Origin of the sequence: Haloferax mucosum ATCC BAA-1512, from assembly GCF_000337815.1 — an archaeon.
Classification (GTDB): domain Archaea; phylum Halobacteriota; class Halobacteria; order Halobacteriales; family Haloferacaceae; genus Haloferax; species Haloferax mucosum.
Genome location: NZ_AOLN01000001.1, coordinates 1 through 57,671, shown reverse-complemented (window position 1 = coordinate 57,671; position 57,671 = coordinate 1). Strand labels below are relative to the sequence as shown.

Genomic DNA, 57,671 nt, shown 5'->3' with positions numbered 1-57,671 from the left:
TCTGGCCGACGCGCGAGGCCGCGGCGGTGCTCGCCCGCGGCGACCCGGAGCACGTCCGCGACGTGACAGAGAAGTACTACCGCGACGTGTACGACCACCTCGTGGAGTTGGTTGACCTCACCGAGACCTACCGGGAACTCGCCCGCGGCGCACGAGACATCTACCTGAACACGCTGTCGCAATCGACGAACGAGGTCATGAAGACGCTCACCGTCGTCGCAACTATCATTCTCCCGCTCACACTCGTCGTCGGTATCTACGGGATGAACTTCGACCCCGCCGCCTCGGCGGTCAACATGCCCGAACTCGGCTGGGAGTACGGCTACGCGGCGACGATGCTCGGGATGGCGCTCGTCTCCACCATCCTACTGGTTTATTTTCGTCGGGAAAACTGGCTCTAACTGGACGTAAGAAATTTATCACCGGGACAGTCCGGACGGACTGTCACGATTTGTCCCTGAAAGGCCGAGAGCGTTGCCATACCGTGGTATTTGCCCACATCCCGTTGGCGAAACACTTATATCTACTTCGAACTTACTCTTGGTAAGGCCCGTCCAAGCCGGATTATTCTTTCGTCTTCTTATGGCCTTCCGGCCGAGACGTATCAGCGCCTTCCACCCCACCATGAGCGATACAACAACCCGAACCTACAGTACCGACGCAAAGGCCCGGGACGTAACTCCCCGCGAGTCGGAGCGAGACGAGCGACAGGCAGACGAAGAACAGGTCTGTCCCGAATGTAGTGGCAACCTCATCCACGACGACGACCACGGCGAAACCGTCTGTCAAGAGTGCGGCCTCGTCGTCGAAGACACTATCGTTGACCGCGGTCCCGAGTGGCGCGCATTCGACGCCTCCGAGCGAGACAGCAAGTCGCGCGTCGGTGCGCCGACCACGAAGATGATGCACGACAAGGGGCTTTCGACCAACATCGGCTGGCAGAACAAAGACGCCTACGGCAAGTCCCTCTCGCCGCGCCAGCGCGAGCAGATGCAACGGCTCCGCACGTGGAACGAGCGGTTCCGCACCCGTGACTCCAAGGAACGGAACCTGAAGCAGGCGCTCGGCGAAATCGACCGCATGGCGTCCGCGCTCGGTCTCCCCGAGAACGTCCGCGAGACGGCTTCGGTCATCTACCGGCGTGCACTCAACGACGACCTGCTTCCCGGTCGTTCCATCGAGGGCGTCGCTACCGCGGCGCTGTACGGGGCCGCCCGCATGGCCGACACGCCTCGGTCGCTCGACGAACTGGAGAAAGTCTCCCGCGTCGATAAGATGGAACTGACCCGGACGTACCGCTACATCGTCCGCGAACTCAAGCTCGAAATCAAGCCCGCAGACCCCGAACAGTACGTGCCGCGGTTCGCCAGCGAACTCGACCTCTCCGACGAGGCGGAACGACAGGCGCGGACACTCCTCCGCGACGCGAAGGAGACGGGCATCCACTCGGGCAAGTCACCGGTCGGTCTCGCGGCCGCCGCGGTCTACGCGGCCGCCCTTCTCACCAACGAGAAGGTGACCCAAAGCCAAGTCTCGGAGGTTGCCGACATCTCCGAAGTGACCATCCGCAACCGCTACAAAGAACTGCTCGAAGTGCAGGACGGAAGCCTGGCTGCGTAAGTGGTTCGGGGCGGCCCGGTGGGACGTACTTTTTATAGATGTGTGAGTTCGTGGCAAGATTTATCCGCGCTCACGGAGCATATTCGGTCATGGTTGAAGCGTTCGTCCGACTCTTGTGCCCCGAATGTGGAAAGGACTGGGAGACGAATCCGACCGAACTCCCCGCTCACCGTGACAATTTCTCGTGTCAAGGATGCGGCGTAACCCGTCGCACCGCCGAGTTCATGCGAACGGAGCGCGACCTCCAGACGCTCAAACAGTTCGAATAGAAACGGACTCGTCAGCGAGTCAGTCAGTAAAAAGCCGACTTTTCAGAGGTCAGGAATCGAAGAGAGCGCCCCGCACGCGTCGCACTTCAACACGTCAGCGCCTTGTTCGGTGACGAGTCGCGTGTCGGGTGACCCGCACTCGCCGCACAGTACGAACGACTCGACGTACTCGTCGAGCGCCTCAGCGATGCGCCGCGGTTTGAACTCGCCGGTAAAGCGCGCTCGTCCTTTGTCGTCGATCTGTGCGCTCGTCCCGAGTTCGGACTGGAAAAACTTCAGGACGTGTTCGACGTCGCGCGCGAGTCGGTCGTGCGTCGCCGCGAAGTTCTCGTAGACCGTGACGTTCCCCTCCTGTCGAACCGTCGGGTCAGGGACTTCGAATCGGTCGCCGCCTTCTGCGACGTCCGGTGCCTCCGAGAGCGCCCGGTCCAATTGGTCGTCGTAGTCCATACGCGACAGTACGCGAAGGGTCGCCTAAAATATTCACGACCGCCTGACGGAGCGCGCGCTACATAGCTATATAAAGGACTCGTGATATTCCCCCATGATTCTCCACCGATGACCGAAAACACAAAACGAATTGAAAGAGTCCAAACACTAAATTTCCCGTGAGACACCCATAATCGGCGGTTTAAGCAGGGTGAATGCTAACGCGACTCAAGATAATACTATATCCCTCCGGTCTCAAGCCGTGTTTGCTCATGAAGAAGCAGGAACTCATCCACCTGCACGGCCTGCTCGCGGAAGTGCACACACAAATCGAGGCGTGGGAAGACGAACAAATCGGTCTTGCTGAGTACAACGAACTCGGCGTACGACCGACATCTATCCACAAATCGAAGACGGACCACAAAGCAGCCGTGTTTAAACTGGCGAAAGGAATTACTGGAGCGATGCGCGAGGCGGAACCGGAACCGATTGCTCCACAAGCAGACTGAATCGAGAAACGAAACGCGTTCTCCTCCACGAAGTCACAGACCGAAAGCGACTGCGCCGTCGTCGGTGACGAACTGGCACTTGCGAGCGATGGCTACGTCGTGAACGTTAGCCGTCGGTCGATGTCGGCCGCGTAAACGGACGACAAGCGGATGAGTTCCTGCGAAACGGTTTACCCGGCGAAAAACGAGACTCGTCAGCGGTCGCCAACGAGGTCGTCGAAGTCGGGGACGGTATCGTCACCGGTACCGTCGCCGTCAGTCTCTTTTCGTTCGTCGTCGAGTGGCTCAACAGAAAGTACCTTCAACGGGATGTTTTCGAGGCGCTGGCCGATTTCCTTGCGGGCGATTCGAGACGCGTGTTCTTCCTGTTCGACGTTGAACACGGTCATCTCGAGTTCGAGTGCCACCAATGCCTCGTCCGCGACGATAAACGCCGGAAGCGAGTCGCTATCGGGGGCGGTCCGAGAGCCCATGTTAATTTCGACGTATTTCAGGTCCGGGTTGAGCATCTCGCCCGTCTTGGAGATTGCGATGCGAATCGCCTCGTCTTTGGTTTCGACGTCGTACACCGGGACCGCGGCCTCGACGACGACTCTGCAGTCCATGGTCGGTGTGAGATTGTACCGCGAACGCTATCAACCTTCTTGCCAACCCGGTTTAACAGAGCCTTACTCGCCGCCGGAGCGGAGATAGTGGAAGACGTAGGTCTGCGTGTAGCCGGCGTACTCGCCGCCGAGTCGCTCGCGGATGGCCCGTGACGTGGCCGCGTAGTTGCCGCGAGCGCAGTCCGGATAGTGGTCTTCGATTGCCGAGCGAATCCACGTGTCGAGCGGGACGGCTTCGAGGTATCCGAGCGAAAACAGCAGGATACAGTCGGCGACCTTGTCGCCGACGCCGACGAAGTTCGTCAGGTAGTCGCGGGCGCCCTCGTAGTCGCGGCCGCGCGCCTCGGCCGGCGTCGCCTCGCCGGTCGCAACCATCTCCGCGGTTCGCTGAACGTAGGGAGCGCGGTACCCGAGGCTGAGGTCTCTGAGTTCGTCTTCGGTCGCCGCGGCGAGTCGGTCGGCCGTCGGGTAGGCGTACTGCGTTTCCCCGTCAAATTCGACGACCTCGCCGTAGGTTTCGCGGAGACGGGACTGCATCCCGAAGATTCGTGAGACGCGCATCTGCGCCGAACAGATAAACGAGATGAGACAGCCAAACGGCGGGTCGCGGACGAGACGCATCCCGGGATAGGCGTCGTACGCTCGGTGGACCAGCGGGTCGTTCGGCATCCGGTCGTAGATGGCGTCGAGGTCGTCGTCGAGTCGAAGGAGGTGTCGGAGTAGCGGGACGGCGTCGAGATTCGACTGCCACTCCAGCGCGCCGTCGGTCTGACGGACGCGGACGACCGCCGACTCGTCTGAGACGCCGTCGAGTGGCGGGACGACGGTTTGGTACCACGCGTCGCCGCCGTGGGCCGCGTCGCGTTCGTACATCTGTCCGTCGGGACGGTCCCAGAGGTACGTCTGACCGCTCTCCAGGGTCGATTGGAGGTCGAACGCGCCGTCGAGGTTTGCGAGGTCGATAACACCCGTTTCCATCGCTTCCACGTTAGGCGCGAGGGATTTGCGGGTTTCGATGCGAAGGCGACGGACGGCCTGTGTCCGTGACGGTTCTCAGCGGTTTCGACCCACGGGGAACTGGACGCGCTCTGGATGGTCGGTGAGTTTCGTGAGAATACGCTCGTACAGGCGGTTGCGGACGCGTTGGCCTCGGGTCGGTGGCACGAGGACGCGCAGCCGGAGGACGACCCACGACTCCTCCTGTGCGATGTTGACCGTCGGGCCGTCTGCGACGTCCAATTCGAGGGGCGAGTTGTCGAGACGTCGTCTGTACCGGCGCAAGGCGGTGCGCATGTCGTCGCCGAGCTCCGCTTCGGCCACGTCTCTCATCACCTCACGTGCGAACCCGAGGTCGGTCTCGTAGGCGACCTGTATGGGAACTTCGGCCCAGACGCGGTCGAACAGGTCGTTGTGGTTGACAACCTCCGACGAGAGGACGAGCGAGTTCGGCACCGTAACTGTCCGGCCGGTCGGTTGGGTCGACGCGAGCGGTCCACCTGCCTCCCAGAGCGTCGTCACTAAAAAATCGACTTCGGCAACGTCACCGGAGACGCCCGCGACCGTGACTCTGTCGCCAACTGCGTAGGGTCGCTTGATGACGATGTACACCCAACCGATGAGCGAGAGAATCGGCTGCTGAAGCGCGAACGTGACCGCGAAGCCGATGACGCCGAACGAGACGAGGACGCCAAGCCACTGTTCTGTGAACGCGCCGAGGACACCGACGAGTGCGACGAGCCCCAGAACCAATCTGAGAACGTTTCGAGCGTCGTGAGCGCGGCGTTTGTCTGCGAGTCGGTCGACGAACACGGCCATCGAGAACCGATAGATTCCGTAGGTGACGAGCGCGACTGCGAGCGCCGAGAGACCCTTCGAGAGGAGAACGTCCGCATTCGGAACCGCGAAGTCCGACAGCGGCGTCGTCGCCCGGATAACTCCGGCGAGGACGGCAGCGAGGAGACCAGTGACGAACGCACCGAGACCCAGACGACGAGACATACCGTCGCCGTCGGATGGATACGTGAAAAAGGTGGGGACGAGCCGTAGCCGCGGACGTCGCGGTTCCCGCTATCTCCTGAGCAGTCGGCCGAGAAGCAGGCCAAAGACGACGCCGACGGCGAGAATCCTGGCAAGTCGGCCCCGGTCGGCGAATCTGATAAAATTCGTCTCGTCTGGGGACACTTCGACGACACCGAGTGGGATGGCCTGTGCGCCGCCACCGCCACCGAATCCTTCGCCACCACCGCCAGATGCTTCGCCGCTATCCTCTTCCGCATCGTCGGTTGCAGACCCACCACCCATTCCGACACCGAACGCGACGCGCGCGCGACGGGAATCACCGGTGGCAGTGCTCGCAAGTCGAGAAAATCAGTGATTGTGGTGGGTCTTCGTCGGCGTCAGTTGCGGATGTGGAGGTCCGTCAACTCGGCGAGGCGGGCCGAAACGTCGTCGGCGAGTCCCTCGCGGGTGACGCGCCACTCCCAGTTGCCGTTCTGCGTGCCGGGGGTGTTGAACCGGGCGTGAGAGTCGAGACCGAGGAGGTCCTGCATCGTCGTGAACGCGAGGACAGACGCCGAGTTCCAGACGGCGTCGATAATCGACCATTCGATTTCCGAGCCGTCGGCACCGATGTTGTAGTGCAGGCAGTCGCGTGTGTGGTCATCGAGCGACCGGTAGTAGCCGACGAAGGTGTCGGTGTCGTGCGTCGAGGTGTAGGCCACGGAGTTCTCCGGGTAGTGCATCGGTTGGTACATGTCGCCTTCGCGGCACCAGTCGGCGTACTGCGGAACGCGCATCCCGGGGACGGCAAAGCGGTCTCTGAGGTCCACGAGCGAGGCGTCGAGGAACCCGAGGTCTTCGACGATAAACGGAAGTTCGCCCAGTTCGCGCTCGACCGTCTCGAAGAAGTCGTGACCCGGCGCGTCGCGCCACTCCCCGTCGGCGGGGTCGTGAGAGTCGGCGTCGATGGCCCAGTACTCGTCGAAGCCTTTGAAGTGGTCGATTCGGGTCACGTCAACGAGGTCGAACAGGCGGCTGAGGCGGTCGAGCCACCAGTTGTAGCCATTCTCGCGGAGGGTGTCCCAGTCGTAGAGGGGGTTGCCCCAGCGCTGGCCTGAATCGTTCGGGTTCGGCGGGACGCCCGCGACGACCGCCGGTTCGTGGTCGTCGTTCAGGTCGAACGCCTCGGGTGCGGCCCACACGTCGGCGCTGTCGAGCGCGACGTAGATGGGGAGGTCGCCGACGAGGGTGACGCCGTTCTCGTCGGCGTAGTCGGCGAGGTCGTGCCACTGCTCGTCGAAACAGAACTGGACGAACTCGCGGTATCGAATCTCCTCGGCGTGTTCGTCGCGGGCGCGAGCGAGGGCGTCCGGGTCCCGCGTCTTCAACTCGGTCGGCCAGTCCGTCCACGCGCCGTCGAACTCGTCTTTGAGAGCGGCGAACAGCGCGTACGCTTCGAGCCAGTGGGCTTCCCGCTCGCGGAAGGCGTCGAACGCGTCGCGGTCGGCTTCCGAAGCGGTCTCTTCGAATCGGTCGAACGCCATCCGAAGCCGCGAGCGCTTGTAGTTGCCGACGCGCTCGTATTCGACGGCGTGGTCGTCGAAGTCGGGGACTGGTTCGAGGTCGTCGCCGGTTAGCCACCCGCGGGATTCGAGGTCCGCGAGAGCAATGAGAAGCGGGTTGCCAGCGAACGAAGACGACGACTGGTAGGGCGAATTTGCGTGAATCGGCGCGGTCGGGCCGAGTGGGCAGAACTGCCACATCGACTGCTCCGCGTCGGCGAGAAAGTCGATAAACGCGCGGGCACCGTCGCCGAGGTCTCCGATGCCGTGCGGACCGGGGACCGACGTGACGTGCATGAAAACGCCGCTCTGTCGGGAAAATCGCATACCGGTTGCATCGGTGTGCAAACAAGTTGGTCCTTTGGGTGCGGACGGGGGTCCTGCGCGCCCGTCTCAACAACACTTATTCCCCCCCGTCGGTTTCGTGCGCGTATGAGTGATATCGCTGTCATCCTCCCCGACGGAACGGAACTTGCCGTCGAGGAGGGTGCGACGGTGCGAGACGCCGCGTTCGAAATCGGCCCCGGCCTCGGGAAGGACACCGTTGCTGGCGTCGTCGATGGCGAACTCGTAGACAAAGAGACCGCCCTCCACGACGGCGCGAACCTCGTCATCGTCACCGACCAGTCCGACGAGTATCTCGACGTGCTTCGCCACTCGGCGGCCCACGTCTTCGCACAGGCCCTCCAGCGTCTCCACTCCGAGGCGAAACTGACCATCGGCCCGTGGACGGACGACGGCTTCTACTACGATGTGACGAACGTGGACCTCGAAAAGGAGGACCTCGAAGCCATCGAAGACGAGATGCGGAACATCATCGAGGAAGACCTCGACATCGAGCGCACGCTCATCGACCGCGAGGAAGCCCTCGAAAAGTACGCCGACAACCCCTACAAGCGCGATATCCTCGAAACCGAAGCCGCTGGCGACGACGAACTGTCGTTCTACGAGCAAGGCGAGTTCGAAGACCTCTGTAAGGGCCCGCACGTCGAATCGACGGGCGATATCGGCGCGGTCAAACTCCTGAACATCTCCGCGGCGTACTGGCGCGGCGACGAAGAAAACGACACCCTGACCCGCGTCTATGGGACGGCCTTCGAGTCCGAATCCGATCTCGAAGACTTCCTCGAAATGCGCGCCGAAGCCGAAGAGCGCGACCACCGCAAACTCGGACAGGAACTCGACCTGTTTTCGATTCCGAGCGTCACGGGTCCCGGTCTTCCGCTGTACCACCCCAACGGGAAGAAGGTTCTCGACGCGCTGGAGAACTACGGGCGCGACCTCAACGAGTCTTACGAGTACGACTACGTCGAGACGCCGCACTTGTTCCGGACGGAACTGTGGAAGCAGTCGGGACACTACGACAACTACCAAGACGACATGTTCCTCCTCGACGTCAACGACGAGGAGTACGGCCTGAAGCCGATGAACTGCCCCGGTCACGCGACCATCTTCAAGCAGGGCAGTTGGAGCTACCGCGACCTGCCGGTTCGCTACGCCGAAAACGGGAAGGTCTACCGCAAAGAACAGCGCGGCGAACTCTCGGGTCTCTCCCGCGTCTGGGCCTTTACCATCGACGACGGCCACCTGTTCGTCCGCCCCGACCAGATAGAACAGGAAGTCGAGGACATCATGAACATCATCCTCGAAGTCCTCGGGACGTTCGACCTCGACTACGAAGTCGCACTCGCTACGCGCCCCGAGAAGTCCGTCGGCTCCGACGAGATTTGGGAGCAGGCCGAATCACAACTCGAAGCCGTCCTCGAAGACAGCGAGATGGACTACCTCGTCGAAGAGGGCGATGGTGCCTTCTACGGCCCGAAAATCGACTTCTCGTTCGAGGACGCTCTCGGCCGCAAGTGGGACGGTCCGACGGTCCAACTCGACTTCAACATGCCCGAGCGCTTCGAACTGTCGTACACGGGCGAGGACAACGAAGAACACCGCCCGGTCATGATTCACCGCGCGCTCTACGGCTCCTTCGAGCGCTTCTTCATGGTCCTCATCGAGCACTACAACGGCAAATTCCCGACGTGGCTCGCACCCGAGCAGGTCCGCATCCTCCCCATCTCGGACGACCAAATCGACTACGCCGAATCCATCAAGGAAGAACTCGGCGACTTCCGGGTCACCATCGAGGACCGCTCGTGGACGCTCGGACGGAAAATCCGCGAAGCGCAGACCGACCGCGTTCCGTACATGATCGTCGTCGGCGGCAACGAGGAAGAAGCAGGCACCATCTCCGTCCGCGACCGCAAAGAGCGTGAGACTCAAGACGTGACGGTCGAGACCTTCCGTGACCACCTCGAACGCGAAGTGGGCGACCAGCGCGTCGAACCCGACTTCCTCGGCGACCAGTAAGGCGACTGCCCGCGTTGCCGACCGTCAGGCCGAGACCGTTTTTCGCTCGGTCCGCACCGCCGCATCTAGTTCCTGTCGAACCGTCGCCGGGAACTCGGTCCCGCGAACCAGATTCGCCATGACGCCGAAGTGGCCGCAGTCCCACTCGCGGCGGTTAGCGGCGGGAACCCCCCACGCGTCGAGAAGCGTCTGCGCCGTCTGCGTCGGGGCAATCTCGTCTCGCGTGCCGACGAACGAAAAGACGCGTTCGGGGTCGATGGACGGGTCTTTCGGCGGGTTCAACAGCGGTGCGAACTCGTGGAGCGCGTCGCCGGTCCAGCCGGCGGCGTCGAGCGCGCTGTCGAGAGCGAGGAGTTCGGTGAGTTCGCCAGCGACGAGCGTCTGGTCGATTCCGCCCGGCATGCCGACGGGAAACAGCAGGTCAGGTTGCATCGACTCGGGCCAGTCGCTACAGCGTCCGCCGACGTGGAGCGCGATGCTCCCACCGAGACTGACGCCACCGACACCGACGACCGGTGCGCCTTCTGTCCGCGCCCAGTCTACGAGGACAGCAGTCTCCAGCGCGGCGGCCGAGTAGAGGGTAAACAGGCCGACCGGGGCGCGAGCGATATAGGGTTCGCCGCTGTATCGACCGAGCAATTCGCGGCGGCCGTGCCACGGTGCGTCGGGAAGGATGACGCGGTAGCCTTCGGGCGCGAGCGCCCGTGCGAGGTACTCCTCTTCGGGCCAGTAGACGAGTTGGTCGTCGAACATTCCCCATCCGGAGTGGAAGATGACCGTCGGGAGGTCGCCGTCGGCATCGTCGGGTTCGTAGACGCGAGCAGTCGCGTTCTCGCCGACGTGTGGTGACGGCGACGTGAATCGAAGCAGGAATTCGACCGTTCCCGGCCCGCGGACGGTTGCCGAGCGTTCGACGCGGGGGAACTCTTCTGTCGCCCGCGATTCGGCAAACCCGTAGAGTCGCTCCGGTTCGGCGAGTTCGTGGTGCCAGCGACTCCGAGCGGCGTCAGCGTTCGGCGTCTCGAACTTCACCGACGGGACGAGGTGTTCGGTTGCGAGGAACCCGAAGATGTCCGTCGGTTTGGCTCGCTTCTGCGAGACGGTTCGGCGCTCGCGTTCGATAGCGACCCGCTCGTCCGGGCGCGATTCGTACCCTCCCCAGAAGACGCTCTCCCACCGGGTCATCGTCTCGTCGTACGCCTCGCGGAGTCGAGCATACTTCGCTAACGCGCGTTCGATGCGGTCGTGAAGGTGCGGCGCAGGCGGTGCACCGACTTCGCGGAGGAACGCTTCCGGCCCGTCACCGAGTGCTACGTCGGCGGCGGCGCGTGCCCTGACGACGGCGAATTCCCGCGGGAGTAACTGGGTCTTGAACGCCTCGAACGGCCGAGAGGTGAGCAATCTCCCGGCAGGAGAGGTCATGAGTCGGTGCACTGCCGGTGTTTCGAGGTGGTCCATGCCGTGTAGTACGTGCGATTCGATATTGACCCTAGGCCCGCAGTGTCACGGTATGAGAACTGAAATTGGATTGAATAAATCACATTCTGCGATATGAATTTAGGGCACACCCGAACAGCCGACAGTTTTGGAGGATGGGCAATTTTAGCGTGTTCTGAGCTAATTGTGACTACACGATGAATCTGATTTGGTGGATTTTCGTGCCACGACGAACTCTTACAGACATACTCGACAGCGAGGACAAGCACTCATCTCCGTCAAGCCACCCGTTGACGTACTCGAATAGCTCACGGGGCTTACCAAACAACAAATGAAAAACATTATTAGTTGATGCTTGTTGTGTTCGATTGTATAATATCAAGAAGAAAATTCTTGAAACAGATCGGTAGCACGGCGGTAGGACTGTCACTTGTCACTAATGTTGTGGCAGCTGAACAATCAAAGTCTCAAGAGAGTAGCCGTGGAAGCAGTCAACTCTCGAAAAATCAAATTGCCTATGCAAAAGGAGAGTTGCCAAATTATCTTAATAATACAATTGTCGATGGGTCTCAGAAAGTAACTGTAACCGAGTCCGCTGAGGTTCCTGAGTACCTTTCTGAGGAGGACTATGATGCGATCATCTCATTCAAAGAGTTCGACACAATTGAATCAAGAGCAAGGGACAAATTCATTGAATTTGGCGTTGACCCAAAGAACCCGAAGGCAACGCTAGTAGATGGGAAGCCCATGCATGTTGATGTAGCTCGGAAGCATGTAAAGGCTGGAAAGGTGGACCTCTCTGCTGGACACCCAGTAGCCGTGGGTGGCGAGTCATTCTCAACCCAGTCGAGTGGGCCAAAGGCGATTAATGGAGAGATTCACTTACATGTCGTCCCTGCGTCCGATTCTGAACACGAACCTTCTGCATCGTACAAGGATGCCACATTCGATGCATGGGCAATCTTTGGTTCTGAGTTCGGAATCGAAGCAAAGAGATCAATCCACTTTGGACACTGGGATGCAAGCGGTGTCGGTACAAATACAGATGATATGTTAGATGACATAGCAGGTGATACTGATAAGTTCCGAGATGGGGATAACCATATTGTGACTGGTTGGGTTGACAAGATGGATAATAATGGGATCGCTGGCAGATATCATTCTGTAAACGCGATTGATCCAGTTTATGGAGTGCCCTGGCCCCATGAGCAACTCGTCCAACATGAGTTGTCGCATAATTTTGAGGCACCCGATAGAGGCACGGCAGGGTATGAACATAAAAAGTGTGTCATGAATTATGAATATGCCGCCCGCGGTATCGGTTACTGGTGTGATGTGGATCATGATATTATCGAGAATAATATAAAGTAGAGTAACTCCCAACCTAGTTTCGAATTCATCACCAATTGCTATAAATAATATAACTAATAAGTTTTAGATAATTGAATTTTAACGAGATCGTTGATAATCTAGTTCAATACATGAAAGCAGGAACCTACTCAGACTCAAGAAAGGACATTTTTTGTATTATTATTAGATGCTAAATAACCGAATGCCAGAGGAGTTGTTAGCGAGACAGTGACAGCAAGAGGACACCTGTATTCACACCATGACAAAGTATTTACCATATTGGGTTGCCACATCTTTGTATGGGATTGACCATTAAGCGACGGTCCACCGCTGGCCTCCTCGCTATCTGTTGTGGAGTCCTTTCTACAATGATAGCTGTGGAGGTTGTTGGTGGCTATCTCTCCTTAGAAGGAATGCCAATCCTGTATAGCCTTCTGGGACTGTCAGCAGTCGGAACCCTAGTGTCGAATTGGTTCAGCCGAGCCTCCTCGTGGAAGTATATGCTTCTGTACGGAGCATTGACGTTTGGAAGTTCCGTTATACTGTTAATCTATCTGTTCTCCCTAACAAATGCCTGATGTTCCTTGGCCCGGCGCTGGTGCATCACTAGACGCCGTCGGTTTCGACTGGGTGAACTTGGAAGATGAAGCGGGAAATCGGCAGGCGCTACTGAGAAGCTGATTCTTCCTTACCGATGCTACAAATAAGTCGCGAATCAGAATCATCCTCCGAAACTGTGGAACAGTCACCGTGTCGCGTCACTCAAAAACAGAGTCACCACGTCGTCAGTGCACCACTACCATGACCACGTGAGGGCACCGAGGAACGCGAGCACACCGGTAATGGCCGATATGCCACCGCGTAGAACACCCACTTCACCTCCGGAGTGGCTCCGCGGTGGGAAATTAATACCCACCTAATAGAGGCGACGTGATTTATTTATCTCGCGTATAGATATGTTACCATGGAACATCTTGGTGGGTGTGTCACAGCGACGGGTGTCGAAACGCGTCTCGTTCGGGTCGAACGACCTATGAACGACCACGACGCGATGACCGTTCGCGTGGTTCAGACGGGGGAGTTACGAACGCTGGTCGGCTACGAAACGCCCGAGTTACGGGACCGTCTCGAAGTTCTGTCCGAAGGCTCGGAGTTTCCGATTCGACTCTCGCCGTCTCGGGGACGCGGCAACTCGTGGGTCGCGCTCAAGCGGTAGCCGACCGACCGGACGGGTTACGGTTCGAGCAGAATCTTCGCACCAAACGCGAGCAGACCGAACAGACCAAGGATCACCGCGCCAGCGACGACGTCAGCACCGAACAGAACACCGAAATCGGGTGTGAGCGTGCCGACGAACCGTCCGAAGTCGAAGCGATCCTCGACGCCGAGCGCCAGTCCGAAGACGCCCGCGACGAGGAGCGTGATGAAAACGAGAATCGTGCCGGTCCGGTCGCTCTGATTCATACCAAGAGACACTGACAGCTCCGCGTATAAGTTGCTCGGGGGTGTCAACGGGCGACCGAGGTACGGCGGTGAAGCCTACTCAAAACGGGAAGATACTTTACCAACTGTTCGTTTCGACTACCATCCCTAGCGATGACTACCGTAGACGATTTTCGGTATCGGAAGCGACGGGCCGTGCTGTGTCTCGTTACTGCACTCTTTTCGGCAACGGTATTCGTCTTCTACTCGAATCCGCTTGATGTTCGTGGGGTCGTGGTGAGTCTCGTCCTCGGGGTGTGGAGCGTCGCGGATGTAGCTTGGCCTCGGGTGTCTGCGTGGTTGGATACTGCTACTGCACGAGTGACTGGTCTCTTTTGGGTCGCCGTCGGGGCTGGAATCGGGATCAGTAGCGTTCTCGCTTCCGGGGTCATCAATAAACTCGGCTGGGGACTGTTCGTTGGAGTCGCTATCGCCGTCTACGGACTCTTCGTCGCAGTGACTCAGTGACCGCTGTCTCGGACGAGCACGGCCGACCGGTAGCTGTCATTGCGGGCTGTTCTGCGGCTGTTATTGTGTACATTCGGACGTAGCCGCCACGCTCCGGGTGGGGACTGTGAACGACGTCTCCACAGACGCCGTGAGTAAGCGGGTGGACGTGAGTCCGGACATACTGAACGAGCACTACGACCAGCGAACCAAGGAAGGGGAAGTGGGGGCGTGACAGGAAGATTTCGACGGTCTATAGAGGTGTCAGGCTACTGCGTTACCTCCTCAAGGTTCAGTACCTCGCTGGTGCCTTCCCATTCGTCAGCTAGTAGGCCATAGCGTTCGACATCGACGTATTCCCCGTTGACGAATTGTGCTTGACGAGCAGTTCCTTCGTGGACGAACCCGAGGCGTTCACAAAGCGACGTAGAATCCTCGTTTGGGGCCATCACGGTAGCAGAGATACGGTGCAATCTGAGGTCTTGGAATCCGTATTCGAACAGGTGTGCGCTAGCTTCGAGGGCGTATCCTTCTCCCCACGCCTTCGGATGGAACCAGACGCCAAAGTTCGCGTATCCATCCGTGTGGATAACGGGGGCGAGTTGTACTGACCCAATTGGCTCCCCCGAGAAATCGCCGTCGTTCGGAATGACGAGTAGAGAAACGCTATCTCCGCCGTGTTCTCTTGGCCACAGCTCGTCTCGGTAGCGTTCTTCGGTGTACGGGGTACTGAACAGACTGATGTATTGGCGGACTTTCGGATGGTTCACTCCCTCTCTGAGGAACTCGATGTCGTCGTCTTCAGGAGGTTTGAGTTCGAGACGGTCACACTGGATAAATGTTGGTCTTGACATGATGTATCTATGACTGCAGGGTAACTAACGGCTATTCGGAAGAACTCGAAGCTGACGGCCCTCGGCGGATTAAGAGGCGACAGTCAACTCAGAAGCAGGAAGAAACGGTCATCGTTCAGCTCTACTATCCACTATTTGAACGAGTTGATAAAAGCGTGATGGTCAGTCGCACCTAAAGTGACCCATCTGCAAGAGACACCCTCTATATTCGGCACGCGATTTCTATCATATTTCGAGAATTTCGTACCACAGAGAGCGGGGGAGCGTATCTCCAACCGATGAAAACCGCACAACTGCGTCACTGTCCGCTATCCAAGTGACGAATCGCCTCTGAACAACGCCTCAGAGTCGGCACTATTTGGTGAAAGACGGAATTGCCACACAATTCGCGCCCGAGTTGATTGGGCGGAAATCGTGCGGTTAGAAAGTGGGCCGGACGCGATTTGAACACGCGACCGTCTGATTAAGAGTCAGACGCTCTGCCTAACTGAGCTACCGGCCCTTGCAACCTCTCGTAACTCCCGGTGGGTAAAATGACTTTCCTTTTTGTACGACGACGGCAGGGACGCACACGGTCGGAGAGCAGACAAACGGTGGGTGTTAAGTGTCGGCCGACCGGAGTAGCGGGCAACGATGAGCACAGGCGTCAGTGTGTCCTCGATGTCCACGTACGCGATACTTGGATGCGGCAGTGTCGGGCACGCAGTGGCCGAGGAACTGACGGACGAGGGAAAGGATGTCCTCATTCTCGACAAGGACGAGAGTCGCGTCGAAGCCCTGCGCGACCAAGATTTGAATGCGCAGACGACGGACATCGCCGACTCGGAACTCGCCGGTGCCGTCTCGGGACGCGACGTGATTCTCATTCTCTCGTCGGACGTGGAGGCGAACAAGGCCGCCGTGTCCACCATCCGCGACCAAGGTGACGACCAGTTTATCGTCGTTCGGGCGTCAGACCCCGTTTCTGAGGACGAACTGACGGAACTCGGTGCGGACGTGGTTATCAACCCGTCCGAGGTTATCGCCGATTCCGCGCTTCGAAGCGTCGAATCCGGCGAACTGGAGTACAAGGCGCGGCAACTCGCCGACCTTCTCCGAGAGACCGACCGCGGTCTCGCAATCCTCACACACGACAATCCCGACCCGGACTCGCTCGCCTCGGCGGTCGCGTTGCAGGCTATCGCCCGCGAGTACGACGTTGACGCCGATATTCTCTACTCCGGCGACATGGGTCACCAAGAGAACCGAGCGTTCGTAAACATTCTCGGCATCGAACTCACGCCGCGAGCCGACGCAAAGCCGCTCGAAGAGTACAGCGCCGTCGCGCTCGTAGACCACATGAAATCCGGGATGCCGGATATCGGTGACGCCGACATCACGGTGTTCATCGACCACTTCGAACCGGACGAAGGAATCGACGCCCGCTTTACCGACGTTCGTCCGAACGTCTCGTCTACGTCCACGATTCTCACGAAGTACATCCAAGAGTTCGACCTCAGCCCCTCGAAGGCTGTGGCGACCGCGCTCTTGTACGGCATCCGCGCCGAGACGCTCGACTTCAAGCGAGACACGACGCCGGCGGACCTGACCGCCGCGGCGTATCTCCACCCCTTCGCCGACCACGACACGCTGGAGAAAGTCGAGTCGCCGTCGATGTCCCCCGAGACGCTGGACGTCCTCGCCGAGGCCATCCAGAACCGGGACGTACAGGGGTCGCACCTCGTCTCGAACGCCGGATTCATCCGCGACCGAGATGCCCTCACGCAGGCCGCACAGCATCTCCTGAATCTAGAGGGCATCACCACGACGGCCGTCTTTGGCATCGCTGACGACACCATCTATCTCGCCGCGCGGTCGAAAGACATCCGGATGAACATCGGGAAGATTCTGAGCGACGCCTTCACCGGTATCGGCGAGGCCGGCGGCCACTCCACACAGGGGTCGGTCGAGATTCCGCTCGGCATCTTCACGGGCATCGAATCGAGCGACGACAACCGCGATACGCTCCTGCAACTCACCGAGGAAGCGGTAAAGCGAAAGCTCTTTCGTGCGATGGGTGTGGAAGGCGGCGAGAGCGGAAACGGGAGTTAGAACCTCAGACGACGATCGATTCTTCGTCTTCTTCGGGATTCTTCAGACGCTCGATGACGTCGTTGATGAGGATGACGTCACCGACAGCACGGACCCACCGATACGGAATGAGCACGCCCTTTCCGGGTTCGATTTGATTGCGGAACAGTTCGTCGTTCAGCGCCGTCAGTGCAAGTCCGGTGACCGTCTCGTGGTCTAAGTCGAGGCGAACGTCTTCGACCTCGCCGACGAACACACCGTTGTTCGAGTAGACCTCTCGGCCTACGAGCGTCGTAATCTCTTCGGGCGTCCCGTCCATACCCGCCAACATGGGATGCCGGGTCTTAATTGTTCGTAGCCCGCGGCACGCACGCAGACACGTGGCTGACGAGCGTCCGACATCGGGGCGAAAAACCGGGGAGTAGCGGGGTCAAGTACGCACTAACCTGCCAGAAATTTCTCACTTCGGCCAGTAGATATTTGTGGAGTGACTGATGGAAAAATGTCACTGAGAACGACCCGTGCCGCGGCCGCGACGCGCGGCCGAATCGTAGGTGTGCGAGTCGGTGAAGAGATTGATTGTGTCGGTCGTCAAGGGATGAGGGGGCGAGAGATGAGGGGAAGAGGAGTGAGAGACGAGGGACGAAGGACGAAGGACGGACGAAGGATGAGAGGTGAGAGATGAGGAACGGAAGAGAGGCGAGAAACGAGAAACGAGAACAAGAAACGAAAAACGAGAGACTACGAGACTGGAAGCGGAACTATACCCCTTCCCGGGTGCCTTTTACCTTTCGCGCGAACCGACCTACAAGAGAGCTAATCAATGGCATCTAACACGCACGAACCGGCCGCCGACCCCTCGTTGGAGGGCGACTACGATTACGTCAACGACGACGTAGAGCGGCCGGGGCTGGTCGAAGACCTCGAATCTCTCGTCGAGGGCGATGTGCGATTCGACACCTACACGAGAACGCTGTACTCGACCGACGCCTCCGCGTACGAGAAGACGCCTATCGGCGTCGTCATGCCGACATCGACCGCCGACGTGGTTGCGGTGATGGAGTACTGCGCCGAACGAGAGATTCCCGTTTTACCTCGCGGTGGCGGCACGAGTCTGGCCGGGCAGACGGTCAACGAAGCGGTCGTACTCGACCTCATGCGACACATGAGGTCGGTCGAAGCAATCGACCCCGACACCGAGACAGTGACCGCTCAAGCCGGCGTCCGACTCGGCGAACTCAACGAGGAATTAGCCCCACATGGCCTGAAGTTCGCTCCCGACCCGGCGTGGGGCGACCGCTCCGCGCTCGGGGGCGCTATCGGCAACAACTCCACCGGCGCACACTCGCTGAAATACGGGAAAACGGACTACTACATCGAAGAGGTCGAGGCTGTGCTCGCCGACGGCACGGTGACGACGTTCGGTGAGGTGCGCGTCGATGCTCTCCGCGAGCGCGGCGACCTCGACGGAACCCTCGAAGAGCGAATCTACGCGAAGGTCGCACAGATACTCGACGAAGAAGCCGACGAGATACGAGAGCGCTTTCCCGACCTGAAGCGCAACGTGTCGGGGTACAATCTCGATATGCTCGTTGACGAGATGCGTGGCGAGCGCCGCACTCCGGACGACAGCGGTTTCGACGAGGACTGGGAGGCGGGAACCGTCAACCTCGGTCGCCTCATCGCCGGGAGCGAGGGCACCCTCGCAATCATCACGAAAGCGACCGTCTCGCTCGAACCCATCCCGGAGACGGCCGCCGTCGCACTCCTCACCTACGACGACGTGCTGGACGCGATGCACGATGTTGCACCCATCCTCGAACACGAACCTGCCGCCGTCGAGGTCATGGACGACGTACTTCTCGACCTCGCACGCGACACCGCCGAGTTCGCGGACGTAGTCGGGATGCTCCCCGAGGGAACTGACTCGACGCTCTTAGTCGAGTTCTACGCCGACAGCGACGCGGCGGGCAAACAGAAGGTCGCAGACCTCGTCGCGGACCGTGTCATCGACCCCGACGGCACCGAATTCGACTCCGAGTCCGGCGCGACCTCGGTGACCGATACGGACCGCTATGCGACCGATTTCATGGAAGCCCACGACGCCGACACGCGCGCAAAATTCTGGAAGATGCGCAAGTCCGGGCTTCCGATTCTCCTCTCGCGGACGACCGACGAAAAACACATCGCGTACATCGAAGACACCGCCATCCCGGCGGCGAATCTCCCAGCGTTCGTTTCCGAGTTTCAAGACATCCTCGACGACCACGACACGTTCGCATCCTACTACGCGCACGCGGGACCGGGCGTGCTCCACATCCGCCCGCTCGTCAACACGAAGACGGTCGAAGGCGTCGAGACGTTCGAGACCATCGCCGACGAGGTGACCGATTTGGTCGTCAAGTACGGCGGCTCTGTCTCCGGCGAACACGGCGACGGTCGCGCGCGGACGCAGTGGAATCGAAAACTGTACGGCGACCACCTCTGGAACGTCTTCCGGGACCTCAAAGCCGCGTTCGACCCCGACTGGCTCCTCAATCCGGGGAACATCTGCGGCGACTACGACATGACCGAGAACCTTCGGTTCTCGCCGGACTACGACTTCGACGCTGGTTTCGACTCCGCGCTCAACTGGGACAACGAAAACGGCTTTCAGGGGATGGCAGAACTCTGCCACGGATGCGCCGGCTGTCGCGGCCAGCAGTCCACAGTCGGCGGGGTCATGTGTCCGACCTTCCGCGCGTCCGAAGAGGAGATTCTCTCGACTCGCGGGCGGGCCAACATGCTCCGACAGGCCATGAGCGGCGGCCTTCCGGAAGACGAGCTATTCGAAGACGAATTCGTAGACGAGGTACTCGACCTCTGTATCGGCTGTAAGGGCTGTTCGAAAGACTGCCCGAGCGAGGTCGATATGGCGAAGATGAAAGCTGAGGTGATGCACGAGTACCACCAGCGAAATGGGTCGAGCCTCCGCGACAAACTCTTCGCCAATATCGATTCGCTTTCGAAACTCGGTTCGACGTTCGCGGGACTCGCCAACGGTGCGACGAAACTCCCGGGCGCGCGAACGGTGCTGGAGCGAACCATGGGCATCGCCAAAGAGCGAACGCTACCGACGTTCCACGGGACGAGTTTCGTCGAGTGGTTCGAATCCCGTGGTGCGGCGACCATCGCAGAACAACAGGCAGACCGCAAGGTGTTGTTGTTCCCCGACACGTACACGAACTACAACCACCCAGCTGTCGGCAAAGCCGCGGTGCGGGCGCTCGAAGCCGCGAACGTCCACGTCCGCATCCCCGACGGTGTCACCGGGTCCGGACGGCCACCGCACTCGAAGGGCTTTCTCGACAAGGCCCGCGCCGACGCGGAGCAGAACGTCAAAGCACTCGCACCGTATCTCGATTCGGGCTGGGACATCGTCTGTTGTGAACCCTCTGACGCCGTGATGTTCCAGTCGGACTATCTGGATTTACTCTCCGGCGACGACGTCGCGGCCGTCGCGGCCAACACATACGGTATCATGGAATACTTCGACACGTTCAGGTTGGACGAGACGCTGTCGTTCATTCCGCAGGACGACACGCTGACGTACCACGGCCACTGCCACCAGAAGTCCACGAAGAAAGACCACCACGCGGTGGGTGTCCTCTCGCGGGCGGGCTACGACGTTGACCCGCTGGACTCGACGTGCTGTGGGATGTCAGGTTCGTTCGGCTACGAGGCCGAGCACTACTCGATGTCGAAAGCTATCGGGAGCATCCTCTACGACCAAGTGGCCGAGAGTCCGGGCGACATCGTCGTCGCACCCGGCGCGTCCTGCCGGACGCAACTCGAAGAGATGCCCGGTGCCGACGAGGAGCCACCGCACCCAATCGAGATGCTAACGCAAGCTATCGAAACGTAACTCGTAGGCGGGGTTGGAAGGTCCCGTGCGGCGGAGTCGGAGGGCTTCGTATGGCGGAGTCGGAGGGCTTCGTATGGCGGGGTCGGAGAGCTTCGTACGGCGGGGACCAAGCTCTCGGACGGTAGTTCGGAATGTCCCGTACGACAATCCCGACTCACTCAGCGAGTTCGTCGAGCACGGTGCCGAACGCGTTGAGGGCGGCGGCCATGTCGTCGGGGTTGCCGCCGAGCGAGAGGCGGAACGCGTCGGGCGAGTCGAAAAAGCGGCCCGGAACGACGAGAACGCCGTTTTCCCACGCGGCGTCGGAAACCTCGTCGCCGTCGTAGTCGTCGTGTTCGAGGAACGCGAACGACGCGCCGGGGTGCACCCGTCCCGACAGGGAAGGTTGGTCGGCGACGAACGACGCGAGGAGGTCGTGGTTGGTCGAGAGGTAGTCGCGGGCGGTGGTTTCGATGTCGTCGCTGTGGTGGAGCGCGCGCCGGGCGAGTTTGGCACTCGGGTCCGCGACGGACGGGAAATACATCGAGGTTTCGCGCGCCCGTTCGACAACCGCCTCCGGCCCGATTATCCACCCGATTCGGAGTCCGCTGAGACCGTAGAATTTGGTCAACGAGCCGGTGACGACGGTGTTCGGCAAGCCGGCCGCGGTGATGCCGCCGAACGGCCCGTCGGCCGCGGGGTCAACGTACGGGGCGTACACTTCATCGACGAGGAGCGACCCGCCCGCGTCGTCAGCGGCCACAGCCATCTCGGCGAGTTCGGGTCGCGTTGCAAGTTTCCCAGAGGGGTTGTGCCGGTTGGTGACGATGGCGTACGCGAACGCCTCGGTCGCGGCCCCGCTGATTCGGTTGGATTCGAGTTCGAAATCGAACTCCGGCGGGCGGACGAACCGATCGACGCGAGCACCCAGCGCGTCGGGCGTCGCAAGCAACGGTTGGTATCCCGGTTTCTCGACGAGTACTTGGTCACGAGACGACGACTCGGCCACGTCGGTGTCGACGTCGCCGTCCTCCGGAAGTTCGTCGGCGAGGTCGAGAAGCGCGCTGGTAGCGAGGAAGTTCGCGTTCGACGCGCCGGCAGTGACGAGCACGGACGACTCCGGAACGTCGTATCGACGTGCGAGTTGGGCGACCAGCGTCTCGTCGTCGGGGTCGTCGAGACCGGATAAAAGCGGAGGGACGAGAGCGTCGTCGTGGTCCGACGCGTTGAGGTCGCTGGTCGCAAGGTCGTGAGTCGCCGCATCGACTCGCCCGACGATCCATTCGAGATAGGGAATCGCGGGAAACGTCGTCGTCATTGACATGGCTTCGCGTGCAATCCGGTAAGTCGTTGGGGTAGCGGGCCACTGATTCGGGGCACGTCGAGAGTCGAAAATCGAGTTACGTATCGTCGAACGAGGGGAGCGGAAGCGGGCTTGAAGACGCTCGCCAGTCGGCAATCTGCTGTCGCGCCCACGAGACGCCTTCGGGCCGCTCGGTGTAGATAAGACCAAAGGGAGTTCCCGAATCGTGGGTCACGAGCAACGCAACGGACCGACCCGGGCGTTCGGCGACGATGAGGTCGTACGGGAGCGACTCGACTGAGTGCAGTGAGAACGATTCGGCGGCGCAGGCGTCGGCGAGTTCCGCTCGATACGACGTGATGAGCCGTTGGACGACCTCGTCGGTCACGACGAGTTCGACCGGAATTTGGTCTTCGACGATTCGCCGATGATAGGTGTCGAGACGCTTTTCGGACGCGTCTCGGGAACAGCCCCGTACCGCCTCCGCCTCGTCGATAACCGACGTGAGGTGGGAGATGACGGCGTTTTCGTCGCCGCCGTTCGCAACGACCACATCGCTTCCGTGGAGAAACACAGGGTCGATAGAAACGTCCGATTCGAGCGGTTCGAGCGCCGTCGCGGCCGCGTCGATATCGTCTAACTGGTCGTCGAACTGGTCGTACGCATCGAGCGCCAACCATCCGGCGAGGGTGAGGTGGTGAGCGCCGTCAACCGTCTCGACGAACCCGACGCGTTCTAGCTTGCGTAGCCCTCGGTCGATAGTAGAACGGGAAACGGGAAGGTCGGCGGTCAACTCGGACGTCTTCCGTGGCTGACGGGCGAGCGCCGCGAGTACGTCAACCCGCGCCGCGAGTACTTCGAGCACCTCGTCCGCGTCAGGACGGGTCATAGTAGAGTATTCGGGGACCATTGTACATAAATGGACGGAGTATTCCGGGTTTAGAATAAAAACAAACCATATATTTATATATCAAATGTCACCCCCTGACAGAGTTGGGCGATAGATGAAGTAAAGCGGGTGGCAGTGGTACTGTTTGACGCCGGGGTGCCTCTGACAACCGGCTTTACCGTCCGACCCGGGGTGCCCGGTCCGGTTCGGACGGGCGAGGGGAACGCCTTCCCCTCAACTTTTGTCTCGAAACGCTGTCTCCGCGAGCGAGACTGCCGTCTCAGCGTCTCGATGCCGCGTGAGGTGTGCCTCGCACGAACAGTCGGACGAGCCGAATCCATCGACGGTGGGAGCGCCGAGTGCCGACGCGACGGCGCACTCGACATCGCGGTCGGTGACGCAGACGACCCGTTCGAGTGCGACGTCTGAGTGGCCGCCGAGATAGTCCACGTGCCAGTGGCGAGCGTCGTGTGCGCCCGACGCGACTCGTCGGTGCCTGCGGACGCGTCGAAGCCCGCCAGTGCCGAACGCGCTCCCGACGTAGACGTACCCGCCGGCAGGGAATCGACACGCACCGAGCGCGCCGACCTCGATAGTCGTCTCGGGAACGTCGAAGACGAGCGCGTAGGTCCCCGACGGCGACGCCGTGTCGAGGGCGAGCGGGTCGTCGTCGGTGCCGAGGAGATCGGGTGCGAGCGAGTAGACCGGTCGCTCGCGGTTGTCGTCGGTCATCGTGCGGACGATGCGAGCGGAACTACGAAAGTTCCGCGGGCCGCGGCTCGGCGTGTTCGACGAGTCGGTCGAACAGGTCGGCGGCCGCGGGTGCCATCGGATAGGTGCTGTGGACGTCGTCGGGGTCGCGGCCGCGCCCGCTGGCCACGCCGACGACCTTCGCAATCGTCGTGTAATTGTCGCGGACGAGACTGCCGAGCAGTCCGGGCATCCCGGCTCTGTCTGTGAGTTCTTTGGCGGCCGCGCGGCCCGCGTAGACGCGGCCCTCGGCATCGTCTGCGAGAACCATCGCAAACGGAATCTCCTCGAACTGGACTGCCAAGAACGCCTGCGCGGCGTCGTCGTACCACGAAATCGCTTCCACGTCGTCGAGACGCTTCAGCGCCGTCGCGGCGACAGAGCAGTAGGGACACTCGCCGTCGTAGATGAGCACCGCGTCCGTGTTCATACCCTTCCGTCGGGATTGAGGAAACAAAAACAGCTCGGCAGACATAGACATACGGTAGCATGGAACATTTATTCGACAGCGTTAGGACGGGGACGTTCGCAGTGGACGTGTGGACGACCTCATCGAGTGGCTCCGGGCCAGACCGTACTACGAGGGGCAGATAGCGGCTCACCGCCGATTCGACGCGCGCGACCCGGCGTTCGCCGACATCGCCCTCGAGCCGCGGTTGTCGTCGGCTCTCGAAACTCGCGGTATCGACCGTCTCTACCGGCACCAAGCCAAGGCGGTCGAAGCCGTCCGCGACGGCGACAACGTCGTTCTCGCAACCCGAACTGCGAGCGGTAAGAGCCTCGCGTACACGATTCCCGCATTCGAGCGAGCGATGGACCACGGCGGCCGAACGCTGTATCTCGGCCCGCAAAACGCGCTCGTCGCCGACCAACTCGAAACACTGTCGGACCTCGCTCACGGTCTCGGGTTCGGGAGTCGCGTCTCGGTTGACCAGTACACCGGCCGCCTGTCGAACTCCGAAAAACGCGAGGTTCGAAAGCGGATGCCGACGGTACTGCTTTCGAACCCCGACATGGTTCACTACGCGCTTCTCCCGCACGCACACCGCCTGTGGGAGTGGTTTTTCTCGTCGCTCGAAACGGTCGTCATCGACGAGGTACACGGCTACCGCGGTGTCTTCGGCAGTCACGTCGCGCTTTTACTCCGCCGACTCAAGCGCGTCTGCGAACGGTTCGGGTCGGACCCGCAGTTCGTCTGCTGTTCTGCGACCATCGGCAACCCCGTCGAACACGCCGCGCGAATCACGGGCGAGGCGGAGTCGTCTTTCGCGCTCGTTGACGAAGACGCGAGCGGAACCGGCGAGACGCACTGGGTGCTGTGGAATCCACCGGAGTACGAAACCCCGGATGCTGGCGGGTCGGGACGGAGACGCTCGGGACACGTCGAAACCAAGAACCTCTTCGTCGACCTCGTAGCCCGCGGGCACCAGACACTCACGTTTACCCGAGCGAGGCAGGCCGCCGAGCGATACGCCACGGAGAGCGCGAGCGACCTCCGAAGTCGGGGCGAGCACGAACTGGCGGGCGAGATTGCGGCGTATCAAGCCGCACTCACCAACGACCGACGCCGGGAGATAGAGTCGGGACTCAACGACGGCGACATTTCAGGGGTGTGGAGCACCAACGCTCTCGAACTCGGCGTAGACGTGGGCGGTCTCGACGTGGTTCTCATCGACGGCTACCCCGGCACACGAATGTCGGCGTGGCAACAAGCGGGGCGGGCCGGTCGCGGTGAGCGACCCGCGCTCGTCGTCCTCGTCGGCGGCGAAGACCAACTCGACCAGTACTTGCTGAACCACCCCGCAGAGTTCTTCGACGGCGACCCGGAACGGGCCGTTTCAGACCCCGAAAACGAACATCTACTGCCGTCACACGTCGCCTGTGCGGCCGCAGAAAACTGGCTCTCGACGGCCGACGACGCGTACTTCGGCGAGACGTTCCCGGACGTGGTGTCCGCTCTCGAAGCCGACGATACACTGGCACGGCGGAACACCGACGAGGGCGTGCGGTGGACCCACGACGGCGGCGAAAGCCCGCAACACGCGATGAGCCTCCGAACTATCACCGACCGCGAGGTGCAACTCATGGATTCGCGGAGCGACGAATCTATCGCCACACTCGGGTTCGACAACGCTCTTCGAGACGCCCATCCCGGCGCGGTGTACCATCACCAAGGCCAGACCTACGAAGTCACCGACCTCGACCTCGACCGCGACGTGGCACGTCTGCAACCGACGTGGGCGGACTACTACACCCGCATCCTTCACGACAAACATATCACCGTCGAACGCGACATCTCGTCGAAACCGCTGTCCGCGCGGTCGGACGTCGAAGTCCGGTTCGCAGAGGTGACGATGCGAAAGCAAATCACCGGCTTCGAGCGCCGCGACCCGAAGCGGGGGACAACCATCGGCCACCAACTGCTCGACCTACCGGAGACGCGTCTGCGGACGAAGGCGCTGTACGTCACGGTTCCCGACGACGTCGAATCCGAGATGCGAGCGTTGGGAGAGGCCCACGAGAAGGGGAGCGACTACGCGTTCAACGGGGGCATCCACGCCGCCGAACACGGGATGATTTCGCTCTTCCCGCTGACGCTCCTCTGTGACCGCGGTGACATCGGCGGTCTCTCCACGCCGTATCATGACCACACAGGCCAATCGACGATTTTTATCTACGACGGCCACTCCGGCGGCGTCGGTCTGACCCGCGCCGGCTACGATATCGTCGAGCGACTGATGCGGCAGACGGCACGACTCATCGACGACTGCGACTGCGAAGACGGCTGTCCGTCGTGCGTGCAGTCGCCGCAGTGCGGGAACGCCAACGACCCGCTGACCAAAGAGACCGCAGTCCTGTTGTTAGAATCGCTGACCGGATTGCGGGACTGACCACACCGAATCGGTCGTCCGGTTCACAAAACGTTTCGGGCGTCTGAAGGGTTCGAGCGCGTATCAACAGGTATTTTTGGCCCGCCTAAATCCATACACACAATGAAACCGGACATCTGTGTCGTCGTCCCAACCATCCGTGAGTACGAGTGCATGCGGTCGTATTTCGACAACGCCCGCGCACACGGCTTCGACCTCGACCGGCTGTTCGTCCTCCTCGTGACGGAGGACTTCTGCGACAGCGAGGGGATGGCGGCGATGCTCGACGACGAGGGCGTCTCCGGGGCGGTTTTCGACGGGTCGGCCCGCGAGGCGTGGTACGAAGAACAGGGAATCGAAGCGTACTCACACCTCGTTCCCGCGGCGAGTCATGCTCAGACGAGTTTCGGCCTGCTGTACATGTGGGCGCATCCCGAGTTCGACTACGGCGTCTTCATCGACGACGACACGCTCCCGCACGACGAGTGGGACTTCTTCGGGCGGCACATGGAAAATCTCCACCGCACCGACGAGGTTGAGTCCGTCGCAAGCGACGAAAAGTGGGTAAACGTCCTCTACCAGAACGCCGACGAACACGGTCTGTACCCTCGTGGATACCCGTACTCGGCGATGGACGAGACGGTCGAGACGGACACCCGCGAACTCCGCGACGTGGTCGCCTCGCAAGGTCTGTGGACGAACGTCCCCGACCTCGACGCCGTCCGCATCCTGATGGACGGCGACCTCGAAGGACAGGCACAGACCCGAACCGACTTCGACGACTTCGACGGCGATTTCGTCGCCGAACCGGGGCAGTATCTCACCGTCTGTTCGATGAACCTCGCGTTCAAACGCGAGGTCATCCCGGCGTTCTACCAGTTGCCAATGGACGACAACGAGTGGGAGGTCGGCCGCTTCGACGACATCTGGTCGGGCGTCTTCCTCAAGCGCGCCGCCGACGTGCTCGAAAAAGACATCGTCAACGGCTATCCGCTCTGTGAGCACAACAAGGCTCCGCGGCCGACGTTCGACGACCTGAACAACGAGGTCCCCGGTCTCGAACTGAACGAACACCTCTGGGAAGTTGTCGATGCGGTCGGCGACGACGGCGGCAGTGACGAAGAGGCCGACTCGTACGCGGCAGTGTTCGAGGCGATGGCCGACAGCCTCGCCGAGGGCGACTGGTCCGACTATCAAAACGGCGAGTTCTTCAACTACGTCGGCGAACACATGCAAGATTGGCTGGACTGTCTGGACGTGCTCGCGGCGAAAAAGAACGTGGTCCCCGCCGACGACTGAGCACGTCTTTCTTTTCATTTTACACGAAATCGGTCCACGAACCGGTAGCTATAAATGTTTTAGGGTGGCCTAAATTAACATATGGAAGAACACGACCGGGAGCTTCGCGTCCAGGGTCGTCGTCGGTTCATTGCGACGGCGGCGGCACTTGGCCTCGGCTCGCTGGCTGGCTGTACCGGCGACGGCGGCGAAACCGAAACGACGACTGACTCCGGAAGCAACGAGATAGTCGGACAGATTGGGTCGGGTCGGTCACCGTTCGGCGACCGGGAAATCACCGGTGGCGTGTCGATTGCGGACATGCCGGACCTCTCGGGCGAACTCACGCTGTACTCCGGGCGCGGCGAGGCACTCGTCGGCGAACTCATCTCCTTTTTCGAAGAGTATTACGACGACTTCACCATCCGCCCGCGATACAACTCCGCGGCCGAACTCGTCAACCAGATTCAGACGGAAGGCGAAAACAGCCCCGCAGACGTCTTCTTCTCGGTCAACGCGGGGTCCCTCGGCGCACTGAAGGACGCTGGCCGAACGCAGGACTTGTCGAGCGAAGTGCTCGACCTCGTCCGCGACGAGTTCCACGACCCAGACGGGCAGTGGACCGGTACTTCGGGCCGCGCTCGGACGGTTCCGTTCAACACCGAGCAGTTCGACGACTCGGATATTCCGGACGACATCATGGCCTTCCCGGAGACAGAAGCCTTCCGCGACAACATCGGCTGGGCACCAACGTACTCGTCGTTCCAGGCCTTTATCACCGCGATGCGCGTGCTTGAGGGCGAAGACGCGACCCGACAGTGGCTGGAAGGAATGCAAGACCTCGGTGTCACCGAATTCAGAAACGAGTTTCTCGTCTCGCAGGCCGTCGCGGACGGCGAAATCGGTGCTGGCTTCGCCAACCATTACTACATCCAGCGCATCCTCGGTGGACGGCAGAACGCGCCGCTCAAAACCGCGTTCACCTCGGGCGACGCCGGTTCCATCTTCAACGTCGCGGGTGCACTCGTCCTCGACACCACGGACGATACGGACCTCGCAAACAACTTCGTCCGGCACCTGCTGTCGGCGGAAGCACAGGACTACTTCGCGCGGACGACCTACGAGTACCCGCTCGTCTCGGGTGTGGACCCAATCGGTGCGCTCCCGAGTATCGAGGAACTCTCGCCGCCGGAAGGGCTTGACCTGACGCAGTTGTCGGACCTGGAAGGAACCGTGGAACTCTTGCGTGAGGTGGGCGTGCTCTGAGGTGAGACACTAATGGCGACCGAACAGCAAACGGGCGGTGGGGGGGAGACCGAGCAACCGCTCGGACTCACAATCGCAAGTGGTGCGGTCGCCGCCGCCGTCATCGTTCCGCTGTTGTGGCTCGTCAAATCCGCACTCGAAGTCGGGCCCGAAGAAGCGCTCGCGCTTCTCACGCGCCCGCAGACGGTCAGCGTATTTCTGAACAGCACCGTTCTCGTGGTCCTCGTGACCGCCGCGTGTGTCGCACTCGGCGTTCCGCTGGCGTATCTTACCGTCAGAACCGACCTCCCGTTCAAGCAGTTCTGGACGGTCGCGGTCTCGCTCCCGCTTGTCATTCCGAGCTACATCGGCGCGTTCACGTTCGTGTCTGCGTTCGGCCCGAACGGGGCGTTTCAGCGTCTTCTCGAACCGCTCGGCGTACAGGAGCTACCGGAGATATACGGACTCCCCGGAGCCGTGCTGGTGCTGACACTGTACACGTACCCGTACGTGTTTATCACCACGCGGGCGGCGCTGAAGTCGATGGATACCACGCTCATCGACGCCGCCCGGACGCTGAACCACTCTCGGTGGGAGGCTTTCAAGTGGGTGACGGTCCCGCAGATTCGACCGGCAGTCGCCGCCGGGGCGCTTCTCGCCGCACTCTACGCCCTGTCCGACTTCGGGACGCCGGCAATCATGCGGTTCGACGCGTTCACCCGTGTCATCTTCGTCGAGTTCGGGACGTTCGGCCGCGACACCGCGACGCTTCTGTCGCTCCAACTCGTCGGGGTGACGCTGATTATCCTCACGCTCGAATCGCAGATTCGCGGGAACGAACGAACCACGACCGGCGGGCGCTCGGGAAGCGTGATGAAACTCGGTCGCTGGAGATACCCCGCAGTCGCGTTCACCGGATTGGTCGCCACCGTCGCGTTGGTCGTCCCGCTCGGGATTCTCCTCACGTGGCTGGCGGAAGGCGTGAGCACGACGGGGACCTCGCTCGACTTCCGACCCGTATACGCCTTCAACTCCATGTTCGTCTCGGGTGCGGCGGCGGTCGTAGCAACACTCGCCGGCGTTCCGGTCGCCTATCTCGCGGCGCACCACTCTTCGCGGCTGAGTTCGCTCTTCGAGCGCGCGACGTACATCGGCTACGCCGTCCCGGGCGTCGTGCTCGGTCTGGCGCTCGTCTTCTTCGGGAGTTCGTATGCGACGTCCATCTACCAGACGGTCTACCTGCTCGTGTTCGCCTACGTCATCCGGTTTCTCCCGCAGGCTGTCGGGTCGCTTCGGGCGTCGTTTCTCCGAGTTGACCCCGCTCTGCCCGAGGCCGCCCGAACTCTTGGAGAGACGCCGACCGGCGCATTCCGGCACGTGACGCTCCCCCTCGTCGCGCCCGGACTGTTCGGTGGCGCGGCGCTCGTCTTTTTGACCACGATGAAGGAACTGCCGGCGACGCTCATGCTTCGACCGTCCGGCTTCAAGACGCTCGTGACGCACATCTGGTCTGCCTACGGGCAGGGATACTTCGGCAGAGCCGTTGTTCCCGCGCTCATCTTACTTTTCGTCTCGGGGCTCTCGATGCTCATCATCATCAGACAAGAGGGATACGATGTCAAATAGCACACTCACGACCACAGATAATTCGAACAACGAGGAGCAGTCGCACACTGACACCGACGACGCCGGACTCGGCAGTGATTCCGAGACCGACTCCGACACCGTCCTCGAACTCGACGGCGTCTCGAAGTCCTACGGGACCGAGTCAGTTATCGACGAACTCGCACTCGACGTCACCGAAGGTGAGATTCTCACGCTCCTCGGTCCCTCGGGATGCGGGAAGACGACGACACTGCGACTCATCGCCGGTCTCGACCACCCCGACGAGGGGACGGTTCGGCTGAACGGAACTGTCGTCTCGGGCAACGGCATCTTCACCGCCCCCGAAGAGCGCGGCGTCGGCGTAGTGTTCCAAGAGTTCGCGCTGTTCCCGCACCTCACCGCGGCCGAAAACATCGCTTTCGGGCTGAAAGACCACTCCGCGTCCGAACGCGAGGCGCGCGTTTCGGAACTACTCGACCTCGTCGGTTTAGAGGACCAAGGCGAGAGCTATCCCGACGAACTCTCCGGCGGCCAACAACAACGCGTCGCCCTCGCTCGGTCGCTCGCACCGGAGCCCGCGATTTTGCTCCTCGACGAACCCTTCTCGAATCTCGACGTTGACCTTCGCGTGCAGATGCGCGAGGAGGTCCGTCGCATCCTCAAAGAGGCGGGCGTGACGGCGGTCTCCGTCACACACGATCAAGAGGAGGCGATGTCGATTTCGGACCGCGTTGCCGTGATGAACGACGGCGACCTCGAACAGGTTGGCGAACCCGAGCAAGTCTTCCAACACCCCGAATCGCGGTTCGTAGCCGGGTTCCTCGGTTACGCCGGATTCCTTCCGGGGCGCATTTCTGGTGACGTCATCGAGACGGAACTCGGAGCGGTCGGCCGCGACCAACTGCACGGTCTCGCACCCGAGTACGACGAGACCGACATCGACATTCTCGTCCGTCCGGACGACGTGTCCGCCCACGCCTGCGAGGGCGAGGGGCACGGCGAGGTCGTCGGCAAGCGCTACCTCGGGCCGACCATCCTCTACGAGGTCGAACTCGACGGCGGAGATACCCTGCTTTGTATGCACAACCACGACGAGACCGTCCCGACCGACGGTCGCATCGAGGTGACGCTCGACGCGGGTCACGAGCTCGCGTGGTTCCCGCGTGAACAGCGTCCCGACACCGGGCTGTACTCGGACTAAGGATGGGCGGTCGAGATACGCGAGTCAACGCTTTCCTCGCCGCGCTCGGTATCGACCGCTTGCGGAGACTCGGTCTCTCGTTCGACAGCAACCGTCAGCGGACGCGCCATCGACTGGCCGCAGTCGGCGTCTCGCTTCTCGTCGGACTCGTCGTGACGTGGCTCGCAGTCGATCTCTTTCCATACCACACTGTCAACGACGACGAGGGCGTCTACCTCATGCAGGCGGCGATGCTGTTGGAGGGGAAACTGTTCCTCCACCCCAGCGCGCTCACGGAGGCCGTCAGGCCGTGGTTCTTCGTCGTCCAAGAGCACGCGAGCGCACCCGGTGGCGTCCGACTGTACTCGAAGTACTCGCCCGCGGTGCCGGCGCTGTTCGCGCTCGGACTCGCCGTCGGCCTGCCGAACCTCGTGTTGGGCGTCGTCGCCTCGGTCACGGCGTGGTTCGTCTACGTGCTCACCGCGGCCGTGTTCGACCGCCGAACGGGAATCGTCGCCGCGGGGTTACTCGGTCTCTCACCGTTGTTTCTCATCACGTCGTCGACGTTCCTCGCGTACGCGCCGACGACGATGCTGAACCTCATTTTCGGAGTCTGTTACGTCAGAGCCGCCCGTCGCAACTCGGTTGGCTACGCCGTCGTCGCGGGCGCGTTCATCGGCTTCGCGTTTTTCGCGCGACCCTACACCGCCGTCCTGTTCGCGTTGCCGTTCATGGTCCACTCCCTGTGGGCGCTCGCAACGTCGTGGCGTGTCGGAACCGGCCGAGCGGTCGCCCGCAGATACGTCGCCATCGCCCTCCCCGGCATCGCGTTCGTCGGTCTGACGCTCGCTTACAACGCGGTCGTTACCGGCGACCCGCTTACCTTCCCCTACATCGCGTTTGCGCCGGCGGACGGCATCGGCTTCGGCAGGCGCGAGATACTCGGGTACGACATCGTCTACACGCCTGCGTTAGGCATCGAGACGGCGGTCGAAGCGCTCGACATGCTCGTGACGCGTTGGGGACCGATGGGCTGGTTCGGAACCGTCGCCGCCATCGTCGGCGTCGGAGTTGCAGTCTATCGCCGGTGGCAACGTGCAACCGGTCGGCGCGCTCGCGGCGGCGACAGACGGCGCCAACACGGACTCGGGGACCGCGAGACTGCCGGATTCGTAGAACTCTCCGACACCGCGCTCGCCGCGGTCGTCGCTGGCGTCTTCGGGTCGGTCTTCCTCGGAAACGTCTTCTTCTGGGGGACGCACAACGGGCTTCGAAACGGTCTCATCGACTTGCTCGGCCCATTTTACCACTTCGACGCGCTCGTTCCGCTGGTCGTGTTCGCCGCGGCCGGACTCGTCGGCGGTGTGCGGGCCGTTCGCGGGGTGGCGACCCGTCGGTTCTCTCCCTCTGAGGCCCGCGGCGTCGTCTTCTCGGTCGTGCTCGTCTCCGCGCTCGTCGCCGGTGGCGTCACCCTCGACGCCATCGACGACCCGTACAGCGAAAACCACCTCCGGACCGAAAATCTCGAAGCGACCTACGACCCGCTCGTCGAGGCAGGCTTCGAAGAGCCGCCGCTCACACCGTCGGTTCCGGGCGTCAGCGGTGCGAACGCGTCGAAGGTGCTCGTGTTCCACCCCGACCCGTACGGCGACTGGTCCGCCCATCCGTTCCAGACACTTCGTAACGACCCCGGCTTCGACGGCTCGGTCGTCTACGCCATCGACGACGGTCCCGAACAGGATTTCACCGTTCTCGACGCAACGAATCGGACGCCCTATCGGTTCGCCTACCGCGGGTCGTGGGTCGGGGCCGAGGAACCCGTCGAACCGGCGCTGACGCGTCTCGAAGTGCTCGCAGGAGAGCGTGTCGAAGCGACGACGACCCTCGGCGCACCGAAAGGCAGTACCACCGTCTCGGTCCGGGTCGAGACCGAATCGGGGTACGCCCGCTACGATTCGCGGATGCGGGAGAACCTGTCCGTTGACTGGGCGATAACCCCGAGTGGCGTGTTCGTGACGAACCATCCGAAAGCCGCCGGTCCCGACCGGCTTCCGATTCCCAACGGGACGAGCGAAATCGACCTGCTCGTCACGTACGTCGGTGACTTCGGCGAGACCGTTACGTACCGACAAACCGTCTCTGTGGACCGGTCGGACGGCGAAGTGCGCGTCATCTGGCCGCCGGAGACACGCGTCTGTCGGCTGACAACCGACTGTGGGACCGAGGGCCAGTGGGTCGGTCCAGACGGTGACTATCTGCCGGGCGTGTCGGTGGCGTCGAACGCGACTGTGGCAACGTCGAATGCAACTATGGCGGCGTCGGTGAACTCGGAGGCGAGACGAGAGAGCGGTTCGACGGGGACGAGCCAAAACCGGAGCGTGGCGTGACCGTCGTCTCCCGCGGGCGAGCCATTGGTCTTCTCGTCGCACTCATCGTCGCCGAACTGCTGTTTCTCGTCTCGCCGTCGGGGCCGCTGTATTCGATTCCGATTCTCGTCGGGGCGGTCGCGTTCGGCCTGTGGGTCGGAAGTGTGTTGGACGACAAGGAGAGTTAGGGTGCCGAAACACGGGCCGAACTCCGTGCTGACCTCGCCGCGAGTCGATTCAGAGAAACAGGTCTTTGGACCAGCAAGCCAACCGTGAGGTAGAATGACCGACCAAGCCGACGGCGTCCTCGCTCGGGCTAAGCGCCCACTGCGCTACGTGATGGGCTGTCTCTACATCGTCGCTGGCGTGTTACATTTCGTGGACCCGCACGTGTACGTCCAACTCGTTCCGCCGTCGTTTCCGGCGGCGCTCGAACTCGTCTACATCTCCGGCATCGCGGAGATTGCCCTCGGCGCGGGCGTGTTAGTTCCGCGGACGCGACGTCTCGCGGCGTGGGGACTCATCGCGCTGTTGCTTGCCGTCTTCCCGGCGAACGTCTACATGGCGACTCACGACGTGGTTCTCACGGGTGCACCCGAAGCCATACGGAACCCGTCTACGGCGGCGCGGTGGGCGCGACTCCCGCTTCAGGGCGTCCTCATCGCGTGGGCGTGGTGGTACACGCGACCCGAAACTGACGGCTGGAACGACAGTTGAAACCGAATCTGCGTCTACGGTCGCGGTTCGCGCCGCCAGACGGTTGCCTGTGCGTTGTCGGGTTCGACGGCCGAGTCGGGAGCGTCGTCGTGGGTTGCAACGACTGATTCGAACCACGAGGCGAGGTCGTCGGTTCGGTCCGGTCGCAGGGTCGGAGTGCCGTCTTTTGTACTCGTGATGTTGGCGGAGGGGCGTCCGAAGTCGGGCAGGCCGGAGCGTCCGGGAAACTTGAGGTGTCCGGAGTATCAGTGGCGTCCGAGTGTCGAAATGTTGGGGACCGGGTCGGACGAGGTGTCTGGAGTTCCTGAGCCGGGTTGTCCGGGGTGCCGGAGGTGTTAGGGACTAGAACGTCAGGAGAGCGTGGCGTTCGGAACCCTTACGCCAGCGGGCAGATAGCCACGTTCTCGACGCGGAGTCCACCCTCGGCGGCGATTGAATCGCCCGAGACGAGGTCCGTGGCGTCAACGTCGAGGTCGCCGATATCGACCGTCACGGGGTCGTCGCCGAAGTTCAAAAGACAGAGATGCGACCCATCGTCGTGGTCGCGGACGAACGCGACGGCGCGGGCGGAATCGACCTCGTAGTCGATGCGTCGGAACGACCCGTCGTAGCCGAGCGCCGACGTGTCGTTTCGAACCTCGATGAGTCGCTCGTAGTGTTCGCGGATATCGTCGCGGGCGTGGTCCCACGCGAGGGCGTCACGGCGACCGCGCTGGCCGATTTCTTGTCCGCCGTAAATCATCGGGATGCCGGGGAGCGTAAAGAGCGCACCCGCGGCCGCCATCGCTTCCGAGTCGCCGCACTCGACGATGTAGCGCGTCTCGTCGTGGTTTTCGAGATAGAGCATGAACGCCGCGTGGTCGGGGAAGCCGACTTCGGCGCGCTGGTCGATGGCGTCGAGGATTCGGTCTGCGGGTTCGTCGCCGCGGCCGACCTGCCGGAGAACGAAGTACAGCGTCGTGTCGAAGTGCATGTCGAACATGCCCTCGTGGAAGTCGGCGACGTACGGGATTGTCTCGTCGAGGAGGAGGAATTCGGAGTCTTTCGACTTCACGCGTTCGCGGATTTCCTGCCAAAAGGTATCCGGCACAGCCCACGCCATGTCGCATCGAAAGCCATCGACGATTTCGGCCCACATATCGACCGCATCGAGGAGATACCGCCGCACGTCGAGGTTTCGATGGTCGAAGTTGGCGATGTACTCCCAGTCGAAGTACGTCCCCGGTTCGCCGTCGTCCTGCCACTCGTACCAGTCGTAGTAGTCCGAATCGGGATTCTTGTAGGCGTCTTTGAAAAACGGGTGTTCGCGCGCGGAGTGATTGAGCACGAGGTCGAAAAGCACCTTCATCCCGCGGTCGTGGGCGGCCTCGACGAACCGCTCGTAGTCCTCGCGGGTGCCGAGGTCGTCGGCGATAGCGTAGAAATCCACGATGTTGTAGCCGTGCGGGGCGTGGTCGTTCTGGAGAACCGGTGTCAACCACAGGCAATCGACGCCGAGCGAATCGAGGTAGTCGAGGCGCTGTTCCAACGCCTCGAAGGTGGTTTCGGTGTCGTCGTCGGCATACTCTCGAATGTAAATCTCGTAGAGCGTCACGTCTCGCGCCCACTCCGGTGGGTCGTTCGGCCGGGAGACAGAGAGGTGCTGTTCGCCGCCAGCGCCGTCGCTTTTGGCCGTGTGGTCGTGTCGTTCCGTCGCGTGTTCGCCGCGGCCGGAATCGGCGTCAGATGCCTCGGGCGGGCGCTCGTGGTCGGGTTCTGCGACGCCACCGTCGGCGATGGTGTCGCGTTCGACGGTCACCGTGTCGGGGACACTGTAGGTTTCGTCGAGTGCGACCGCGTGAACGCGGAGTCGGTCACCGATGGCCGAGACCGGAATCCGAAGCACCCACCCGTCGGTTTCGACCGCGGCTCGGTCCACGTCGTCGCGGTCGTCAACGACGAATTCCACGATGAGGTCGTCGCGGTCGGTGTCGCTGTTCGGGTTCGGTTGCGGGTCCGCGCGGACGACGACGGTGTCGTCTTCGACGGTCGCATCGAGGCGAATCCGAGGCCGACCGCCCTCGCCCCGTTGTGCGGACCCGGCACCGCTTCCCGAACCGGACGCGCCGCCGCTGAACTGCGTCGGACGGGCGGACCCGCTCTGTCCGCTGAAGCCGCTCTGTCCACTGAAGCCGCTCTGTCCGCTTCTGGCGGAGCCAGCGGGGAGATACGACCCGGGGAAGACGCGAATCGTCAGCGTGTGAACGGCGTCGGGGGCGTCGAGTTCGAGAACGTAGCCCCCCGCCGCGTCGGGAGTAAACTGCACGACTGGGGTCGATTCTGCGAAGTCGAAACTGCTGGCAACGGGGGCACTGCGAACGTGCCACTGGTAGTCGGCGTCGGGGTCGGGGTTCCGCGGGGCGAGTTGGACCGACTCGCCGACGGCCATGAACTGCGGCGGGCCTGGGTGATGCATACACACAATGAACGTTCCGGGAGACTTTGAGTTTACTCCCGTGAGAATACGTGTTCAGTTGCGAGAGGGTCGCTCCGGCGTGCCCACGGCGTCGGTCGAATACGTCGCAGAGAAAAGATAAAAACGGCGTCCGAGCGGCCAATACTTATGGTTCGGCGCCAACGTCTACCTCTATGCGACTTCGGACCGCGTTAAACGAATACAAACGCGACCGGGGGAGACGCTTCCCGGAGGAGTGTCAGACCTCGGACGGTGCGTTTTCGGGCCACGGGGACCGGCTCGTCTATGTTGGACTCGACGGGTCTCTTCGAGACTACTCGTCTTCGCTTTCGGGTCTCTACGGTATCGACCGCTCTCGATTCGGTATCGAGACGAATGGCGAGACGCACTGGTTCGACGAACTCGAACCCGTCCGTCAACATTACTACCACGAGACGAGTCTGGTCGAGACCGAGTACGACGCCGGGGAGTACACCGTCCATCAGTACGACCTGACGCTCGGCCGCGCCCACGTGACACACGTCGAACTTCGCGGGGCGATTCCGACCGATGCGCACCTGACTGCCTTTCTCACCTTCGCACCGGAGGGACGGGAAACCCGTGTTGGCCGCCTCATCCACGAGGAAGGCGGCCCGAACGGGACGCAGGCGGTCGAAGTATTCCACAGGACCGAACACGACTACGTGACGGCTTCGACCGGGCTTGACGACGTGCGTGGGCAGATTCCCGAGCGATTCGACGAAATCCTCTCCGACGACACGTTCGATTTCCCGCGAGAGGCCGTCTTGGAGCGATACGAAGACACGCACCTCTCCGGCGACGTCGTCGTCAGTGCCCCGCTCGAACAGGAGGGCCGCGCCGCGCGGACGACGCTCGTCACCCAACTGTCTGACCACAGTGAGATGGACCGCTCGGAGGCGCTTGCCGACCTCCAGCACTGTTCGGTCCAACACGCCACCGCCGACGACCTTCGGTCGGCCGCCCGCGAGCAGGCCGAGGTGTTCGTCCCCGACGAGACGCCGCGCGAGCGGATTGTCCGCACCGACCTTCGCGCCATCTCGCTTTTGACCGCCCCCAGCGGTGCTCGCATCGCCGGCCCCGAGTTCGACCCGTTTTACGCTCACTCCGGCGGCTACGGCTACACGTGGTTCCGCGACGACGCCGAGATTTCGCTGGCGCTCGCACAGTCCGACGACGCGTTCGACCTCGGACTCGACGCTCGACTCTCGACGAGCGCCGAGTTCTACTGCGAGATGCAACTCCAAGACGGGACGTGGCCCCACCGCGTCTGGGCCGTCGATGGGAGCGTCGCGCCCGGCTGGGCACACGGCCGCGTCGAGGGCACAGGTGACGAGGAGTATCAGGCCGACCAGACGGCGAGCGTCGTGACGTACCTTGCGACGCTCCTCACAGAGCGCCGTGACGAACTCAACGACGAACTCGTCGGGCGAATCAGGTCGGCCGTTACGGCCGGTATCTCCGGACTCGACAGCAGTCTCGAAGACGACGGACTGCCGCAACCCTGCCAAAACGCGTGGGAGAATATGAGCGGGCGGTTCACCCACACGGCCGCGGCGTTCCTCCGGGCGTATTCGACTGTCGCCGCGGCACCGGTTCCAGACTCCCTCCGTGAACACGCCGCCGAGCAGGCGACCGCCGTCTACGACGGTCTCGGCGAACTCTGGTCGGAGGAAAGAGCGGTGTACGCGCTTCGCATCGACGACAACGACAAACTGGACGACCGACTCGATTCAGCCACCTTCGCGCTCGTCGATGCCATCGACGCCTATGCCGACATCGAGGAGGTAGACACGAAGACCGCAGACCGCCTCGTCAAGCACATGTCCGCGACGCTGAAGGGGCTGTACCGAAACCCCCGAGGCGACGTGGCCGGACTGGTCAGGTTCGAAGACGACTACTGGCGTGCGGACGGTCAAGAAGGCGAGAAAATCTGGTCTGTCGCCACCGCGTGGGGCGCGAACGCCGCCGCGAAGTTCGGTCTCTTCTGTGACCGCGTCGGCAAAGACGGCCGCCGATTCATCGAGCGAGCGACGAACCTCTACGAACTGCTCCAACCCGACGGCCCGCTTACGAACGACGCGGGCTACCTCGCAGAACAGGTGTTCGACGACGGCGGATTCGATAGCGCAGTTCCGCTCGGGTGGCCACACGCGATTCGGATGGAGACGACCGCGGTTCTCTCCGAAATCGACGCGCTTCCGGCACCGAAACCGGCACCCACCGGCCCGGAAAACCGGCCGCGATGGACGACCGGCGAGAAATACGGTATCGGCACGGTCGCCGACCACGACACCGACGACCCCTCGCGCATCTGGTTCACCCTGACCGAAGGCGCGCTCACGGAAGTTCGCTTCCCGCGGGTCGATTTGATGAACCTCCGAACGCTCGATTTCCTCGTCGTTGCCGCCGACCCGAAAGCCGAGTACACCGCGCGAACGCACAACGAAACGCGCCGCGACGACCACGCAGACACCGTCGAACGACGGGCCGAAATCGTCGAAACAGACGCGCTCGTCTTCCGCCACACGATTACCGAGACCGGCGACGGACGCGGCCACGAGTGGGAACTGACCGTCGAATACGCCATCGACTCCGAACACGACGCGGTGCTCGCCGACGTGCAGTTCGAATCCCTCGACGGCGGCGACTACGAACTGTACACCGTCGCCGACACGGCCCTCGCAAACACCGGCGCAAAGGACCGCGGCATCCGCCTCGGCCAACTCGGAAGCTACCACCTCGTCGCCCGTGACGCGGGCGCATTCGACACCGGCGACGGAGACGAACCACTTCTCATCGACCAGAACGGGCGCAAGTACAGCGTGGCAATCGCGCTCACCGCCGTCGGTCGATTCGAGTGGGCGACCGTCGGCGTCGCCGGCTCTCGGTATCTCTCGGAGTTCTTCTCCAAGGGCGCGCTTCCGAATCCCCAAGAGCGAATCGACGACGAGAACGTCGTCCTCGTCGGACGCATCGGAACCGGCTCCGACCTCACCGAGACACTGGCGCTCGGCTTTGCCGAACACGCCGACACCGCCGCCGCACTCGGCGAGGCCGCCGGCGCATTGACACGGGGCTACGAGACCGTCCGGTCGGCCTACACAGACTCGTGGAACGACTTCCTCGCCGACAAGACGCTCCCGGACGCAGTCGCCGACGACGACCTCGCCGCTCAGTACAAGACTTGCCTCATGAGTCTTCGAGCGGTTGAAGACAAGACCTACCTCGGCGCGGGTATCGCCTCGCCGTCGGTTCCGTGGGGCGAAGTCGTCCCCGCCGAGGAGGCCAAAGGCTACGGTTACAACTTCGTCTGGTCGCGCGATCTCTATCAGGTCTTTACCGTCTTCGAGGCCGTTGGCGACATCGAAACGGCCATCGACGCGTTGGAGTACATCTACACGCACCAGCAGGACGACCGCGGATTCATCCCGCAGAACACCTATCTCAACGGTCGAACCCGCTGGGGCGGCGAGCAGATGGACAACATCTCATTCCCGCAAGTGATGGCCTACACGCTCGCCGAGCGCGGCATCGACTTCGACGACGTGGCGTACGACTACGTCAACGTCAAGCGCTCTGCGGACTACGTCGCCCGAAACGGGCCGCCGACGGCACAGGAACGCTGGGAAGAAGAAGCGGGCTATTCGCCGTCGTCTATCGCCGCCGAAATCGCCGGACTCGGCTGTGCGGCCGCCATCGCGCTCGACGAAGGCCACGACGAGGACGCGCTCGTCTGGTTGTCGCTCGCCGACGACTGGGAGACGCACGTCGATGACTGGACGGCGACCCGAACAGGAACCGACCGGAATACGCACACGCCGTACTACGTCCGCATCACCCGCGACGGCGAACCCGACGCTGGGCACCTCCGAACGCTCGCAAACAACGGGCCGACGCTGGACGAACGCGAGATTATCGACGGCGGGTTCCTCGAACTGACGCGTCTCGGCATCAAACCCGCTGACGACGAGATTATCCAGAACTCGGTCGCGGAAGTTGACGAGACGATTCGCGTCGATACGCCGCACGGCCCGGCGTTCTACCGCTACAACGGCGACGGCTACGGCGAACGCGAACGCGACGAAGAGGGCGCACCGTGGTCTATCGACGCCAAAGGAAAAGGTCGGCTCTGGCCGATTTTCACCGGCGAACGCGGCGAGTACGAACTGCTCAACGGAACCGACGAGGGGGCACTCGAACCCGCGAACCTACTTCAAACGATGGCCGCGTTCGCCAACTCCGGGCGGATGCTCGCAGAACAGGTGTGGGACCGCGAACACTCGACGGACTACAACTGGGAGTTCGGCGAGGGGACCGGCAGTGCGACGCCGCTCGCGTGGTCCATGGCGCAGTTCGTCCGCCTCGCACACAGCATCGACGCCGGCGAGCCGGTCGAAACACCCGCATTCTTGCGAGAACGATACGTCGAACGCGACCGGCCGTCCGGCCCGAAACTTCGCGTGAGCACGCGATTCAAAGGTGACAAACTCGTCGTCTCCGGCCAGACCGATGCCGCCGTCGTCGCCGTGAAAACGCCGGGAGAGACGACGCTCATCGAACCCGAAGACGACGCGTTCGAAGTCGAAGTCGCAATCGAGTACGGCGAAAATCAGGTGACTGTCGCCGCCGCGACCGACGCCGACCTCACCACAGCCGGAACGTCGGTCTCGCGGTTCACGCTCTAATCCGCTACGCCGGCGAACCGAACACGATATCGTCGGTCTCGTGGTGTGTTTCGAGACACACTATTACACGGTTCATCGACCGATTTCCGGAGGGGTCCGTCGGGAGAGCACGGTCGAATCGAGGCGAGTGGTTCGAATCGGACATCCGACACAACATGCAAAATTGTTAATATGAATCTCAGAGAAGTTGTTCGTGCCACGGCCCCGGTCGTGGCAGTGGACCGGACACTGACCGTCGTCTCGTAGCCAGCCTAACTTCAGATTGGGCGGTCGTGTCTCGTGTCCACCCGCGCGGTTCGTGCGCAATGGGTTGCCGCGTAGGTGAAGCCGCCCCATGAGCGGCGGCTTTTCGCGGATAGTCCAGCGTTCGACACCGACGAGCACCACCGAGTTTCGGCATCCGACACGACCCGGAATCGGTCTCGGCCCTCCTCTTTTAGTACACTGCCGACACGGCTTTTCCGTCTCGACACTAACGACCCGACATGCCTGTCTATCGACGCCGAACTCGCGTCGCCGCACCACTGGACCGCGTGTGGGAGTTTCACTCGGATACGTCCGGCTTAGAGGCACTTACACCGGCGTGGATGAACCTCGAAATCGAATCTGTTCGCGGTCCGGATGAGGACCCCGACCCGGAGGCGCTCGTCGCCGGCACGGAAATCGACATGTCGATGCAACCGTTCGGGGTGGGACCACGACAGCGCTGGACATCGCGCATCACCGACCGCGAAGAAAGCGAGACGACGGCGTGGTTCCGCGACGAGATGGTCGGCGGTCCTTTCCCGCGATGGGTCCACACCCACCGGTTCGTCGCCGACGGCGACGAGACGATTCTCGAAGACCGCGTCGAGTACCAACTCCCGTTCGGCCCGCTCGGCGACGTTGCGGGCGTCTTCGGTGGTCTCGGGTTCGACCCGATGTTCCGCGGGCGACACCGACAGACGAAGGCGCTCCTCGAATAACTCAGGCAGTCGAAACGGTCGAAATCGACGGTGCCGAGAGGAAACAGAAGAGAACGGGGAAACGGCGGCTAGCCGGGGTGTTCAGTCGTCACTGAGCGAAAATCGCGGTTCGACTTCGGAGCGGACGCCGCCGATATCGACCTCGAATCGCGCGCCGCCGAGGTCGGACTCGGGTCCCGTAACGCAGATGTCCCAGCCGTGGGCCTCGACGATGCTCTCGACGATAGAGAGACCGAATCCGGTTCCGGATTGAGAGGTGGTGTGACCGTGTTCGAAGACGGTCTGACGCTTTTCGTCCGGAATGCCGGGACCGTTGTCCGCGACGTAAAATCCGGATTGGGTCGGCCCGACGCGGACGACGAGTTCGTCGTCCCGGGCGGAGTGTGCGCCTGACGAGCCGCGTTCGACTGTCCCGGTTGCTGACGGCTGGTCGGTTTTCGACCCGTGTTCGACTGCGTTTCGAAACAGGTTTTCGAACGCTTGCTGGAACCGACCTTGGTCGGCTTGCGTCGCTCCGAGACCGTCTTCGACAACGAGCACCGCCTCCTTGCCGGTATCAACTGCTTTCCACGCCCGCTCGGCGACGTCGGCGATGTTGACGGCGTTCGTGTCTCCGACTTTCCGGCCCTGTCTTGCGAGCGAGAGCACGTCGTTGAGGAGCGTATCCATGCGCGTAATTCCGTCCAGCGCCCGGTCGAGGTAGGCCACGTCCTCTTCTTCGCGGGCGAGTTCGACGAACCCTTTCGCAACGTTGAGTGGATTTCGAAGGTCGTGGGAGACGACAGACGCAAACTCGTCGAGTCGGTCGTTCTGTCGGCGAAGTTCGCGTTCTCTGCGCTCTCGGGCGAGTGTGTGGGTGATGTTGTTGGCGACCGACCGAAGAAGGTCAACTTCGGTGTCGGTCCACGAGCGAGTCGTGTCGATAACGTCGAAGACGACGAAGCCGACGAACGACCACTTCGAAACCATGGGCGCGGCGACGAAGCCGCCGGTTTCAGTCTCCGTGAGCAGTTGTTTCGTGTTCGACGCGTCGGGCGGCAGGTCCGAAACGCAGTGGAGACGGACGTTCTCGAAGCGGTGGAGTCGCTCCAGCAACCAGCGAGCCTCGTCCAGTGAAACCCGAGCCGGGTGTTCGATTTTTGCTCCTCGGTTCCAGTCGTGTACGCACGCGGCGACGTTCGTCTCGTCGTTGTAGAGATAGACAGAACAGCGGTCGAGGTCCGCGACTTCGCCGACCGTCTGAAGCGTCCACTCGATTTTCGTGCCGATTTCGTCGGCCTCGGCGCTCATCAGCGAGGTCGAAGTGTCCAAGACGGCGTCCTGTAACCGCGTTTCGTACCGGAGTCGGTTCCGTCGGTGACGGCGCTCGGTAACGTCCTGAAGCGTGCCGATGACGGCGGCCTCGTCGTCCTCGGTCGGCCGAAGTGCGAGGTGCCCCTCACACAGCAATTCGTCGTCGTGCGGGTAGGACGGTCCCGACGAGAGGACCGTCTCGAACCGTTCTGTGTCGGCCGAGTCGGAGTCGATGACTTTCTGGAACGCGTTCCGGATTTCGTCTCCCGAGTCCGCGGCGAGGTCGGCGAACTGTCGGTCGAGAATATCCTCGCGTTCGTAGCCGGTGAGACCGCAAAAAACACCGTCGGCCGACGTGAATCGGCCGTCGCTGTCGAGCGAGTAGACGCCGCTGTCGAGAACTTCGATTGCGGTTCCGTACCGCTCCGAGGCCGCCTTCGCTCGGTACTGCGAGACCGCGTTGACGACGCGGTTTGCGAGAACGGTGTACTGGTCGGTTCCGGTGTCTTTCTGCATGTAGTCGGTCGCGCCGACACGGAAGGCGTCGCGGGCGACCTCCTCGGAGCCTTTGCCGGTAAAGAGAATGAAAGGGAGGTCTGGATGTTCGGCTCGGACCGCTCTGAGGAACTCTAGCCCGTCGATATCGGGCATATCGTAGTCCGAGACGACGCAGTCAACCTGCTCTTGACGGAGTCGTTCGAGCGCGTCCGCACCCGAGTTCGACGTCAACACTGAAAGGTCAACGTCGCCAGCCTCACGCTCCAAGTAAATCGAAACGAGGTCCGTGAGGCTCGGTTCGTCGTCAACGTGGAGGACGCGAACGTCAACTCCAGACCCGTCGTCCATACCGACTAGCATCTGCTCACCCTAATGAGCGTTGTGACGCGGTTATCAGGCTCGATAACAAACAGAACGAGTGTCGAAGTAACCGGGAAGAAACATCAACCACAATCGAATTTTATCTGTCATAATTGCGGTTGAGACGCTACGACGACGTGATATAGATTCCAAAGAGGACGACGGTACCGCCAAGGATAGTCGGGAGCGTGGGAATCTCACCGAGGAGAAACAGCGCAAGAATCGTACTGCCGACAGGTTCCCCGAGCAGGGAGACGGAGACGACGCTCGATTCGAGATGGGCGAGCGACCAGTTGATGACGGTGTGTCCGAAGAGACCCGGACCGACCGCCATGCCGAGAAATAAGAGCCATTCACGGGCGGGATAACCGGTGAGTGGGTCGCCGTTGACGAGCGTCAGCGCGAGGATGACGACCGCACAGACGCTGTACACCACGACGACGTACGGGACGAGCGCAACCCGACTGCGGACGCTTCGGCCGGTGAGAACGTACGCGGCGGCCGCGACTGCGCCGACGACGGCGAGACCGTTGCCCAAAAGAGGGCGTGGCGCGCCGCTCGGCGTGAACAGGTCTGAGACAGACATCAACACCATCCCGCCGAGTGCGACTGCGATACCAACAGTGGTCCGCCGACCGACCCGTTCGTCGAGGAACGCCCACGCGCCCACCGCGACGAAAAGCGGTTGTGCCTGGACGAGCGTGACGCTCGCGGCGACGGTCGTGTGATTCAAGCTTTCGAACCACGAGGCGAAGTGGGCCGCGAGCGCCACGCCCGCGCCGCTGGCCGCAACGAGATCGCGGCGCGAAATCACAGCCAACGCGTCCCGGTGGCGAACGATCGCAATCGGTGCCAAGAGAAAGCCCGTGAACAGGACGCGATAGAACGCTTTTACGAGGCTCGGGGCGGCGCTCCATCGGACGAGAATCGCACTCGTACTAACCGCGAGTATGGCGATGGCGAGACCAGTGAGCGGCGAAACCGGGCCGTCGAAGTCGGTCGTTGACACAGCCCGAGTGATGGGTAGTGATACCTTACCGCTTGCGGCGTGACCGACATCCAGTGTCGTGCGTGACTGGTCAAGTCGAAGTAGGTGGCATGCGTCGAAGTGGGCCACACCGAGTCTAATCTGCCGGGTTCGACCAGTTCGTTCGAAGCCGCTGAGTTCGGTCGAGTCAGTCGAGTTCGGTCGAATCCGTTGAAGTCGTTCGAGTTAGTCGAGTTTCGAATCAGGTCGAATCCGTCGGGTGACCGAGTTCGATTGAATCGGCTCCAACCAGTTCGGCTGTGGTATCGAAAAGAGAACGATTCGTCCAGTCGGGCAGTACTCCGGTCGAGCGGTACGTAGCTACTCTGCGTCCGCTGGCGTGTCGAAGTCGTGGAAGTGCTCGCCTTTTTGCTTCGTCAACACGTTGAGCGCGGCGGCCGCGCCGTCGCCTGCCGAGATGATTGCCTGCCACTCCTCGGCGCGGACCATCGCGCCCGTCGCGTAGACGTTTTCGACGCTCGTCTCCATCGTCACGTCTACGTCTACGACGCCGTCTTCGGTGAGGTCACAACCGAGTTCCTCGGCGAGGTCACGGTTCGCACCAGTTGCGAGGACGACATAGTCCGCCTCGTGGTCTGTCCCGTCGGCGGTGACGACGAAGCCGTCGTCCGACTGCTCGACGGCAGTGACTTCCGCCTCGTGCAGTGCCGCGCCGAACGCCTCTACTTGCTCGCGTGCATCTTCGACGAACTCGGTTCCGTCCTTGGATTCGATACCGAGATAGTTGAACAGATGGGCCTTGTGAAGCCACGTCTCGTCCGTGTCGAATACGTCCACGTCGAGTCCGTTTTTCGCGGTGAACAGTGCCGCCGACAGTCCTGCCGCGCCACCACCGACGACGATTACATGTGCCATGTGAATACATGACTGTCTAGAGATAATTGAGGATTTGGGCACCGGCGTTTTGTGAACTGGTGTGGCGGCACTGGAACGCGACGGCAGTCCCAGTACGAATCCCAATCTGAGTTTCAGGTTCGGGCGCAACCGCAGTCTCAGCGCCAGCCCCGGTCCCGGTTCCGTTCGGGCTTACTCCGCGTCGGTGTAATCGGGGCGTTCAGCGTACGGAATCGGGTCGCGCTCCCCGAGGTTCTGGAACGCTTGCAAGCGGAAGGCACAGGAATCACAGGTACCGCAGGCGGGGGCTTCGGCGCGGTAGCACGACCACGTGTGCTCGAAGGGAACGCCGAGTTCGAGACCGCGGCGGGCGATGTCCGTCTTCGCGTCGTGGACGAACGGAACCTCCAGCGAGATGTGCGTCTCGGGTTTCGTGCCGACATCGACCATCGCCTCGAAGGCGTCGAAGAACTCGGGTCGGCAGTCCGGATAGCCCGAGTAGTCTTCGGAGTGTGCACCGACGAACACGGCGTCGCAATCGTTTGCCTCGGCGTATGAGACGGCCATCGACAGGAGGTTAGCATTTCGGAATGGAACGTAGGAGGTCGGCACCTCGTCGGACTCCATGTCGGCGTCTTCGACCGTCATATCGTCGTCGGTGAGCGACGACGCGCCGATTTGTTTCAGGTGGCTCGTCTCGATGTGGAGGAAGTCGTTGGCGTCCAGTTCGTCCGCGAGCGCTCGGGCGCAGTCGTACTCTTTCGACTCCGTTTTCTGGCCGTACGAGGTGTGAAGTGCGTATATTTCGTATCCGCGCGCTTTGGCCTCGTAGGCGGTCGTCGCGCTATCCATGCCACCGGAGAGGAGAACGACGGCGCGTTTTTCGTTCGTACGAGCGGTGCCGCTGGCGCTACTGTGTGTGTCGTGAGAGTCGTCAGTCATGTTCGTGTCGAAGAGCGTCGGTTTTCGGGCGATTCAGGTCTCGGGAGCGTCATTCCAGAGGTCTACGTGGAGTCTCGGCGTGTATCGGTAGCCACACTCCGCCGCGAGGTCGGCGACCCGGGTTCGGGTTCGGGCGAGCGCCTCGCGGGTCTGGCCTTCGGGCATGAGGAGTACGTCGGTGTCTCGGACCTCGCGTGACGTGACGCCGCGAACGTCGGCAACGACCGACTCGATTTCGGGGAGGTCGTCGCGGCCGGTGACGACGAATTTGAGTTGGAAGTCGTCGGCGTGCTCAACGAGCGCGGCGAGCGTATCGAGGTTGATACGAGACGATTCGTGTCTGTCGGTCCAGACGCCGGGGTCAGTGTCTTCCGGGGCGTTCTCCGGTGTCGGCGTCGATGACGCGAGTTTGGGACTGATGCTCGCTAAATCGACCGGCGCGTCGGTTTCGAGCGTTCCGTTCGTCTCGACGGTGAGATGGTAGTCGTCCGCGAGCGCCGACAGGAGTGACGAGGTTTCGTCGTGAATGAGCGGTTCGCCGCCGGTGACGACGACGTGGTCGGGGTCGAGCGTGCGTACCTCGGAGACTATTTCTTCGACGCTCATCCACGCGTGCGTCGGGTCCCACGAGGTGTGGTACGAATCGCAGAACCAACAGCGGAGGTTGCACCCGCTCGTGCGGACGAACGTACTCGGGACACCGGCGAGTTTGCCCTCTCCTTGGAGCGATGCGAATAGTTCGTTGATCGGTAGTCGCTCGCCGTCGGCGTCGGTGTCGGTTCGGATGACGGAATCAGAGACGGGCATGAGAATCAGAATCCGGCGCAGAGTTCAGACGTCTCGCTGACTTCGACCGAAATCGACGAGACGGTGTCTGGAAGTGCCGCTAAAAGTTTCTCTTCGAGGATGACGGCCATCGCTTCGGCTGTCGGCGGGACGTCGAGCACGACCGTCGCGTCGGCATCGCCGGACCGCTCGAAGGCGTCGACAAGCGGGTCGCCATCCTCGACGAGGAACCTGTGGTCCCATTCGTCGATGACATCGGTTACGTCACCCTTGTCAACGACCCATCCCTCCTCGGTGAGTTCGCCGACGACACGGACGGTGATTTCGTAGTTGTGACCGTGTGGGCGGCTACATTTACCGTCGTGGTGGAGGAGGCGGTGACCGGCACTGATGCGAATCGGTCGGTCTCGACCGATATGGAGGACGCGCTCACCTGCCCGGGACAGTGGGGTCTCGACGTTCCCATCCGCCTGTCGTGTTTCGTTAAGTGTTCCCCGAGGCATATCACAGGATTATCACGAGACTATTTAATACTCCTGTCTCAGTACCGTCGTGCGTATCTGACGCACGGTGTAAGCGTTACGAGAGCGATTGTAATAGGTTTGTGGAGAGGAGAGTCGTGTCTCGAAGACAGAGGTTGAATCGGCAGAAGACGGGCCGAGAACCAGATACAGCACGGCAGTCCGACCCATCCGACCGAGTCCAGTTCAGGCCGACACAGTCCAATTCAGACGACACAGTCCGACACGGACCGCACGCGCAGACACGAACTCCGATGTGAACGAATACCGTATAGGGAACGGACGGCGTGGTCGCTTACGCAGTTCCTCGTTGCGTCGACGTTCACACGATAGAAACCGAGTACGGGTTCTTACGGATGAGCGGCTATCGCGTCGCGCCACGAGTCCGGGACGCGAGTCGGGCGACCGGTTTCGTCCATCGCGACTTGGACCGTCTCGCCGGTAGCGACGACTTCGCTCTCGTAGGAGACAGTGTAGTAAAGCGGGAAGCTCTTGTCGCCGATTTCGCCAGCTTCGACCTCGACTTCGGCGGTTCCGACGCCTTCAATCGGTGCCTGATAGTCGAGTTCGAGGTGTGCGACGACGATGTGCGGGTCCGACAGCGGAACTCCCATCACGTCCTCGAAATATCGAACGCGGGCCTGTTCGCAGTAGGTCGCGTAGACGGCGTTGTTGACGTGGCCGAACGAATCGTGGTCGCGGAATCGGACCGCAACTTCGGTGACGAAGCTCATTGGACTGCGGAACACGGGCAAACGGTATAGCCTCGGCGGTTCGTCGTGCGCTCAAAACGGCTGGACGTGGCGGCGATGGCGAGGTACAATCGAATCGAACAGTGGTAACAGAGTTCCGAGTCCGGTATCGGACGGGTCAGTTGGCCGTCGTGACGGAATGAGAAGTGTCGGGGTTGGGGACGCGTCTTCCGTGGAGCGCCACCGCCTTCCAAACGTTCGAACGCGACCCGGCACGAACCATCTCGATGGGAACCCGCGCACCCTCGGGAAGCGACGCGAGTGCATCACGAATGCGTTCTGACTCATACGCGACGAGATGCCGCGTCTCGTTCGTCTCGTGTACTTCGACAGTCATCGTTCCGTGGTCGTTCATTTCGACGCGGACGTTCACCACTACCGGCGCGGAAGCAAGAGTCGTCATTGCCCACACGTACGGACCAACCAAGCATAAGTCGTTATAATACTGATAACTCATGGTATGAAATCCACGTACTAGATGGGATAGGAACCAAACGTATGGTCGTCACTGGAGACGTATATAGGATAGATAGTTCATTTCAGTGCGCAAAACTTGTTCGGCTCGACTCATTATCTCCCGTTCGCTGGCGCTCATTGGAGTGGGAGACAAAGCAAAAGCTCGCAGGTATTAAAAGCAGTCCGCTCTCCCCGATTTGAACCCACTCGCTCACGACGTTCGCTCACTGCTCAAATCAGGTCGAGGTTGTCTCGGCAGACGCCGTTGGCTCACTTCGTTCGCAGACGACGTCAGAAACGAGTCCGCTCTCCCCGATTTGAACGGGGGACAAGCCGATCTACAGTCGGCTGCTCTGCCAGGCTGAGCTAAGAGCGGTCAAGAGAATCTGAATCTGCGGTCGGACTTAAGAATTCTCATTTGTCGCCAGAAGCGCCCGACTGAAGTGCGATAGTTGACGACTCAACGGTCAAAATAGAACTACTCGACTGCTAAACCGGGGGCACCCTCTCGGTCGCTCTCAGTCAGTTACTCGGTGGCGTGTCAGGGTCCGGTTGCGAATCAGAATTTGAATCCGAGTCTGAGTCCGAGTCAGCCGTCTCGGGTGAGCTTTCGGGCTTCGATGGCTCGGACTCGTCAGCGTTGGTTTCACGAACACGGATACCCTTCCCAGCGAGGTGTTGCATCTGGCGCTGTGCGAAGTCTTCCTCGCTCGTGCCACGGGTGGCGAGGACGTACATGAGTGCACTACCGGCGGGACGCATCGTTCGGCCCGCACGTTGGGAGCCTTGCCGACGGGACCCACCGAGTCCGGATGCGACGATTGCGAGTTCCGCGTTCGGGAGGTCGATTCCCTCGTCACCGATTCGAGAGATGACGAGCGTGTCGAGGTCGTCGTCGCGGAATGCCTCGAAGTACGCTTCTCTGCGGTGGTGTCTGGTCTCGCCGCTAACGAACGGAACGTCGAGCGCCTCGGAGATGGTCTCTCCTTGGTCGAGGTAATCAACGAAAACGAGCGTTTTCGAGTCGGCGTGGCGAGCTCGGAGTCGGCGAATCTCGAATATCTTCCCGGGATTCATCGCGGCGAGCATGTGTCGCTCACGGCCGTCACTCGCGGCCCACTCGTTGCGTGCCATATCGTCGCTCCACCCGACGTATCGGATTTCGATTTCCGGCTCTTGAACGTAGCCCGCGTCGAAGAGTTTGCTCCAGTCGGTCCCGATTGGCGGGCCGATGAGGGTGAAGATTTCTGCCTCTTTGTCGTCTTCGCGGATGGGCGTCGCAGACAGTCCGAGGCGGTGTTTGGACTGTAAATTGGCGCTTCGCTGGAAGACGCGACTGGGAATGTGGTGAGCTTCGTCGTAGATGATAAGCCCCCATCGACGGGAGTCGAACAGGGAGCGGTGTCGGTCCATCCCCGCGGTTTGGTAGGTTGCGATCGTCACGGGGCGGATTTCCTTCGACCCACCGTGGTACTCGCCGATTTGGTCGCGTGTGAGGTCGGTCGTCGAGAGTAGTTCTTCGCGCCACTGCCGTGCGAGTTCACGGCTGGGAACGAGAATCAACGTCTCGCCGCCGACCGCACCGAGTGCCCCGATACCCGCAATCGTCTTTCCAGCTCCGGGTGGCCCAACGAGAACGCCGGCGCGCTGGTCGATGAACCGATTGACCCAATCTTGCTGATAGTCGCGGAGGTCGATGTGAAGCGAGATGTCGAGTTCTTCGCCGTCTTCGAGGTCGCGGTCGTCTTCAACCGGGTATCCCGCGTCGTAGAGAACCCGTTTGATGGCCGCGATCTCCTCGTCTCTGACCCACGACTCGGTGTCCGAAATCGGCGCGTAAACCTGGCTCTCGTCGAGTTTCTGAAGCGCGACGTTCCCCATCAGGCTCTCGGTTGCGGCTTGGAGAACCGTGTAGCCGTCCTCGTGGGAGTAGAGTCGGAACTGGTGGGCACGCTTCCACTGGTCTTCGACCCACGATTCGAGGTGGGCCGAACGTTCCGGAAGGACAGACCGAAGCATCGAAAGCAGGTCGTGAACATCGTCGAAGGGTGCCTGCCACACGTCTTCTTGACGGATTCGGTAGAGATAGCCGCGGCCTCGCCCCTCGCGGTCTCCGGTGGTATCGACGAGGTGCGCGAACTGCGAGAGTCGTGCTCGCGTGTACTGGGTCGGGTTATCGACGACGAGTTCGCGGCGCTTCGGGAACAAGACGATTCGCTCACGCGACGCGAGTTCACCCCACTCCGTTGGATACCACACGAGTGGGTCGGTCTCGACAGCCACGTGCTCGACTTTGCCGGCGTCTGCGAGAACGTCGAGTGCATCCAGCGCATCCGCCTGGGATACGTCGAGACGGCGGGCGACCTGTTGTGCGGTCACGACTGGTCGGCCCTCGGCTTCGAGGGCTTCGTAGAACGAGGTGAGAGAGATATCGTCGTCGGAGGTGCTGTCGTTCGAGATGCCGCCATCCGAGGTACCATCGTCCGGTATGCCGGTGTCTGTCACGTCAGCGAGTCGGTCCAGTACGTCTTGGTCAGACGCGTCTCGGCCGGACGTGTCTCGGTCGAACGAATCCGACGGCTCGGAGGCTGAACTCCGCGTGCCCGACTCGTCTGGAGGGATTTCTCGGTCCTCGTCCTCGGCAGTCATCGACTCCGGATACGGACGCGACGGGGAAACGGCTTGCGACACCCGGGTGGCAAAGAACGCCACCCCGTGGCCGGACACTCGCCTACGAAAGTTGCGCGGGTACGATTGTTTCACTGTGACGTTCGCGGGGTCAGTGTGATGTTCCCCGTTCAGCGTGACGTTCCCTGTTCAGCGTGACGTTCCCTGTTCAGCGTGACGTTCCCTGTTCAGCGTGACGTTCCCTGTTCAGCGTGACGTTCCCTGTTCAGCGTGACGGTCCCTGTTCAGCGTGACGGTCCCTGTTCAGCGTGACGGTCCCTGTTCAGCGTGACGTTCTCGACTGGGCGGGCGCCATTTGGTCGAAGACGGACCGGAGGTCGTTGTCGATGGTGAGAAAGTCGGGAAACTCTTCGAGCGTTCGAATACCGTCGAGGTAGACGTATTCGACCGGTTCGGGAGGTATCTCTTCGAACACTTGTACGGGACCGTGGTCGGCCAGTCCGATGAAGGGACGCCCTTCTGGATCTGTTTGCGGCGTCAGTTTATGTTCGAGGTATAGCGTCGCCATGGCGAGCGCACTCGCCAACGGAACCTGACCGGGCGTGAGTTGCCACGTGACATCACGAGTTTCGTACTTTACAGTCGTGACGTACCCATCGTCGAAGCGAAAGCAATCGACGGTTTCCTTCGGTCGGGACCATCGTGACTCGACTTGACGTGACCACTTTAGGGACCACTCCGATTGGCCTTCTCCCGACGATATCGCCTCTCGGAGACGCGCCCACACACGACCGAGCGTATGCATGAGTAATTAGTTGGTTCTCCGGGGTAATTGCATTGACGCCACGAGAACGGCACAGTCTGCCACGCCGAAGAGTCACGATTGCACGCCAGTCCGTTACACACCTCGTTTCCGGTGAATCGTGCCGGTGGGTTGACTCGCCGACGAGAGCAAAGACACCGCGGTCGTAGACGGTCACGCACACCTCGCTTCCGGTGAATCAAGAAAACGGCAGGGACGGGCAGAGACACTACGTTTCCGATGAATCAAAGCGAGAAGGTGGCCAGGGATATTCGGAGACGTGAGGGTGGCGAGACGATATCGACTCAAACTATCGTGTAGACGAACACAGCCACCGACAGGAAACGCATGAGTAGACCAACATAACGATAGTTGGGAACGTTGTAGCGCTGACAGACACCGTGTTTCCGGTGAAATGGGCGAGCGCGTAGGGAGGGGTCACAGCGAAGATTGTATGACTCGTCTCACAGACACACCGGGTTTCCGGTGAACGAATAGGAGACACGAGAGGGTCCAGGGACGCCGTAATACCGAGATTAGGGTCGTGTACGGCACTGTACGATAGCCACGAGAAATCGAATCGGTCCACTTATATCCCACACACCACGTTTCCGGTGAAACCGGTGAGAAGAGGAGCTAAAAGACATGCTCGGAAGGAGAGGTACGTCACGGAGACAAGCACTGTATTTCCGGAGAAACGGGACGATTTTTGCGTTCGTTCCATCCTTTGTGGTTCTATATCTCTCAATTCGAACGTAGCCTCGTTTACACAGGGTATAGAAATAGTTAAATAGTTTATTTGTGTTACCGACCATTGATACACTCGCAAACAAGATAATACTCGAATCTCGAGTATTGTTTGAGTCGAAAGAGACGTCCGAGTTAGGGTTGGATAACTCCGGCTGAGTCCTGTTAATACGTGTACGAGAAATCCAACCGTTCGTTGCCGTGTTCTGCTCGACAATCTCTCCACGACAAGTAGTTCTTTGACTGGTCGTGCCCGCTTAGTGTCTGCATCGTTAACTGTTGCCGGTCGCCTATTCTGTCTGCTATCCGTGCGTTGACTTTGAATTCGCGCCGTAGACGCCGCTCAAGAGTGCGTCACCTCGTCTAGCCTACTCCTCTTCCGAGGCTTTGGGAAGATGCTTCCCATCGTTCTCTCGATGTTCGAGTGCTGTGTCGCTTCTTTAGTACCAATAGAGTACCCCCACACCGTGTTTCCGGTGAACGAATACCTCCATTTCGTGTGGACAGGAAACGGAGGTTCGTGGTGGTTCACCGGAAATCCGGTGTGTGTGTGCTACGCCGAATGGTAAGTCCTTTCACCGGAAACGTGGTGTGTTGCGAACATGCCTAACGCCAGCGACGACCTCTTCACCCGAGAGGACCCCATCTTCGCTAACAAGGAGTTGTTGGAGATTAACCATCTCCCGGGTGAGGGTCGCATCGTCGGTCGTGACGACGAAATTTCGAGTCTTGCGACGGCGGTGAATCCTGCCATCTTCGGACAGAGCCCGAGTAACGTTCTTATCTACGGGAAAACGGGGACCGGAAAGTCGTTGTGCGCCAAATACGTCTCACAGCGCCTCGTCGAAACTGCTGAAGAAGAAGGTGTGAAAGCGACCTTTGCGTACGTCGATTGCGCACAGGACACTACCGAAACGCAAGCGGTCCAGACGATCGCCGACAGCGTGAACGAAACTGCGGTCACGGGAATCAAAGTTCCTGATAAGGGTCTCTCGACTTCGACGTACTACAAGCGACTCTGGCGTATCCTCGACTCACTCTACGACGTCGTGCTCATCATTCTCGACGAGATAGACAAACTGAGTGACGACGATATTCTCATGCAACTGTCGCGTGCTGGCGAGGCGGGAAAGATTGCCGGCTGTAAGCTCGGCGTCATCGGCATCAGCAACAAGATTCAGTACAAAGACCGAATGGACGAGCGCGTCAAATCGAGCCTCTGTGAACGCGAATTCGTCTTCCCGCCATACGATGCGAACCAACTCCGCGACATCATGGACGCGCGTAGTGATGCCTTCCGTGACGGTGTTTTGGATCCATCGACGATTCCGCGTGCGGCCGCACTCGCCGCCCGCGAACATGGTGATGCACGGAAAGCAATCGACATCCTCCGGTACGCAGGCGAGATAGCACAATCCATGGGCGCCAGTACGGTCAGAGAAAACTTCGTCACACAGGCGCGTCAGCGAGCGGAAACCGACCGTTTCCGCGAACTGATTCGCGGGTCAACGCCACACTCCCGATACGTGCTTCAGGCACTCGCTATCCTTTCGCTGTCGAACCAACAACAGGACGGCTTTCGGACGAGTCGCGTCTACGAGGTCTACGAAAATATCTGCCGACAGCAAGGCTCCGATAGCCTGTCACTCCGGCGCGTCCGCGACTTGCTGAAAGAACACGCGTTCCTCGATATTATCGAACAATCCAAACACAGCGGTGGGAGCGCCGAAGGTAGCTATACGAAACACCAACTGCTGGAAGACCCCGACGTAGTGAAAGATGTCCTTACGGAGAACACGGACACGTAGTAGACTTTCTTCAACTCCTGTCGGTAACTCTGTCTTTCTATTCTCTGCACCGTGGGAGATACCGTCCCGTTCACATACACACGTACTCGTCTCGGACGAGTCCGACGCTTCTCGTATTGATGGTCCTGTGGTACTCATCAGCAACGGAAAATGGGGTCGAAAGCGTCTATCCGAGGAGACCGAGCGCATCGATACGCTCGACGATTTCCTCGACTGCGGTCGCCGCGTCGTCAGTCTGCTTGCCACCGGTGATGACGATTTTTCCGGAGCCAAAGAGGAGAATAACGACTTTTGGTTTGTCCATCCGGTAGACAAGTCCGGGGAACTGCTCGGGCTCGTACTCGACGTCTTCGAGTCCAAGGCCGATTGCGAGTGCGTTTAAGTTCAGATTATGTCCGAGGTCGGCGCTGGAAACGATATTCTGAACGGTGATCTCTGGGTCGTCGTCTACGGGGATCTGTAACTCTCGGAGTTTGTCGAAGATTATCCCGAGTGCGTCGTGTACGTCGTCGATGCTTTTTGCGCCCGTACACACGATCTTCCCAGAGCGGAAGATGAGCGCCGCGGCTTTTGGGTCCTGTGTGCGGTAGACGAGACCCGGGAAATTGTCGGGGTTGAAATCCGCACCCGGAAGGTCGTCAGCAAGTGCTTCGAGGTCGAGCTCCTGACCGATCCCGGTCGATGCGACTACGTTTTGAATTTCGATGGAGTCTGCCGGCCCACTCATTGCTCGCACGTGAATCGTAGCTCTGTCCTTATAAAGCGACCCGATATAAACGATTTCACCCAACCAATATCTCACGCGATGCGCGCACACGGGAAACTAATAATATTGATTTCGCTCAACTTTCGGTTGATGTCACGACATCCGGCGAGTGAAGTTATGACACTACTCGTGTCTATTTTTCTCATGGAGCTACTAAATCAACGGCCTTAAATGTAACCGTGGCATTGGAAGTAATGTGAAGAAGCGCACGGGAGTACTCCTCCC

The 57,671-nt window shown here is 61.2% G+C and carries 46 protein-coding genes and 2 tRNA genes (1 of these 48 running past the window's edge); 20 read left to right on the top strand and 28 right to left on the bottom strand.

All coding sequences use genetic code 11. The annotated features are described in order from the left end of the window. The 3 genes from corA to C440_RS00235 all read left to right on the top strand — a co-directional run. Nucleotides 1-401: the 3' end of a magnesium/cobalt transporter CorA gene (gene corA, locus C440_RS00245; RefSeq protein ID WP_008317129.1), read on the top strand. It extends 583 nt beyond the left edge of the window; the window shows 401 of its 984 coding nt (coding positions 584-984); its start codon lies beyond the left edge, outside the window; its stop codon occupies nt 399-401. 223 nt (nt 402-624) lie between these two features. Further along, complete coding sequence (locus C440_RS00240) at nt 625-1,620, top strand: transcription initiation factor IIB (RefSeq protein ID WP_008317126.1); 996 nt, start codon at nt 625-627, stop codon at nt 1,618-1,620. 89 nt (nt 1,621-1,709) lie between these two features. Beyond that, complete coding sequence (locus C440_RS00235) at nt 1,710-1,889, top strand: DUF7836 family putative zinc-binding protein (RefSeq protein WP_004056599.1); 180 nt, start codon at nt 1,710-1,712, stop codon at nt 1,887-1,889. Nucleotides 1,890-1,931: 42 nt separating this feature from the next. Here C440_RS00235 and C440_RS00230 read toward each other — a convergent pair whose 3' ends face one another. After that, nucleotides 1,932-2,339 (bottom strand): translation initiation factor IF-2 subunit beta, encoded by a 408-nt coding sequence (locus C440_RS00230; RefSeq protein WP_008317120.1) that lies wholly within the window; start codon nt 2,337-2,339, stop codon nt 1,932-1,934. A 251-nt stretch (nt 2,340-2,590) separates the two neighbouring features. Here C440_RS00230 and C440_RS00225 point away from each other — a divergent pair, with 251 nt between their 5' ends. Next, entirely contained in the window at nt 2,591-2,827 is a 237-nt protein-coding gene (locus C440_RS00225) for a UPF0058 family protein (RefSeq protein ID WP_008317117.1), read from the top strand. A gap of 194 nt (nt 2,828-3,021) precedes the next feature. Here the strand turns inward: C440_RS00225 and C440_RS00220 are convergent, their stop codons facing one another. The 5 genes from C440_RS00220 to malQ all read right to left on the bottom strand — a co-directional run bounded on the left by C440_RS00220 (nt 3,022) and on the right by malQ (nt 7,319). Further along, nucleotides 3,022-3,432 carry a DUF555 domain-containing protein gene (locus tag C440_RS00220; protein ID WP_008317115.1) on the bottom strand — a complete coding sequence of 137 codons (411 nt, stop codon included), beginning with the start codon at nt 3,430-3,432 and terminating at the stop codon, nt 3,022-3,024. Between the two features lie 63 nt (nt 3,433-3,495). Next, the gene (locus tag C440_RS00215; RefSeq protein ID WP_008317114.1) at nt 3,496-4,410 is read right to left on the bottom strand and encodes a DNA-3-methyladenine glycosylase family protein; all 915 of its coding nucleotides are present in this window, start codon (nt 4,408-4,410) and stop codon (nt 3,496-3,498) included. A 75-nt stretch (nt 4,411-4,485) separates the two neighbouring features. After that, the gene (locus C440_RS00210; RefSeq protein WP_008317112.1) at nt 4,486-5,430 is read right to left on the bottom strand and encodes a mechanosensitive ion channel family protein; all 945 of its coding nucleotides are present in this window, start codon (nt 5,428-5,430) and stop codon (nt 4,486-4,488) included. A gap of 69 nt (nt 5,431-5,499) precedes the next feature. Then, nucleotides 5,500-5,733, bottom strand: coding sequence for a hypothetical protein (locus tag C440_RS00205; RefSeq protein ID WP_008317110.1), 234 nt, complete (start codon nt 5,731-5,733; stop codon nt 5,500-5,502). 95 nt (nt 5,734-5,828) lie between these two features. Next, nucleotides 5,829-7,319, bottom strand: coding sequence for a 4-alpha-glucanotransferase (malQ, locus tag C440_RS00200; RefSeq protein WP_008317108.1), 1,491 nt, complete (start codon nt 7,317-7,319; stop codon nt 5,829-5,831). Between the two features lie 105 nt (nt 7,320-7,424). Here malQ and thrS point away from each other — a divergent pair, with 105 nt between their 5' ends. Then, nucleotides 7,425-9,353, top strand: a complete 1,929-nt coding sequence (gene thrS / locus C440_RS00195) for a threonine--tRNA ligase (protein WP_008317106.1) — start codon at nt 7,425-7,427, stop codon at nt 9,351-9,353. 24 nt (nt 9,354-9,377) lie between these two features. Here thrS and C440_RS00190 read toward each other — a convergent pair whose 3' ends face one another. Further along, entirely contained in the window at nt 9,378-10,811 is a 1,434-nt protein-coding gene (locus tag C440_RS00190) for an alpha/beta hydrolase family protein (protein ID WP_008317104.1), read from the bottom strand. A gap of 330 nt (nt 10,812-11,141) precedes the next feature. Between C440_RS00190 and C440_RS17190 the strand changes: the two genes are divergently transcribed. Further along, on the top strand, nt 11,142-12,161 hold the full coding sequence (locus tag C440_RS17190) for a zinc metalloprotease (RefSeq protein WP_152417806.1): 1,020 nt from the start codon (nt 11,142-11,144) through the stop codon (nt 12,159-12,161). Nucleotides 12,162-13,104: 943 nt separating this feature from the next. Then, the gene (locus C440_RS00180; protein ID WP_008317100.1) at nt 13,105-13,356 is read left to right on the top strand and encodes a hypothetical protein; all 252 of its coding nucleotides are present in this window, start codon (nt 13,105-13,107) and stop codon (nt 13,354-13,356) included. Between the two features lie 17 nt (nt 13,357-13,373). Here C440_RS00180 and C440_RS00175 read toward each other — a convergent pair whose 3' ends face one another. The 3 genes from C440_RS00175 to C440_RS00160 all read right to left on the bottom strand — a co-directional run bounded on the left by C440_RS00175 (nt 13,374) and on the right by C440_RS00160 (nt 15,425). Further along, nucleotides 13,374-13,604 carry a hypothetical protein gene (locus C440_RS00175; protein ID WP_008317098.1) on the bottom strand — a complete coding sequence of 77 codons (231 nt, stop codon included), beginning with the start codon at nt 13,602-13,604 and terminating at the stop codon, nt 13,374-13,376. Between the two features lie 734 nt (nt 13,605-14,338). After that, nucleotides 14,339-14,923, bottom strand: coding sequence for a GNAT family N-acetyltransferase (locus tag C440_RS00165; protein ID WP_008317095.1), 585 nt, complete (start codon nt 14,921-14,923; stop codon nt 14,339-14,341). Nucleotides 14,924-15,351: 428 nt separating this feature from the next. Further along, nucleotides 15,352-15,425, bottom strand: a tRNA-Lys gene (locus C440_RS00160). Nucleotides 15,426-15,556: 131 nt separating this feature from the next. Between C440_RS00160 and C440_RS00155 the strand changes: the two genes are divergently transcribed. Then, the gene (locus C440_RS00155; protein WP_008317093.1) at nt 15,557-17,014 is read left to right on the top strand and encodes a DHH family phosphoesterase; all 1,458 of its coding nucleotides are present in this window, start codon (nt 15,557-15,559) and stop codon (nt 17,012-17,014) included. Nucleotides 17,015-17,018: 4 nt separating this feature from the next. Here C440_RS00155 and C440_RS00150 read toward each other — a convergent pair whose 3' ends face one another. Continuing rightward, nucleotides 17,019-17,312, bottom strand: a complete 294-nt coding sequence (locus C440_RS00150) for a PRC-barrel domain-containing protein (RefSeq protein ID WP_008317092.1) — start codon at nt 17,310-17,312, stop codon at nt 17,019-17,021. Between the two features lie 504 nt (nt 17,313-17,816). Between C440_RS00150 and C440_RS00145 the strand changes: the two genes are divergently transcribed. After that, nucleotides 17,817-20,897, top strand: coding sequence for an FAD-binding and (Fe-S)-binding domain-containing protein (locus C440_RS00145; RefSeq protein WP_008317090.1), 3,081 nt, complete (start codon nt 17,817-17,819; stop codon nt 20,895-20,897). Between the two features lie 154 nt (nt 20,898-21,051). Here the strand turns inward: C440_RS00145 and C440_RS00140 are convergent, their stop codons facing one another. The 4 genes from C440_RS00140 to C440_RS00125 all read right to left on the bottom strand — a co-directional run bounded on the left by C440_RS00140 (nt 21,052) and on the right by C440_RS00125 (nt 24,248). After that, nucleotides 21,052-22,194 (bottom strand): pyridoxal phosphate-dependent aminotransferase, encoded by a 1,143-nt coding sequence (locus tag C440_RS00140; RefSeq protein WP_049915068.1) that lies wholly within the window; start codon nt 22,192-22,194, stop codon nt 21,052-21,054. An 82-nt stretch (nt 22,195-22,276) separates the two neighbouring features. Beyond that, entirely contained in the window at nt 22,277-23,068 is a 792-nt protein-coding gene (locus tag C440_RS00135; RefSeq protein ID WP_008317087.1) for a helix-turn-helix transcriptional regulator, read from the bottom strand. Nucleotides 23,069-23,302: 234 nt separating this feature from the next. Further along, the gene (locus C440_RS00130; RefSeq protein ID WP_008317086.1) at nt 23,303-23,800 is read right to left on the bottom strand and encodes a GIY-YIG nuclease family protein; all 498 of its coding nucleotides are present in this window, start codon (nt 23,798-23,800) and stop codon (nt 23,303-23,305) included. Nucleotides 23,801-23,822: 22 nt separating this feature from the next. Then, entirely contained in the window at nt 23,823-24,248 is a 426-nt protein-coding gene (locus tag C440_RS00125; protein ID WP_008317084.1) for a DCC1-like thiol-disulfide oxidoreductase family protein, read from the bottom strand. A 109-nt stretch (nt 24,249-24,357) separates the two neighbouring features. Between C440_RS00125 and C440_RS00120 the strand changes: the two genes are divergently transcribed. The 8 genes from C440_RS00120 (at nt 24,358) to C440_RS00090 (ending at nt 35,079) form a co-directional block, all read left to right on the top strand. Then, nucleotides 24,358-26,709, top strand: coding sequence for a DEAD/DEAH box helicase (locus C440_RS00120; protein ID WP_008317082.1), 2,352 nt, complete (start codon nt 24,358-24,360; stop codon nt 26,707-26,709). 102 nt (nt 26,710-26,811) lie between these two features. Further along, a complete protein-coding gene (locus tag C440_RS00115; protein ID WP_008317081.1) occupies nt 26,812-27,987 on the top strand; it encodes a hypothetical protein in 1,176 nt (391 codons plus the stop codon). 81 nt (nt 27,988-28,068) lie between these two features. Continuing rightward, entirely contained in the window at nt 28,069-29,232 is a 1,164-nt protein-coding gene (locus C440_RS00110; RefSeq protein WP_008317080.1) for an iron ABC transporter substrate-binding protein, read from the top strand. A 12-nt stretch (nt 29,233-29,244) separates the two neighbouring features. After that, on the top strand, nt 29,245-30,837 hold the full coding sequence (locus C440_RS00105) for an ABC transporter permease (RefSeq protein WP_008317079.1): 1,593 nt from the start codon (nt 29,245-29,247) through the stop codon (nt 30,835-30,837). Continuing rightward, nucleotides 30,827-32,017, top strand: coding sequence for an ABC transporter ATP-binding protein (locus C440_RS00100; RefSeq protein ID WP_008317078.1), 1,191 nt, complete (start codon nt 30,827-30,829; stop codon nt 32,015-32,017). Before C440_RS00105 ends, C440_RS00100 begins: the two co-directional genes overlap by 11 nt. 2 nt (nt 32,018-32,019) lie before the next feature. Then, nucleotides 32,020-34,383 carry an ArnT family glycosyltransferase gene (locus C440_RS00095; RefSeq protein ID WP_008317077.1) on the top strand — a complete coding sequence of 788 codons (2,364 nt, stop codon included), beginning with the start codon at nt 32,020-32,022 and terminating at the stop codon, nt 34,381-34,383. Beyond that, nucleotides 34,380-34,550, top strand: coding sequence for a hypothetical protein (locus C440_RS17465; RefSeq protein ID WP_161605906.1), 171 nt, complete (start codon nt 34,380-34,382; stop codon nt 34,548-34,550). Before C440_RS00095 ends, C440_RS17465 begins: the two co-directional genes overlap by 4 nt. 94 nt (nt 34,551-34,644) lie before the next feature. Next, nucleotides 34,645-35,079 carry a DoxX family protein gene (locus C440_RS00090; protein WP_008317076.1) on the top strand — a complete coding sequence of 145 codons (435 nt, stop codon included), beginning with the start codon at nt 34,645-34,647 and terminating at the stop codon, nt 35,077-35,079. Nucleotides 35,080-35,455: 376 nt separating this feature from the next. On the opposite strand, the gene malA is transcribed toward C440_RS00090, so the two are convergent. Beyond that, complete coding sequence (gene malA, locus C440_RS00085; protein ID WP_008317075.1) at nt 35,456-37,507, bottom strand: alpha-amylase MalA; 2,052 nt, start codon at nt 37,505-37,507, stop codon at nt 35,456-35,458. 200 nt (nt 37,508-37,707) lie between these two features. Here malA and C440_RS00080 point away from each other — a divergent pair, with 200 nt between their 5' ends. Both C440_RS00080 and C440_RS00075 read left to right on the top strand, forming a co-directional pair. Continuing rightward, nucleotides 37,708-42,240: a glycoside hydrolase family 15 protein gene (locus C440_RS00080; protein ID WP_008317073.1), complete on the top strand. Its 4,533-nt coding sequence runs from the start codon at nt 37,708-37,710 to the stop codon at nt 42,238-42,240. Between the two features lie 485 nt (nt 42,241-42,725). Then, the gene (locus tag C440_RS00075; protein WP_008317071.1) at nt 42,726-43,205 is read left to right on the top strand and encodes an SRPBCC family protein; all 480 of its coding nucleotides are present in this window, start codon (nt 42,726-42,728) and stop codon (nt 43,203-43,205) included. Between the two features lie 81 nt (nt 43,206-43,286). Here C440_RS00075 and C440_RS00070 read toward each other — a convergent pair whose 3' ends face one another. From C440_RS00070 to C440_RS00015, 11 genes are all read right to left on the bottom strand, one after another. Beyond that, nucleotides 43,287-45,344, bottom strand: a complete 2,058-nt coding sequence (locus C440_RS00070; RefSeq protein WP_049915066.1) for a hybrid sensor histidine kinase/response regulator — start codon at nt 45,342-45,344, stop codon at nt 43,287-43,289. 139 nt (nt 45,345-45,483) lie between these two features. Then, nucleotides 45,484-46,365 carry a DMT family transporter gene (locus C440_RS00065; RefSeq protein ID WP_008317067.1) on the bottom strand — a complete coding sequence of 294 codons (882 nt, stop codon included), beginning with the start codon at nt 46,363-46,365 and terminating at the stop codon, nt 45,484-45,486. Between the two features lie 339 nt (nt 46,366-46,704). Then, nucleotides 46,705-47,259 (bottom strand): FAD-dependent oxidoreductase, encoded by a 555-nt coding sequence (locus C440_RS00055; protein WP_008317064.1) that lies wholly within the window; start codon nt 47,257-47,259, stop codon nt 46,705-46,707. A gap of 171 nt (nt 47,260-47,430) precedes the next feature. Further along, nucleotides 47,431-48,180 (bottom strand): 7-cyano-7-deazaguanine synthase QueC, encoded by a 750-nt coding sequence (queC, locus tag C440_RS00050; protein ID WP_008317063.1) that lies wholly within the window; start codon nt 48,178-48,180, stop codon nt 47,431-47,433. Nucleotides 48,181-48,213: 33 nt separating this feature from the next. After that, on the bottom strand, nt 48,214-48,987 hold the full coding sequence (locus C440_RS00045) for a 7-carboxy-7-deazaguanine synthase QueE (RefSeq protein ID WP_008317062.1): 774 nt from the start codon (nt 48,985-48,987) through the stop codon (nt 48,214-48,216). Nucleotides 48,988-48,992: 5 nt separating this feature from the next. Continuing rightward, entirely contained in the window at nt 48,993-49,469 is a 477-nt protein-coding gene (locus C440_RS00040) for a 6-pyruvoyl trahydropterin synthase family protein (protein ID WP_008317061.1), read from the bottom strand. Nucleotides 49,470-49,837: 368 nt separating this feature from the next. After that, nucleotides 49,838-50,221 carry an acyl-CoA thioesterase gene (locus C440_RS00035; protein ID WP_008317060.1) on the bottom strand — a complete coding sequence of 128 codons (384 nt, stop codon included), beginning with the start codon at nt 50,219-50,221 and terminating at the stop codon, nt 49,838-49,840. A 136-nt stretch (nt 50,222-50,357) separates the two neighbouring features. Further along, nucleotides 50,358-50,642: a hypothetical protein gene (locus C440_RS00030; protein WP_049915065.1), complete on the bottom strand. Its 285-nt coding sequence runs from the start codon at nt 50,640-50,642 to the stop codon at nt 50,358-50,360. 355 nt (nt 50,643-50,997) lie between these two features. Continuing rightward, nucleotides 50,998-51,071 (bottom strand) — tRNA-Tyr (locus C440_RS00025). Between the two features lie 146 nt (nt 51,072-51,217). Next, complete coding sequence (locus tag C440_RS00020) at nt 51,218-53,344, bottom strand: DEAD/DEAH box helicase (protein ID WP_008317058.1); 2,127 nt, start codon at nt 53,342-53,344, stop codon at nt 51,218-51,220. 301 nt (nt 53,345-53,645) lie between these two features. Then, the gene (locus C440_RS00015; RefSeq protein ID WP_008317056.1) at nt 53,646-54,128 is read right to left on the bottom strand and encodes a hypothetical protein; all 483 of its coding nucleotides are present in this window, start codon (nt 54,126-54,128) and stop codon (nt 53,646-53,648) included. 1,346 nt (nt 54,129-55,474) lie between these two features. On the opposite strand from C440_RS00015, the gene C440_RS00010 reads away from it, so the two are divergent. Continuing rightward, entirely contained in the window at nt 55,475-56,680 is a 1,206-nt protein-coding gene (locus tag C440_RS00010; protein ID WP_008317054.1) for a Cdc6/Cdc18 family protein, read from the top strand. Between the two features lie 166 nt (nt 56,681-56,846). Here C440_RS00010 and C440_RS00005 read toward each other — a convergent pair whose 3' ends face one another. Further along, a complete protein-coding gene (locus C440_RS00005) occupies nt 56,847-57,407 on the bottom strand; it encodes a TATA-box-binding protein (protein WP_008317051.1) in 561 nt (186 codons plus the stop codon). Nucleotides 57,408-57,671: the final 264 nt, after the last annotated feature.

What these genes read in the sequence shown, in the direction of transcription:
- C440_RS00125 (WP_008317084.1), bottom strand. Translation starts at nt 24,248, where the DNA reads ATGAACACGGACGCGGTGCTCATCTACGACGGCGAGTGTCCCTACTGC.
- C440_RS00225 (WP_008317117.1), top strand. Translation starts at nt 2,591, where the DNA reads ATGAAGAAGCAGGAACTCATCCACCTGCACGGCCTGCTCGCGGAAGTG.
- C440_RS00095 (WP_008317077.1), top strand. Translation starts at nt 32,020, where the DNA reads ATGGGCGGTCGAGATACGCGAGTCAACGCTTTCCTCGCCGCGCTCGGT.
- C440_RS00055 (WP_008317064.1), bottom strand. Translation starts at nt 47,259, where the DNA reads ATGGCACATGTAATCGTCGTCGGTGGTGGCGCGGCAGGACTGTCGGCG.
- C440_RS00015 (WP_008317056.1), bottom strand. Translation starts at nt 54,128, where the DNA reads ATGCATACGCTCGGTCGTGTGTGGGCGCGTCTCCGAGAGGCGATATCG.
- C440_RS00235 (WP_004056599.1), top strand. Translation starts at nt 1,710, where the DNA reads ATGGTTGAAGCGTTCGTCCGACTCTTGTGCCCCGAATGTGGAAAGGAC.
- C440_RS00070 (WP_049915066.1), bottom strand. Translation starts at nt 45,344, where the DNA reads ATGGACGACGGGTCTGGAGTTGACGTTCGCGTCCTCCACGTTGACGAC.
- C440_RS00100 (WP_008317078.1), top strand. Translation starts at nt 30,827, where the DNA reads ATGTCAAATAGCACACTCACGACCACAGATAATTCGAACAACGAGGAG.
- C440_RS00145 (WP_008317090.1), top strand. Translation starts at nt 17,817, where the DNA reads ATGGCATCTAACACGCACGAACCGGCCGCCGACCCCTCGTTGGAGGGC.
- C440_RS00035 (WP_008317060.1), bottom strand. Translation starts at nt 50,221, where the DNA reads ATGAGCTTCGTCACCGAAGTTGCGGTCCGATTCCGCGACCACGATTCG.
- C440_RS00190 (WP_008317104.1), bottom strand. Translation starts at nt 10,811, where the DNA reads ATGGACCACCTCGAAACACCGGCAGTGCACCGACTCATGACCTCTCCT.
- C440_RS00010 (WP_008317054.1), top strand. Translation starts at nt 55,475, where the DNA reads ATGCCTAACGCCAGCGACGACCTCTTCACCCGAGAGGACCCCATCTTC.
- C440_RS00040 (WP_008317061.1), bottom strand. Translation starts at nt 49,469, where the DNA reads ATGCCTCGGGGAACACTTAACGAAACACGACAGGCGGATGGGAACGTC.
- C440_RS00110 (WP_008317080.1), top strand. Translation starts at nt 28,069, where the DNA reads ATGGAAGAACACGACCGGGAGCTTCGCGTCCAGGGTCGTCGTCGGTTC.
- C440_RS00020 (WP_008317058.1), bottom strand. Translation starts at nt 53,344, where the DNA reads ATGACTGCCGAGGACGAGGACCGAGAAATCCCTCCAGACGAGTCGGGC.
- C440_RS00075 (WP_008317071.1), top strand. Translation starts at nt 42,726, where the DNA reads ATGCCTGTCTATCGACGCCGAACTCGCGTCGCCGCACCACTGGACCGC.
- C440_RS00130 (WP_008317086.1), bottom strand. Translation starts at nt 23,800, where the DNA reads ATGACCGACGACAACCGCGAGCGACCGGTCTACTCGCTCGCACCCGAT.
- malA (WP_008317075.1), bottom strand. Translation starts at nt 37,507, where the DNA reads ATGGCCGTCGGCGAGTCGGTCCAACTCGCCCCGCGGAACCCCGACCCC.
- C440_RS00030 (WP_049915065.1), bottom strand. Translation starts at nt 50,642, where the DNA reads ATGACGACTCTTGCTTCCGCGCCGGTAGTGGTGAACGTCCGCGTCGAA.
- queC (WP_008317063.1), bottom strand. Translation starts at nt 48,180, where the DNA reads ATGACTGACGACTCTCACGACACACACAGTAGCGCCAGCGGCACCGCT.
- C440_RS00230 (WP_008317120.1), bottom strand. Translation starts at nt 2,339, where the DNA reads ATGGACTACGACGACCAATTGGACCGGGCGCTCTCGGAGGCACCGGAC.
- C440_RS17190 (WP_152417806.1), top strand. Translation starts at nt 11,142, where the DNA reads ATGCTTGTTGTGTTCGATTGTATAATATCAAGAAGAAAATTCTTGAAA.
- C440_RS00180 (WP_008317100.1), top strand. Translation starts at nt 13,105, where the DNA reads ATGGAACATCTTGGTGGGTGTGTCACAGCGACGGGTGTCGAAACGCGT.
- C440_RS00090 (WP_008317076.1), top strand. Translation starts at nt 34,645, where the DNA reads ATGACCGACCAAGCCGACGGCGTCCTCGCTCGGGCTAAGCGCCCACTG.
- C440_RS00080 (WP_008317073.1), top strand. Translation starts at nt 37,708, where the DNA reads ATGCGACTTCGGACCGCGTTAAACGAATACAAACGCGACCGGGGGAGA.
- C440_RS00140 (WP_049915068.1), bottom strand. Translation starts at nt 22,194, where the DNA reads ATGACGACGACGTTTCCCGCGATTCCCTATCTCGAATGGATCGTCGGG.
- C440_RS00220 (WP_008317115.1), bottom strand. Translation starts at nt 3,432, where the DNA reads ATGGACTGCAGAGTCGTCGTCGAGGCCGCGGTCCCGGTGTACGACGTC.
- malQ (WP_008317108.1), bottom strand. Translation starts at nt 7,319, where the DNA reads ATGCGATTTTCCCGACAGAGCGGCGTTTTCATGCACGTCACGTCGGTC.
- C440_RS00165 (WP_008317095.1), bottom strand. Translation starts at nt 14,923, where the DNA reads ATGTCAAGACCAACATTTATCCAGTGTGACCGTCTCGAACTCAAACCT.
- C440_RS00150 (WP_008317092.1), bottom strand. Translation starts at nt 17,312, where the DNA reads ATGGACGGGACGCCCGAAGAGATTACGACGCTCGTAGGCCGAGAGGTC.
- C440_RS00210 (WP_008317112.1), bottom strand. Translation starts at nt 5,430, where the DNA reads ATGTCTCGTCGTCTGGGTCTCGGTGCGTTCGTCACTGGTCTCCTCGCT.
- C440_RS00240 (WP_008317126.1), top strand. Translation starts at nt 625, where the DNA reads ATGAGCGATACAACAACCCGAACCTACAGTACCGACGCAAAGGCCCGG.
- C440_RS00175 (WP_008317098.1), bottom strand. Translation starts at nt 13,604, where the DNA reads ATGAATCAGAGCGACCGGACCGGCACGATTCTCGTTTTCATCACGCTC.
- C440_RS00105 (WP_008317079.1), top strand. Translation starts at nt 29,245, where the DNA reads ATGGCGACCGAACAGCAAACGGGCGGTGGGGGGGAGACCGAGCAACCG.
- C440_RS00005 (WP_008317051.1), bottom strand. Translation starts at nt 57,407, where the DNA reads ATGAGTGGGCCGGCAGACTCCATCGAAATTCAAAACGTAGTCGCATCG.
- C440_RS00205 (WP_008317110.1), bottom strand. Translation starts at nt 5,733, where the DNA reads ATGGGTGGTGGGTCTGCAACCGACGATGCGGAAGAGGATAGCGGCGAA.
- C440_RS00155 (WP_008317093.1), top strand. Translation starts at nt 15,557, where the DNA reads ATGAGCACAGGCGTCAGTGTGTCCTCGATGTCCACGTACGCGATACTT.
- C440_RS00215 (WP_008317114.1), bottom strand. Translation starts at nt 4,410, where the DNA reads ATGGAAACGGGTGTTATCGACCTCGCAAACCTCGACGGCGCGTTCGAC.
- C440_RS00115 (WP_008317081.1), top strand. Translation starts at nt 26,812, where the DNA reads ATGAAACCGGACATCTGTGTCGTCGTCCCAACCATCCGTGAGTACGAG.
- thrS (WP_008317106.1), top strand. Translation starts at nt 7,425, where the DNA reads ATGAGTGATATCGCTGTCATCCTCCCCGACGGAACGGAACTTGCCGTC.
- C440_RS00135 (WP_008317087.1), bottom strand. Translation starts at nt 23,068, where the DNA reads ATGACCCGTCCTGACGCGGACGAGGTGCTCGAAGTACTCGCGGCGCGG.
- C440_RS00045 (WP_008317062.1), bottom strand. Translation starts at nt 48,987, where the DNA reads ATGCCCGTCTCTGATTCCGTCATCCGAACCGACACCGACGCCGACGGC.